Origin of the sequence: Mesorhizobium sp. M0139 (assembly GCF_040322455.1) — a bacterium.
Classification (GTDB): Bacteria; Pseudomonadota; Alphaproteobacteria; order Rhizobiales; family Rhizobiaceae; genus Mesorhizobium.
Map to the genome: position 1 here is coordinate 1 of NZ_JAMYTN010000027.1, position 45,632 is coordinate 45,632.

Below are 45,632 nucleotides of genomic sequence, written 5' to 3' on the forward strand. Positions count from 1 at the left end.
CGGCCGGCTGGGGGGTAGGGTGGCTTGCGCCGAGCGGTTCGTGAGGGGGTGCTCCACTACCTCCGCGCGCGCCCCCACCCCCCCCCCCGCGACTGTATCGGCAGGCGGCAGGCTCGCCAGCAGATTGCGAAAGTCGTCGAAGGGCAGCGCGCTGGTCATGTCGATCCTGATCATCCCCTGTGGTTGATCAGCGGCATAACCGCCTTGCCCGGCCGGCACAACTCCCCTCGACATTGGCGCGAAAGCGGTTGCCCGCGCCGCATTCCGAAGGGCTTGCATTGGCTTTGCCGTTGCACCATGTGGAGATGGAACGAGGGATTCCGGACGGAACCTTCAAGAGAAAGTCATGACGGCCATCGAATCCCCGTGCATCCTGGTCTGTTCGATCGACATGAAAACCGGCTTCTGCTCCGGCTGTGGCCGCACGCGCGATGAAATCGGCGCCTGGATGGGGATGACGCCGGAGGTACGCCGCAGCGTCATGGCCGAGTTGCCGGCCCGATTGGAAACGGTCGAGCGCCGGCCGCGCCGGGAAACACGCCGCAGCCGCATGGCGCGCGAGCGCGACGTCCTCTCTTGAAACGGCAGGTCCAATGAACCGACTGTTCTGGATGGTGATGGCGGCAATCGGCCTCGGGCTGGTGCTGCTGATGATCAACAACGACGCCGGCAGCACGGTCGGCATCGAGAATTACGATTTCAGCCGTCTGGTCTGGCTGGGGGCGATCGGCTTGCTGGTCAGCGCCGGCCTTGTCCGGTCCGGCAGGCCGCTCGGCGTCATGGCCCGCAATCTCGGCACGTGGGCCCTGATCGTGCTGGCGCTCGTCGCCGGCTACCAGTACCGCTACGAGTTGCAGGATTTCGCCAGCCGGGTGACGGCGGGCCTCGTTCCCGGCAGCCCGCTGGCGCTCGGCGTCGAGGACGGCCATGCCACCGTGACCCTGGACAAGGCCGACAGCGGCCATTTCGAGGCCCGCATCACGATCAACGGCGCGCCGATCCGCACCGTCGTCGATACCGGCGCGACCAGTACAGTGCTCACCGCCGAAGACGCGCAGGCGGCCGGCTTCAATCCGGCCGCGCTGAGCTTCACCGTCCCGGTCTCGACCGCCAATGGCATGGCACGCGCCGCTTCGGTGCGCACCGACGAACTGGCGATCGGCGGCATCGTGCGCAAGAACATGCAGGTGATGGTCGCCGCGCCCGGCGCGCTCAGCCAGAGCCTGCTCGGCATGAACTTCATCGGTTCCCTGTCGGGTTTCGACGTGCGCGGCGACCGGATGATTCTGCGCGACTGAACTGCTTAAGCGGCCTTTTCAACACGGTCGAAATTCGACGGCAGCGAACGCTGCCTTCAGCACATCCGGTCCGGCGCCGGGTTTCGTCGCGTCGGTGGACAGTATCTGCCGGAAGCGGCGCGCGCCCGGCAGGCCGTGGAACAGCCCGACCATGTGGCGGGTGACGTGGCCGAGCCGCCCGCCCTGCTCGATATGCCGCGCGGCGTAGTCGGCCATCGTGTCGATCAGCGCGGCAAAATCGTAGGCGCCGGCCTTGTCGCCGTAGAATGCCGCGTCGACGCCGGCCAGGATGCCTGGCGTGTGGTAGGCGGCGCGGCCAAGCATGGCGCCATCGACATGATCGAGGTGGCGAGCCGCCTCTTCGAGCGATTGAACGCCTCCATTGATGCCAATGAATTTGTTCGATTTTCTAGCCTTGAGGCGATAGACCCTGTCATAGTCGAGCGGCGGGATGTCGCGATTTTCCTTCGGGCTCAGACCCTCCAGCCAAGCCTTGCGCGCATGCACCCACAGCGCGTCGGCGCCGGCCGCGAAAACGCCGTCGGCCAGCGCGTCGAGCGCGGGCTCCGGATCCTGCTCGTCGACGCCGATGCGGCATTTGACCGTCACCGGGATTTTCACCGCCGCCTTCATCGCCGCCACACAATCGGCGACGAGGTCAGGCACTTTCATCAGGCAGGCGCCGAACGTGCCGGACTGGACGCGGTCGGACGGACAGCCGACATTGAGATTGATCTCGTCGTAACCGAAGCCCTCGCCGATGCGCGCCGCCTCGGCCAGCTTTTGCGGATCGGAGCCGCCGAGCTGCAGTGCCACCGGATGTTCGGTCTCGTCAAAACCAAGCAGCCGCTCGCGCGCACCATGGATGACAGCGTCCGCCACCACCATTTCGGTGTAGAGCAGCGCACGCCGCGTCAGCTGGCGGTGGAAGAACCGGCAATGCCGGTCGGTCCAGTCCATCATCGGGGCCACGGCCAGTTTATGCTCTTGGTATTTCAGCATCTGTTTAGCATCAGAACCTTAGAACCTACCGCACACGCTGCGTCAGCGAGACCTTCCTGCAACGCGAGGATGCGCGGCGCCGGGGCACCGACACCAAGTCGGTCGCAGTGAGACGCCGACAAGCCCTGTTAGCGCGCCTGAAGCCTTCGGCGAACTCATCGACCTCCATATCGACGACATGTGCGATGTAGGCAAGTCCCCTCGCCGCTCCAAGGCCGCAGCCCTCGCTATGCTCCGAACATCTGGGGAAGTGCAGCATCGCCACCCTCGATCGCGAACGGCTCGTTCGCTTTGGTCGTGATCGAGCCGCCCAGGGTGCCGGACCGATCACTCTCGGTATCGACATCACCTGGGGAAGTCGTTGAGCGTCGTTTGATCCTGGATGATCTGCCTGGTCGTGATCGCGACAGCCGCTGGCAGTCTCTGACACACGATTGCGCTGAAGTCGTTCGGAATTTCCTGTGCGATGGCCGGAACAAGGCGGCCGGTCGAGAGCATCAGGGCTCAGTGATCAAGCCAATGCACAAGGTCCTGGAGAGGGTAAGACATGACTGTTTCTCCTGCCGGATTCGGCCTTCGAGTTCGCCCGACGTCAGAATTGAGATTCTCGCCGATTGTTTGACCGGCCCGATAAAATGGTTCCAAGGCGTTGACGACGGCAATGTAGCCCGTGCCGAGCCATTGAAACTTGCTTGAGACGTTCCAAAATTTCGCCGGCGGGAATGGCGAGAGCCGCCAGACTCAAACACGCATGAGATTGTCTGAAGCCGAGGACCATCCATGGAAGGACCCATTTCGAGCTATTTTGCATCGATTGAACCCGTGGGCCCCTGACGTTTTTCTGGACCGCTTGCTGCATCCGGCGCGGCATTTCAAACATCCCCACGACGTTTTGGCCGATGTTGCCCTGGACGCTCAGGAGAAGCGCGCCATTCTTCGTCATGGGCATCGGATGCCTGCGCCGTAGAATCCGTGCCAGCGCTTCGCATGCTGCCGCGAGCGGGTGAACCGGTCAGCTTCGACACGATCATGGATGCGTTGCAACAGTTGGATCGATCGGATGAGCGTGCCGGTCCTGACTGCAGTGACAGCGCGGCAGTGGCCGCGTTCATACCATTCGTCGATCGGATTTAAGGGCGACGTAGTTGTTCTTGCACCATGGACCCGTCGGCGAGTGACCCCGCCGGCGGGAGGGGTGTGGCATCGGTGCGTTCGCCCAGATTGCCGATGAAAATTTTCCTATTCTTGCTCTTGAAGGTGCAAGTCGCGATTCTAAATTGATGGTCGCCGGCCGCCCAATGGGGCCGGCAACACCAGGAGGCGGCAAGGCTCTTGGCGCTTTCTGTTGTCCATGTTGCTCAAAGGAGAATGTGGCTATGAAGACAAACCTCGATTTTACCCCTCTATACCGGTCCAGCATCGGCTTCGACCGCATGGTCGACATGCTTGAAAGTGCGAGCCGTGTGGCCTCGTTCGACAACTGGCCGCCCTACGATATCGCCAAGGTTGATGATGATCAGTATCGCATCACGATGGCGGTCGCCGGTTTCTCGCAGGACCAGCTGACCGTCACCCACCAGCCCAACATGCTGGTTGTGAGCGGGTCGCAATCCGGCGATGAGAACGGCCGGTATCTGTACCGCGGCATCAACGGGCGCGCTTTCGAGCGTCGGTTCGAACTGGCCGATCATGTCAAAGTCGAGGGCGCCAGCCTTGAGAACGGGCTGCTGAGCATCGATCTCAAGCGCGAGGTTCCCGAGGAGATGAAACCGCGCAAGATCGAAATCTCCAGCGGGGCTCCCATGCCGAAGATCGAGGCTCCCAAGGTCGAGACCGACAAGCTGGCCGCCTGAGCAATCCACCATGAAGGCTTTCGCTTGAGCCGGGCGTCCCGCCCGGCTCAGAGACCTACGAAAGGAGAAAGACAATGAGCGTACGTGACTTGATCCCATGGGGCCGGGGCAACGGAAACTCGGCGCCCAGTCTCTTCCCCGACGGAGATCGAGACCCCTTCGTCTCCCTCCACCGGGAGGTAAACCGGCTGTTCGATGACGCCTTCCGCAGCTTTGGCGCCAGACTGCCGGCCTTCGGTCCCTCTTTCGCCGCCAGTTGGCCGAGTGTCGAAATCTCCGACACGGACAAGGAAGTCCGCGTCACGGCGGAAATACCTGGCCTGGACGAGAGCGACATAGAAGTCCTGCTGGAAAATGGGGCGCTCAAGCTTAAAGGCGAGAAGCGTTCCGAGACCGAGGACAAGGACCGGCAGTTCTCCGAGCGCTTCTACGGTCGCTTCGAGCGCCTCATTCCGCTCGGCTACGAGGTCGAAGAAGACAAGGTCAACGCCGCCTTCAAGAACGGGGTGCTGACCGTGACGTTGCCCAAGACCGAGCGGGCGCAGGCGAAGGCCAAGCGGATCGCAATCAACGGGAAGAACTGACGGATGCAGTATGGGTGGCGGCCCTTACGGCCGCTGCCCGTGCGACCCTTCATAACGGGAGGGACAGGCAATGGAGACAGTTCAAAGCAGCGACAACAGAAACCTAACCAAGACGTCCGTCCGGCCGGACAATGACAATCGGCCTCGTCTAGACGGGCCGGCTTTGTCAATGGGACGGTCAGTGTTTCCGGACGGCGCAACGGCGCGGATCTACCAGCCATGCCGCCCGGCCATGACCTCGGCAAAGCCCCGCAAGGCCTGGCGATTGGTCTTCGAACGCCGCACAGCCCCGTTCATCGAGCCGCTGATGGGCTATACCGGTGGCCGGGACACCCTGACCCAGGTTGAACTGAACTTTCCGACGCTGGAAGCGGCGATCCGTTATGCCGAGCGTCAAGGCCTCAACTATGTCGTGCAGGCTGCACCTCCTGCTTCCCAGGCCAAGGTCACGCGCCAGCATGCATCGGAGGAGAAACAGGCCTTTTCCGACCTGGTTTGGCAGCGGCTGCAGTTGGCTTGGCTCCAGGCAAGCCACGGCTATGGCGCCGGCGCACAGGCAGCGCACATACAGACGGCGCTTTCCGAGCCGGAGACATTCTACGCCTCTCCGATGGAGGTTGTGGATGACCCGGTGCTCGCACCCGACGAGAAACGCGCTGTGCTCAAGAACTGGGCCTGGAACGAGTACCTGATCGACCTGGCCACCGCCGAAGGCATGCCGGAAAATGCACGCCCGTCGCGATTGGACGAGGTCGAACTCGCCTTGCTGGCCTTGGAAGTCCGAAACCGGGGCTTCCAGACCAGGACCAGCCCGGTGCACTCCCGGATAGCCGCATGATAAGGCAAGAAGGAACCCACTGATCGTCTTCGACGCCCAACGGACCATCCCGAAACCCTTCCCGCTTGCGGTCGCGGCAGCGGGCGGGCGCGCGCCGACAACTTTCCCAATGCGTGGGCGCCCGATTGCGCCTCGGCAGAACTCGGCCCAGTTGTTAGGATCGCGCTGATATGGACTCCAATGAATTGGCGACAGAGGTTCCTATGTATCAATCCTTCAACGGCTCCGCCCATCCCCTGGCACCGAAAGAGATCGCGATCGCTGCCGTCCCCGAAGACGAGCGTGTCTGGGTCCCACAGGCGGAGGGCGTGTGGTTCCGACCACTTATGCTCAACACAATGCAAGGGCAGTGGTGCAATCTGCTCCGCGTACGCCGGGCCGGGATATTAAGCCGTCATCTGCATCCGGCCCCCGTGCATGGCTATGTGATCAAGGGGCGTTGGCACTATCTTGAACACGACTGGGTGGCAGAGACGGGATCTTACGTTTTCGAGCCGCCCGGTGAAATCCACACGCTCACGGTTCCAAGCGACGTGCCCGAGATGATCACCTTCTTCAACATTTCCGGCTGCATGGTTTACCTGGACAAGGATAACAAGCAGATTGGTTTCGAGGACGTTTTCACCAAGATCGACATGTGCAGAAATCACTATGCGAGCGTGGGTCTCGGTGACGATTTCGTCGATCAATTCGTACGGTAGACATCCGCCCGTTTGCCTTCCGCTGCGGTGAGTTCGCGGTCCGCCACAGAGGCGAAACGAGGAGATATTGGTGACCGACTCCATATGGGCCATGCCCTTCTTCGCGGGCAAGACCGTCGTCATTACCGGAGGCACGACAGGTATCGGAAACGGCATCGCCATGGCGTTCGCCGAGGCCGGGGCAATTGTCCACGCGACGGGGGCCACGGCCGCCGAGGTAGCGGCCGCTCGTGCATACGGCACCGCCGTCTCGTATTCAGTACTCGACGTCCGGGACATGACTGCGGTCGAAGGATATTCCGGTCAGTTCACATCCGTTGCAGCGCTCGTAAATTGCGCAGGGGTAAACCTGCGCGCCGCCGAATTCACTGTCCAGGGTTTCGAAACGGTGGTCGATATCAATCTCACCGGCTCCATGCGGAGTGCGAGCGCGTTCCGGGGGGCACTCTCGAACGGGGGCGCCATCGTCAACATCGCCTCGATGTTCGCGTTTTTCGGCGCGGCTCATGCGCCGGCTTACGCCGCGTCCAAGGGCGCCATCGTGCAACTTACCAAGTCGCTCGCCATCGCCTATGCCGGGGATGGCATTCGGGTAAACGCATTGGCGCCTGGCTGGATCGAGACCGCCATGACCGCCGCACCACGGGCCGATCCAGCTCGCAACGCGGAATTGATGAAACGCACTCCGATGGGTCGCTGGGGTACGCCGGGCGACCTGACCGGCCCCGCCATGTTCTTGTGTTCGCCGCTCGCGGGATTCATCACTGGGGCAATTTTGCCGGTTGACGGTGGCTATCTCATTGCGTGAGGCGTTGGCTATGCTGCGCGACCGATCTCTAAGCCTGTGTCGTCGAGATCAAGATCGAACGCGACCAATCGACCATGCCTGACCGCAATTGCCGCCACCAACTCCGCAAGCTCGCCATCCGTATGCTCGCAAAAAGCTGCCTGTTTCCTGACAATCGTGACCGCATCCCGGGTCGATACGACAGAGAACGGCCTCCGGGATCTCACGAATGATTCCGCAACCTCCGCGACGGATGAAGCTCGGTCAAAATTATCTTGCATACTTGCACCTCTGTACGACGCTAGCCCAAGCTCGGCCCGCGCAAATTGTTCCCATTGGCCTAATGCAGCCTGGTTGGCATCCGGCTTGGGCTCCTTTGTGAGCGAAGGCCGGGAGCAACGCGACATGGCCGTCGCCGTCTGCCTTAGACAGTCGGCTGGACGCATTCGTCTCCGAATGCGGACACGGCGCCGGACGCCTAAAAACGAGGAGGATCAGATGTGTCCAAGCCGCTCGCCAAAGTTTCCGATCCTCGGACCACCGCAGTTCCACGCAACAAGTCGCCGGGAGACCTGTTTGCTCGCGTTGATTGCGGTCGACTGACTCCTGGCTCATTCGCCGCCTCGCCGGCTGGCTCCGGTCGGCCGGCTTCGTCCGTCTTCGTCATCGCTGGCCGGCGGACGATCCAATCCACCAAACCGGCTTCGGTCTCCTCGCAGGCCACGAATTCGCGCACCAGACTTCGCGCCAGCTCGCGCCATTGACACTCGGGCACGTTCATCTCCGCGATCAGATCTCGGCATGCAGCGCGTATGATGTCGGCATCGAAGGCTGACACGGCGACAGGACCACGGTCTGCATTCTTTGCTCGAGCAGTGTCGTCGCCCTGACGTTCGCGAAAGCGCCTCAGCACCTCGCGCGATGCGGCGATCGCTTGTCGGGTTTGACTCATAGCCTCGTAAAATCCAACTTCGCGGACCAGTGAGCGGTGCCGTGATAGAATGACGTCCTCCATAACCGCATGCGCAGTGTCCGTACGCGTTGCAACCATCGCCGCCTCCCTGCAGGCGCACCCAATGCTTGCAGCTTCTGCCGGTGTTCGGGCGGCCGCCTGCATTTGTCGTGTCGCTGCTATGATCGCGTGAGTTAAAGCCGGTGAACCGTCGCTGCAATTACAAATGTAAGTGTGGCATCCGATAAGTGGTATGCCCGCTGGCTGCGGCGGCGGCGAGTTCGTTCTTCAGACGGTCGAAGTCTTCCTCGGCGAAGCGCTCTCCTCGTTGCCGGAACGAGGAAGCAGGATCTGGACAAAATGCATGCGGCCGTGCCGCCGTTCAGGGGGCGCTATTGGCGAAAATCCGCCAATTTCCGCCAGTCGAAGACAACGCCCACTCCAGGCTCGTCGGGTGCTATCGCCAAACCATCCTGAAGCCTCAGCGGCTCAGTGGTATAATGGTCAATATCAAAACTATGCGCCTCCACCCAGCCGGCATTTGTCTGACCTGCAACGAGGCTGACATGAAGTTCCTGCATCCCGTGACTGCAGACCGGAATGCCAGCCTTGCGTGAGAGCGCTGCCACGCGCAGCCAGCCCGTGACCCCGCCGCAGTTGGAGGCGTCGGGTTGGATGTAGGCGAGATTCGACCAAGCGAAGGCATGCTCGAACTCCTCGATGACATGCAGGTTTTCTCCCATTGCCAGGGGCATTCCGGTCGCCTTGGCAATGCTGGCGTAACCCTCATAGTCGTCGGGTATGATGGGCTCCTCGAACCACAGCAGATCGTAGGCGGCGAATGCTCTCGCTGCCTCGATCGCTCGCGGGACGTCGAGCGCGTAGTTGGCGTCAACCATAAAGGTGATGTGATGTCCTATGCGCTCGCGAACTGCTTTCACCCGGGCCACATCCTCGGCCAGGTCGTCCTTGCCGACCTTGATCTTCACCCCGGTGAAGCCGGCATTGAGATAGGAATCGATGCTGGCCAAAAGCTGATCGAGGGTAAAGTTTAGGTCGATGCCGCCGCGATAGGCCTTGGCACTCTTCCCGGCCCCGCCCGCCATCTGCCAAAGCGACAGGCCGCTACGCCGGCCCTTGAGGTCCCATAATGCGATGTCGATCGCCGAGATCGCGAAAGAAGCGATGCCGCCGCGCCCGACATAGTGGATGTGCCAGAGCATGCCGTCGTAGATCGTGTGGATTTGCGTTGCGTCGCGTGCCTTGAGGAACGGCGCGAGGTCGTGATCGATCATTGCCTTGATGGCATAGCCGCCCCTGCCGCCGGTGTAGGTGTAGCCTGTGCCCTCGGTGCCGTCGGCAAGCCTCAGCGTGACGGTGACCAGCTCGAAATGCGTGTGCGCGCCGTGCTTGGCATCGGTCATCACCTCACGCAGTGGGACCCGGAACAGCCGGGTCTCGACTTCCTTGATTTCGGTGCGGCTCATGCTGCGCTCCATTCACGTTTTTCATCGGACCATAATTGCACCGGCAGCGCTGACTGGCAACAATGCGGCTGATCTTTCAGCGGTTCTGAAGCCAGTCCGTCAGTTTTGGTCCTACAAAAGCATCAATCCGCTTGTGCTTTGGTCCGATTTACCTTCTAATAACAGGACCATCTGGGAGGAAAAGGCTTGCTGGATACGGAAGAGCGTCCTGAGATGCCCGCGGCTATTCTCGCCGCCCGCGCGGCCGACGCGATGGTGGCCGGCATAGAGGCCGACATCACGTCCGGAAGGCTTGGCGACGGCAGCTACCTGCCGGCCGAGCGCGAACTGATGATCGAGTATGGTGTCGGCCGGGGCGTTGTGCGTGAGGCGATTGCGCGCCTGGCCAGCCGCGGCCTGGTGGAAGCGCGTCCGCGGTTCCGGCCCGTGGCGCGCCGGCCTGGCCTGGATGCCGCGCTCGGCGCCCTCGACGGCATTGTAGGACATCTGCTGAGCGACCAGGCGGGCGTGAAGAACCTCTACGACATGCGCGTCTTCCTCGAGGCGTCGCTGGCGCGCAACGCCGCCATCCATGCCCGCAAGGATGACGTCACAGCCCTGAGGGCGGCGCTGGCGATGAACGAGGCGGCCATCCCGGATTCCGAGAAATTCTATGCGACGGACGTGGCGTTCCACGCAGCGCTCTATGACATCGCGCGCAACCCGGTGCTGCCTGTCGTGCACAAGGCATTTACCGCATGGCTGTCGCCGCATTGGATGCGCATGCCACGGTCGCCCGAGCGCAACCGCGTGAATTTCCTCAGCCATCGTGAAATCTGCACGGCCATCCTTGAGCGAGATCCTGACGGCGCCGAGCGGGCGCTGCTCAACCACCTCTCGGCGGCATGGGAGTATGTCCGCGGAACATTCGAAAGCCGTGAGGCGCCGGAAGCATGACGCAGTCCTACGACCATATCGTGGTGGGCGGCGGAGCAGCCGGCTGCGTCGCGGCGGCAAGGCTTGTCAAAGCGGGACGGCGAACCCTGCTGCTGGAGGCCGGCCATTCCCATCATCACCCCTTGCTCGACATGCCGCCCGGCATCTTCAAGATGATCAACGGCTCGAAATTCATGCGCTATCACCGCACCGAGCCGCAGGCCCATCTCGACGGGCGCGTCCATGAAATCTCGCAAGGCAACGTGCTGGGCGGCGGCACCTCGGTCAACGCCCAGGTCTACATGCGAGGCCGCTCGGCCGATTATGAGGAGTGGGACGAGCTGCTGCGCGGCAACAATGCCGGCGTACGCTGGAACTGGCAGGCGGTGCTGCCGCATTTCACCGGCATGGAGGGAAACAACCGCCTCGGCGGCGAACTGCATGGAAGCGAAGGTCCGCTGCTGGTCTCGGATCCAGGCCACATCGATGATGTTTCCCGTTGGTTCGTCCAGGCCGTCCAAGGCCTTGGATTGCCGTACAACCATGACTTCAACGGACCGTCGCAGCGCGGGGTCGGCTTCTACCAGTTCATGAACCGGCGGGGAAAGCGAAGCAGCGCCGCCTATGCCTTCATCGAGCCGCTGACGAATGATCCCAAGCTGACGCTGAAACTCAATTGCACAGTCAGCCGGCTGCTGATCGAAAACGGTCGGGTCACCGGCGTCGTCTATTCGGATGCGTCGGGCGCCGAGCATACCGTCCATGCGGATGCCGACGTGATCGTCTCGTCCGGTGCCCTCGTCTCGCCGAAACTGCTCATGCTGTCCGGCATCGGCCCCGCCGAGGCGCTTGCCGGGCACGGCATTTCCTGCGTCGCCGACCTGCCCGGGGTCGGCGAAAACCTGATCGACCATCCGGAGGTGCCGATCATCGCCACCGCAAACGGCCCATACGGCTATTTCAGGCAGGGCCAAGGCTGGAGGATGATCAGGAACGGCCTGCATTTCAAGCTCTTCGGCACCGGCACGATCCTGTCAGCGGGGGTGGAGGCCGGAGCCTTCGTCAATCCGGCCGATCCCGAGGGCGAACCGACGATCCAGGCCTTCTGCGTGCCGCACGTCTATCTGGACCGCGATATCCTGACCTTGGTCGAGAACACCTATGGGCTTACCGTGACGACAGTGGTGGTGAAGCCAAAGTCGCGCGGTTTCGTGAGGCTGCGTTCGGCGGATCCGAAGGACATGCCGATCGTTTCGCCGAACCTCCTTAAACATCCCGACGACATGAGGGAAATGATCTCCGGCCAGCGTTATTTCCTGCAGGCTTTTCAGACCAAGCCGCTCGCCGATCGGGTCAAGGCCATTGCCGTGCCAAGCCAGGATGATCTCAGCGACGAAGCCATGACAAAGCATTGCAAGCGCTTCGTGAAGACCAACTACCATCCGGCCGGGACATGCCGGATGGGCTCGGACAGCGACCGGATGGCGGTGCTGGACGCGGCGCTGCGCGTGCGCGGAATAGACAATCTGCGGGTTGCCGACATGTCGGCCTGCCCCAACATCAATGCCGGCAATACGGCGGCGCCCGCCATGATGCTGGGCGACCGCTGCGCCGACTTTATTTTGGAGGCGGCATAGCGCCTGACCCAGCTTGCCGACGGCGTCATCGCCGAAGCCGTCTGGGCCGATATCGTGAGGAAATTACACAGTCGCTGAAAGCGACAATAAAGGAGGAAAGAGCATGATCATTACCCGTCGAAAACTACTGGTTGGCTCCGCCGCCGGCGCGGTCGCGCTGACACTCGGCTCACGCGCCTTCGCGGCGCTCCCGCCGCTCGCCAAGAAGGACAAGTACAAGGTCGGTTTCGCCCAGACGGAAAGCAACAATCCGTGGCGTCTTGCCGAGACCAAGAGCATGCAGGACGAAGCCGCCAAGCTTGGCCATCAGCTGGTCTACACGGATGCCGCCGGTTCGTCGGCCAAGCAGGCCTCCGACGTGAACTCGATGATCGCGCAGGGCGTCGACGCAATCTTCCTGCCGCCCCGCGAAGACAAGCCCCTAGTGCCGGTCATTCTTGCCGCGCGCGATGCCGGCATACCGGTGTTTCTGGTCGACCGCGACGTTGATCACACCATGGCCAAGCCGGGCGAGGATTATGTCTGCTTCATCGGTTCGGATTTCATCGAGGAGGCGACCCGCGTCGGCGAATGGCTGGTCAAGAACGCCAATGGCAAGTCGAAGATCATCGAGCTGGAAGGCACGACCGGAGCCTCGGCCGCTACCGACCGCAAGAAAGGCTTCGACGATTTCATCGCCAAGCACTCGCAGTTCACCATCCTGGCGTCGCAGTCCGGCGACTTCGCCCGCGACAAGGGCCGGCAGGTCGCCGAGACGCTGCTTCAGGCGCACCCTGATGCGGATATCATCTACGCGCATAATGATGAGATGGCGCTGGGCGCCATCGCCGCTTTGGAAGCAGCCGGCAAGACCCCGGGCAAGGATGTGCTGATCTTGTCGATCGACGGCGAGAAGGAAGGCGTCCAGGCGATCATTGACGGCAAGATCGGCGCTATCTGCGCTTGCAGCCCGCTGTTCGGGCCGAAGGCCTTCGCTACGATGGCCGACTATGCGGCCGGCAAGAAGATCCCGCCGTTCATCAAGAACGAGGATGCCTTCTTCGACGCCACGAACGCGAAGAAAGACTTCGATATTGCGTTCTGATATCCACTCTCTTTCCAGCTGCCCTACCCGCTCCGGCGGGTAGGGTTTGGGAGTTTGACGATGACCGCTCAGCCGGACCAAGCCGCGCTGCTCCTGGACATGCGTGACATCCAGAAGCGTTTTGCCGGCATCCCTGCCCTGGCCGATGCCTCGCTCCAGGTTCTTCCGGGCGAGATCCACGCACTCATCGGCCAGAACGGTGCGGGCAAATCGACACTTATCAAGGTGCTCACCGGCTATTACCGCCGGGATGCGGGCCAGGTGCTGTTCGAACGGAAGCCGTTCGAGGTTGGGTCTCCGCATCAGGCCCAGGTCAGCGGCATCAGCACCATCTACCAGGAGATCAATCTCGTACCGCTGCGCTCGGTCACCGAGAACATCTGCCTTGGACGCGAGAAGCGCCGCCGCGGCCTGCTCGACTGGAGCGCGATGCATGCGGAAGCCGAGCGCCTGCTCAGCCGCTTCTCGATCGGCATCGACGTGCGCCGCCCGCTCAGCGATTTCAACACCGCCACGCAGCAGATGGTGGCGATCGCCCGCGCCATCGGCTTTTCCGCCCGCCTCGTGATCATGGATGAGCCGACCTCCTCGCTGGACGAGCGTGAAGTCTCGGTCTTGTTCAGCGTTATCCGTCAGCTCAAGGCCGACGGCGTCTCCGTTCTGTTCGTCAGCCACAAGCTCGACGAGTTGTACGAGGTCTGCGACCGGGTCACGATCATGCGTGACGGCCGCACGGTGCGAAGCGCGGCGATGAGCGACATCGGCAAGCTGGAGCTGGTCGCGGCCATGCTCGGCCGCGACGTCGCAGCCGTCGAAGGCCACGCGACCGCGTTCGGCGAGCGCGATCGGTCGAGGATCGGTGATGTGCTGTTTACCGCGCAAGGGCTGGCGGCCGGCCAGTTGGTCCGTGACGTGAGCTTCGACCTGCGCCGCGGCGAGATCGCCGGCTTTGCCGGCTTGCTCGGCGCCGGCCGCACCGAAACAGCCCGCCTCGTATTCGGCGCCGACCGCCGGAGCGCAGGCGAGATGACGATGGAGGGCGCGTCCTACCATCCCGCACGTGCCGCCGATGCCATCGCCGCGGGGATGGGCTTCTGCACCGAGGACCGCAAGGCCGAGGGCATCGTGCCGGAAATGACCGTCGCGGAGAACATAACACTGGCACTGCTGCCGAAAATCAGCCGCAATGGCATCCTGAACGAGGCCCGGCAGAAGGAGATCGTCGAGCGCTTCATTCGTGAACTCGACATCAAATGCTCGGGGCCCAACCAGAAGGTCCGCGAGCTGTCGGGCGGAAACCAGCAAAAGGTGCTGCTTGCCCGCTGGCTGGCGATGAACCCGAAGCTGCTCATTCTCGATGAGCCGACGCGCGGCATCGATGTCGGGGCCAAGGCCGAGATCCAGCGCCTCATCCGCAAGCTTGCCGATGACGGGCTCGGCGTGCTGATGATCTCCTCGGAACTCGAGGAAGTGATGGAAGGAGCCGACCGCATATTCGTGCTGCGCGAAGGAGTGAGGGTGGCCGAACTGGAAGGCCAGGCAGCCAACGAGGAGGACGTGCTCGCGGCGATGGCGCATGGCGGCGCGGCGAAGGAGGCAGCGTGAGCGATCTGGCCACACCATCCGCAGCCAACGACGCTGGAAACCGCCGCTTTGATGTGTTCGGTTTCCTGGCGCGCTACGGCACGGTGATCGCGCTTGTGCTGCTGGTGGTCTTCAACCTTGCCTATACGCGCAATTTCGCGACTCTGCAGACACTCAACGTCAACCTGACCCAGGTCTGCACGATTGTGATCGTCGCGGTGGGGATGACCCTGGTAATCGCCACCGGCGGCATCGACCTGTCGGTTGGTTCGCTGATGGCGATCTCCGGCGCATTGGCGCCGATGATCTTTATGGGCACGATCTTCCCGGTCGGAAACATCTATCTGGCGGTAGCCGTCGCGATGGTTGCCTCGATCTTCGTCGCCGGCCTGTTCGGGTTGTTCAACGGCTGGTTGGTCTCGCGCTTCCGCATCCAACCGATCGTCGCAACGCTCGTGCTGTTCATCGCCGGGCGCGGGATCGCGCAGGTCATGACCAACGGCAATCTGCAGACCTTCCGCGTGCCGCAATTCCAGTGGATCGGACTTGCCCGCCCGCTCGGCATTCCCGCGCAGGTCATCATCATGGCCGTGCTGGTTGCGGCGGCCGCTTGGGCCCTTCACCGCACGGTGTTCGGGCGAAGCATCCTGGCGGTCGGCGGCAATGAAAAGGCCTCTGAACTCGCCGGCATCGCCGTATCGAGGATCAAGCTCGCTGTCTATGCGATCAGCGGCCTGTGCGCGGGGCTAGCCGGTCTCGTCGTCATTGCGATCAACTCCTCCAGCGACGCCAATCTCGTGGGGCTGGGCATGGAACTCGACGCCATCGCGGCGGTCGCGGTGGGCGGCACGCTGTTGAGTGGCGGAAAGGCCACAATCATCGGCACCCTGCTGGGCGCACTGACCATCCAGTTGGTGCGCTACACGCTGCTCGCCAATGGCGTACCCGACGCCGCTGCGCTCGTCGTCAAGGCCGGCATCATCGCATTCGCCGTCTGGCTGCAGCAGCAACACCGGGTGTAATCCATGAACAGCGCCAGACTGGTTCGCATCATCGGCACTTACGGTGTCGTCATCGCGCTTGCAGCCCTCGTCCTGTTCGGATTCCTGCGCTACGACCGCTTCCTCGGCCTCTTCAACGTGATGAGCGTTCTGCGCTACAACTCGATGTTCGCGCTCGTCGCGCTCGGCATGTGCTTCGTGATCATGACCGGCGGCATAGACCTGTCCGTCGGCTCCGTCGCCGCCTTGGGCAGCGTCGCGTCGGCCCTGGCGAGCCCGCACGGCATCGTGGCAGGCCTTGCAGCGGGCGTTGGCGCCGGCCTGGCAGCCGGGCTGATCAACGCGCTCCTGGTTACGCGCGGCAACCTGATGCCATTCATCGCCACGCTTGCCACCATGCTGGCCGCAAGCGGCTCGGCGCTGCTTCTGGCCGGCAACCAGACCGTTTCGGTGTCTTACGATTCGGGTTTCACCGCCATCGGCCAAGGGAATTTCTGGATTTTCCCGATTCCGGCAGTCATCGCCCTGGTTGCCTATGCCGTCGGCTCAGTGGTCCTGAACTACACCAGCACGGGACGGACGGTGCTGGCCATCGGCGGTGGCGAGGATGCCTCGCGGCTGATGGGGCTGCGCACTGACCGCGTCAAATTTCTCGTCTATGTCGCAAGCGGGTGCCTGGCCGGGCTCGCCGGCGTCGTCCTCGCTTCTCAGTTCGGCGCAGGCCAGCCGATCGAGGGCGTCGGCTGGGAGCTGTTTGCCATCGCAGCCGTGGTCGTGGGCGGGACGCTGCTGACCGGCGGCTCGGGCTCGGTGTTGACCACGCTGGCCGGCGTGCTGTTGCTCGGGATCCTTTTCAACGTCCTGAACTTCGAAAACGGCATGGGTTGGATTTCGCTGTCAGCCTACTGGCAGTCGGTAATCCGCGGGCTGTTTTTGCTCGTCGTCGTCCTTCTCCAGGCACGGCTTACGGGAAGGCGCGAAACTGCCTGAGGATGGCGAGCGCCTTCGAGCACGATGAGCTCAAAAGAGCTCTGGCGCTGCAGAATCAGTGCCCTTTGCGCACCCGGCCCAATGAGCGCATCCTGCAGACTTTCTGCGGCGATGCTTCCCCGGTGCACCTGGGGTCCGACACCCTTGAAGCGGGATCCGCAAGCGGATCGTGGTGCAGTCACATGGTCGTCCTGGAGACGGTCATTTCCCGGCGACCGCCACGAACACGGACTGCCCCTGCCTTTCCAGCCGAAACAGGATGGGCTTGCCCTGCCGGCGAGAGTTCGCCCACTCCTCGACGATGTCCGAAGGCTCCGTCACCCGGCGATTGTTGGCCGATATGATGACATCGCCCGGCTGCAATCCGCTCCGGGCGGCAAGGCCATCGGGAACCACTTCCACGACGAAGACGCCGGTCGTTCCTGATTTGATGCCGAGCTGCTGACGCGCCTGATCCGGAATCGGGCTGAGCGATAGGCCGAGGCCTTCTGCCGCCGACTTCTTGTCGGGAACAGCGCCGGTCTTCACCTCCGCATCCTTGCGCTCACCGATGACAAGCGCGATCTCCTGGTCCTTGCCGCCGTTACTCCGTGTCAGAGTGGCCTTGCTGCCAGGCTTCTGGCTAGCCGTCGCAAGCGTGAGGTCATGGACACCCTCAATGCCCTTGCCGTTGAACCGGGTGATCACGTCACCCGGCTTCAAGCCGGCTTTCTCCGCCGGGCTGCCGGGCTCGACCGAAGCAACCAGCGCGCCCTTGTCATCCTTCATCCCGAGGGCCTCAGCCAGCGACGGCGTGATGTCCTGCAGGCGGACCCCGATGAAGCCACGCTCGATCCGGCCGGTTCTAATCAACTGGTCGGCGATGCTCTGGGCGGTGCGCGATGGCACCGCAAATCCGATCCCGATGCTGCCGCCCGACGGCGAGACGATGGCGGTGTTGACGCCGATCACCTCGCCACGTGCATTGAACAGCGGACCGCCCGAGTTGCCTCGATTGATCGACGCGTCCGTCTGGAGAAAATCGTCGTACGGCCCGGCTTGAATGTCTCGCGAGCGGGCCGAAAGAACGCCGACAGTGACAGTCCCTCCGAGCCCAAAGGGACTGCCGATCGCGATTGTCCATGCGCCCGGCTGCATTGCATCCGAGTCACCCCATTTGGTCGTGGTCATGTTGGGCCGCGGGTCGACCTTCAGCACCGCTATATCGGTGGCGGGGTCACGGCCGACCAATTGCGCCGGCGCCGTTTCCTTGTCGGAAAATACGACATGGATCTCTGTCGCATCGGCAACGACATGGTTGTTGGTGACGATGTAGCCGTCAGCACTGATCACAAATCCGGAGCCAAGCGCCTCCCTCACCTGCGGCTGAACGGGTCCGAGTCCCTGGCCGTCGAACGGACTTGTAAAGTCGCCCGCCGTCGTCTGGTCCTGGACAACCTCCCGGGTCGTGATCGCGACCACGGCCGGCAATTTCTGCTGGATGATCGCTGTGAAGTCGGTCGGGGTATCCTGGGCCAGGACAGGCGCCACGCCACTGGCCGAGAGCATCAGCGCAACCGCGATCAAGCGCGTTGCAAATCGTCTTTGCATATCGTGAGACATTGCTGGACCTCCTGCCGGACAGCCCCGGCCGCTCGGCCGCGCCGCGCGGAGCCGGTGCTCCGGACGCTAGAACTGCCAACAAAGCTGTTTGTTTCAGCCCCCCGGAAAAATGGCACGGCCAGGAAAAATAGCCCGACCGCGGGGGTCCGGAAGGCAGCAGCCGGGAACCATTGAGGCCGTCGAGTTCAACCATCCACAGGACTGGTCCCGGACGTGGCAGAAATCAGCAAAGCGACTGCGTCAGCTCCGGCAAATGCCCGATATGCCCATGGAGCCAACCTAGCGGCTGAGGTGCCTCTACCGGGCCTGGTGCGAAAAGGATCTGCAATGAAAGAGGGAGCTCCACAGCCGCCGAGAGACGCGGCTGTGATCACCACCGCTCGAACTCCCTCAAGGGAACAAAAGGGTACCAACTAAGTTCGGCCCCCATAATGAGGATGCCTATATGGACCTGTTGCCCCAGTCAGCCGAACACACCGTCTCCCCGCCGCCCGCTCCAGACCTTCACCGGCTTTTGTTCGATCCAAACTTGCGTATACACGGCTTGATTGATGACACTGTCGTCACCAAAGCCTTGGACGATTTGAAAGCCGTGCGTTCCGGGGAAGACGATCTCTACGTTGAAATCGACACGCCCGGAGGCGACGCCGACGGCGCGCGACGTCTAGCTCTAGAGTTCAAACTTTTTCTGAAACACTCGGGCCGCAACGGCTACATCATTGGCAAGAATACGGTTTACTCTGCCGGGGTAACGGTCCTTGCCGCTTTCCCGAAAGCCTGCAGGTTCCTTTGCCCGCAAGCAGTCCTGCTGATTCATGAAAGAAGGCTTGAGAAAGACTTGGTTCTGAATGGACCAATTCGAAGCTGTCTTCAGATCGTTCGCGAACAACTTGCGCTGTTGGAAACGGCAGAGCGACTCGAGAATGAAGGGTTCGCCGATCTCGTCCAAGGTTCTCGAACATCGCTGGAAGAGCTGCGCGACCATGCCCTGAACAGCTGCTACCTGATGGCAGCAAGAGCTTTGGAGCTAGGCCTTGTTGAAGACATTGCCCATTAACTTGATGCCTCGATGGAAACGGCAGAGCGGAGTCCAACACGTTTCCCCTCACTCATGTCGGCGGCGACCATGAACGACGAGGTTGACAAGATAGAGCGGACCGGCGGCTGTCTTTGCGGGTCTGTGAGGTATGTTGTTGCCGGCGCGCCGTTGCGCGTTGGCTTGTGTCATTGCCAGGATTGCAAGCGAACCAGCGGCAGCACCTACAGTGCCTTTGCCGTGTGGCCACGGTCGGCTTACCAGTGCAAGGGGGAGCTTGCGGCGTTCAACGGCAGAGGTTTTTGTCCGGCATGCGGGTCGCGCGTGGTGAATCTCCGCGACGACGAAGCCGAGATCATGATCGGCACTCTCGACGATGCGCCAAACGACCTTCTCCCGACATACGAGCTTTGGACCCCCCGGCGCGAAGCCTGGCTCCACAACCTGCCTTGGGCTGACCAATTCGCGGGCGATCGCACCGAAGAAGGCCAAAATTGGCGCGAAGCCCGACGAGTATGACCATGCTCGAATGGCCCTCCACCCCTTGAACCGTGAAAGTCAGCTTGATGCGCGATGAATCACTCAAGTTCTTGAAGGATATTGTGGCGACCCCGTCGCCGAGCGGCTTTGAGCAACCCGTAGCGGAGCTTTTCCGCGAGTATGTTCGTCCGTATGCCCACAGGTTGACGACGGACGTCATGGGCAATGTCACGGCGATCATCAATCCTGAGGCGTCTATGCGCTTCATGTATGCCGGGCACATGGATGAGGTCGGCTTCATCGTCCATTACATCGACGATGACGGCTTTCTTTTCTTCAGCACCATAGGTGGAACGGACGTTGCCACTGAAATCGGCCAGCGTGTCTGGGTGCACGGCAAGGAGCCGATCCTGGGCGTCGTGGGTCGCAAGGCAATCCAGACGTTCAAAGCCTCTGACACGTCTCAAACTCCCTCGCTGATGGAACTGTGGATCGATATCGGCGCGAGTTCGCGAGAGGAAGCGCTGAAGGTCGTAGAGGTCGGCAGCGCGGTCACTATCCATGGCGAGTTTGCAGCGCTCCAGGGCAACCTTGCTGTCGGACGAGCGTTCGACAACAAGGTCGGCCTCCTCATCGGCGCCGAGGTGCTGCGCTGCCTCTCTGAGGAGGGAGGCGTTCACCCCGGCGTGGGGCTCTATATCCTGGGTACGGTTCAAGAGGAAATCGGTTCCCGAGGCGCGATGACCTCGGCGTTCAATATCGCGCCTCGAACCGGCCTCGCAATCGATATGGGCGTGGCAATGGACTATCCGCGCGCTCGCGCCGAGGATCAGGGCAAACTGGACCTTGGGAAAGGGCCGGCAATCACTCAAGGCGCGAACACCAACCCGGTGGTGTTCAAACTGCTGAAGTCGGTGGCCGAGAAAGAGGGCCTACCTTATCAGCTTCAGGCGGTGGGCAGCTCAAGCCCTACCGACGCGCGTGTCATGCAGCAGAACCGCGGCGGCGTCGCAAGTGGGGTGCTGTCCGTGCCTTTGCGTTACATGCATACCCCGTCCGAAGTTGTTTGCCTGGATGATGTGCAAACGACGATTGACCTGGTTTGTGCATATTGCCGGCAATTGACGCCGGAGATCGACTTCACGCCAAGATGAGGCGGCGGGATTGATTGTGGAAGTCGTGGCTCCAACAGTCGCCGATCTGGCGCCTGTCGGCTACCGCCTGGTGCGTCGGTCACCGCGCACCTGAGAAAAACCGACTGCAGTCCACTGGGGAGCGCGCCTCAGGTCACCGCCACCGCTTCCACCAAACGCCTGAGGAAGTCCGTCAGACCGGCTTCAGGATCATCACCTGCGCCAACGAGCACCGAAATACCCCAGCGCCCAAGCACGGCCTCCTCCACAGGGTTGCGGCTGGGCATGAAGATGAACGAAGGGGGACGATCTTTCTCATATCCAGACCGGTGCCAGGTCTGCCAAAGCCGGTGCAACAGCAGCCGAATGTTTGGATCGGAGAGGCTATAGCCAATGAACAGGATCGTGCTGCCGAGAGCATCGGAACGAAAGCGGACATCAAGGGGAGAATTGAAGGACAGGCGGTCAAGATAGTCGGTTTCGGTGAGGACAAGGGAAGAGTCCTCGTCAAAGTCGCCGTGAAATTTCACGATGTGCGTTACGCCTCGACGGGCCTGCGCAACGTGCCGTGCGTTGGCCACTTTCACGTACTCTCGACCGTGGATTTCAAAAGCGAGTTCCAGGTTCCGGTCATAGTTCGTCGTATAGATGACGGGAAAATCGAGCGTCACGATGAGACGGTGCAATTCCGATTTCTCGATCCGTTCCTTGGCGACAGACCAGTTTCTGTCCATCCAACTGCGAAGTGGTCCGATGCTGCCATGCTTGATCCGATAGTATTCGGCCAAGGTCTGAAAACGATCGCGTCGCGTGGAAAATTCATCGTCGACGCCGAGCTCCTTTGCCATTCGCTCGATGAGCTTCTCCCAAGACGGAAGTCCGACGCTGATCGATACCCCCGCCCCCACAAACAAAATTGCGCTGCGATGACGAATTGCATTGGCGAGCGAATTTATAGGATCATCATCGTTCATGGATAGGTCCTCCGAAGCCACTCGCGTGGGCCGTACCTAAAGGTGCGTGCCCCGGTGCGGGGATCGTGGACGTGGCTCCCCAATTCGAGCCAGCGTGCCCCGCCGTCATCGACTAAATCGGATCGACCGTGCACCAGCCAGCCCAGACGGGGCGGTCTTTGCAGTCCTGCCGAGCCGCTTGCCACCCGAACTGAAGTAGCGGCCGCGAGGACACTGGCTGTGAACTGGAACCGGCGCTGTTGCGGTTTAATGGCCACGTTGATTCAGTTCTGCGCCAGCCATATTGCGCAAAACTCGATCGAGTTTCGCATTCACCAAGAGGTTGCGCCGCTTCGCGCCGATAAAGATGGCGAGAGAGTAAATCATTGTAAGAACAGAGATCATCGTCATTCCGGCCTAAACATCAGCGACCGGAGATGTTCCATGCGCCCGGAAATATTCCAGTGCAGGTGTTTTAAATCGCCGAAGCTACGCGCTCAATGCGCGGTTGGTTTCGTGTCCAGGGCGGACGAATTAGCGCAAGGCGGTATTCATCCTCCCACATCGGCGGCGGACTGAAGCGAAATGCTGGTTGTGTCCCCCAGGATGCAATGAAACGCCGATGCTTTGCATGCGCCCCGGAACAAATGCTCGCTTGCACAGTTCGAGCCATGCAGCGGTCGACCCCCGCGCTGCAAGATCGGTAGCCCGATCGCCCGCGCCGGCCCCTCCCACGGCGCGGGCTTTCGTTTGAATTCCCGCTGTCGGGGTTGGAGTCGCTCCGCCGTTGTCGCGAGCCGGCTGATATACGCGCTGTCCGGGGCTCGCGGGATGTCGGCGACATCGGCATTCGCGCAGTCCGGCAGGTCAGCCGATGCACGGGAACAACGCGGCACGGTGAAGGTTTGGTGGCCTCGGAAGGTGACAGAGAACAATGGGCAAAAAGCCCAAACAGCACGCAAAATCCACGGCGGATCGCGAAAAGGCGATCGAGGCGCTCTACTTCGCGCGCAAGTGCGGCCTTACGAAGGAAGAGGCACTCAAGATGCTCAGGGAAGCCCCGATCGGGATCGATGATGAAGCCGAAGAGCGCTCCGGCAGTTAGAGGCGACCGCCATTCGCGCGTCGCAGCCGGCCGCGGCGCATGATCTTCTTCACCTCCGATACGCATTTCAACGATCCGCGCATTCTGCGCCTCGACCGGCGTCCCTTCGCCTCGTTGGTCGAGCATGACCAGGCGCTGGTTGCGTTTTGGAACGAAACGGTTGGCCCGAACGACGAGGTCTGGCACCTCGGCGATTTCGCCAAGGGTCCAGCCGAGACCGTGTCTTCACTGCTGTCGTCTCTTAACGGATCCAAGCACCTGATAATTGGCAACAATGATGGCGCTGCCACCATTGGCGACCCGGCCTGGGCGAGCGTGCACCACTATATGGAGCTTCTTGTCGAGGGCAGCTTGCTGGTTCTGTGTCACTATCCTTTTCGCACCTGGAACCAGATCGGCAAGAGATCGGTAAACCTGCACGGTCATTCGCACGGTCGTCTGAAGCCGATGACGCGCCAGCATGATGTCGGCGTCGACGCATGGGGGTTTCGTCCGGTAACCTTTGCTGCCATTCAGGCCAGTCGCCGCCGGGGCTAGCCCGGCAGAACGCCGGGTGAGCGAAGGTCTTCAGCTTTGCGGGATTCGAGCCGACGAGAGGCCGTCTGTAATCCTGCCGGGCCCGCAACAACGCGACAATTCTGGTTGGGCGACTTCAAATAGGAGAACTGCTTCATATATGCGGTTTTCGCGGTACGCGGACCGCGCCGCACCATCAGCTTGAGTGTGGCGAAGTCTTACGGAAGCCCTACCGGCCGTCGCAGCGCGAGATCGAACCCGTCGCCTGAGCTCAGCACGTGAACCCTAAGATCATGGATGGAAAGGGCGGCATCAGGCTCACCTTCCGCGATGTTGGAATGCGTCACGCCGGCTGCATCGACCAGATAGACAGCGCCGCTGCCGATGACCTTGAACATCTCGCCCTTCACCACGATCGCGGTGTCTTCATCGATGCCGATGCCGAGGACGCGCGGGTTCTGCGACACCGCCCCGATGAGCCGCCCAATGCGGCCACGTTCCGCAAAGTGCTGGTCGATAATGACGTTCGGCAGCAGGCCCAGTCCCGGCGCCATGCGAATGTGGCCGATCCGAAAGGACGCTGCGTTCGGCCCCTTCACCATCATTGTGTCGCTCATGACCGACGCGCCCGCGGAGGTGCCGGCAATGACGCCTCCGGCTTCATAGATTTCGTGCACCCGCTCGTCGATGGGCGTGTCGCCGATCTGGCTGGTGATCCGGAGCTGGTCGCCGCCGGAGAAGAACACCGCACTCACGTCTGCGAGCGCACTTATTTTCTTTTCATGAGCTGCCTCGAGGCGGTCGTTGACGTAGAGCTCGATGACATCCTTGATGCCCAGCTCACCGAAGGACCTCTGATACTTCTCGAGATAGCCATCCGGCTCATGAGACGCGATGGTGGCAAGCACCAGGCGGCCGTTCGGAACCAGGCTCGCCACCTCCTTCAAGATGACACGATCGCCATCATGGTCCTCGTGGCCGCCGATGATGACGAGCGTTCCGGCTTTACCGTTCGAGGATCGTTTTTTCTTCTTGTCGGTCATTTGTCCACGTCTTTCTTGCGCAGGAAAACGTGTGGGTGGTTGTCCTCGCTGGTCATGAATGCGACTGCGAACTCCCTGCTGTTATGCGCCCATCCAGACACGCCGGTCGCGGTAAGCACGATGGCTCCGGCTTCGCCGCCGATCGCCTCGACTTCCTTGAGCGCGGGATTCAGCACCTGCTCCAGGCCGCCTTCAGCCTGCCCCGAGGACAATGCCTGCCGCGCCGAGAGTGCCTGCATGACACGGGCCGCGAGAGCCTTTCGCGCAATATGCTCACCGTCTCCCGAGAAGGCGACGGCTCCCAATTGGTTGTCGGCATAGTAGCCGCAACCGGGTTGCGGAGAATCCCCCACACGACCCGGAGCACTGCCGTCCAGTCCGCCGGTCGAAGTGCCCACGGCGATGTCCCCGTATTGATCCAGGGCAACCACACCGATCGTATCCTTCGCCTCAGACTTGCTGGAGGCCTCGCGCTGCTGCGGCGTGATCAAATCCGCCGGATCGCAAAGCTCCAGCTGCTTGTCGGCGGCGAAACGCCGGGCCCCCTCCGACGCCAGCAGGATCGGCTCCTCATGCAGCATGGCCTTGGCGACACTGATTGGATGGCGCACGCCCTTGATCACTGCGACGGCACCCACATTGAAGTCCCTGCCCTCCATCAGGCCAGCGCACATCTCGACCTCGCCGTCCGAATTGAGGGCACTTCCATATCCCGCATTGAACGTCGGGTCCGCCTCGAGGACGCGACCGGCAGCTTCCACGGCATCGACCGCCGTTCCGCCGCCGGCCAGGACGGCCCGACCTGCCTCGAGCGCCTCGATGCATCCGTTGCGATGCGCCTCCTCCTCTTGCGGATCGATCTCCTTGGCGCCGCCGTGCAGGATCAGCGACCACATCAGCCAGCCCTCAGATGGCGAATATGGGTCTGATCGGGCCCTCCCCTCGAAGGCGTCGCGCCTCCGAAGCCGGTTACCTGCCGCCACACGGCTTCAACGTCGTCGACGGTGAGCACGACAAGGTCGTTCTCCCGAGCAAGCCGGAGACACACGTCGACGGCCTCCTTCTCGGGACAGACGGCGTGTATGCGGCCTGGGGCGCAGCCGGCGTTCAAGGCACCTTCCCGCAGCAAGCCGGCGATCGCTCCGGGGGCTCGGCCGCGCAGCTCCTGCTCATCCTCCTTGAAGACGATGACATCGAATATCCGCGAAGCGATCGCGCCCATCTCGCGGATGTCGCAATCGCGGCGGTCGCCCGGTATGGCGACCAAGCCGATCGTGCGCTGATAGCCGCACCCCATGTGGGAAACGAGCTTTCCGAGCGCCTTCAGCCCCTCCGGATTGTGCGCATAGTCGACGATCGTGCGGAAACCATGCCCGTCGAAGACGTTGAGGCGACCGGGAGATTGCTCGAACGAGGTGCCAAACTCGGCCAGCGCCGCCCGGATCGTTGCCGCCGGAACGTCGTGGCAATGCGCCATGGCGACGGCTGCCAGGCTGTTAGCAACGTTGAATTCGGCCGAACCCTCGAAGGTCGCGGGAATTTCGTCGACGCTCATCAGGAACATCGATTCCCCATCCTCGTGGATGAAAATGTCCCAGCCGTCGCTGCTGGGCTCCCGCGTCACGGCGCGGCCGCCTTCCGCCAGGTGGCTGCGCAAGAAACCGGGCCACTCGCTCCTGCTCGCCAGCGAGAAGTAGCAGATCCTGCCGCCGGCATCGCGCGACATTGCGGACGTATGGACGTCGTCGGCATTAAGAATGCTCCATCCGCCGCGGCGGACGGACTCGACCACGACCGATTTCACGTCCGCCAGGTCCTCGATCGTGTCGATGCCCCTCAGCCCGAGATGATCGCCGTGGACGTTCAGCACCGCGCCAACATCGCATGCATCGAAGGCAAGCCCTTCGCGCAGGATGCCGCCGCGTGCACATTCCAGCACCGCGACATCGACACCCGGCTCGCGCAGCACGATCCTGGCGCTCTGCGGGCCTGAGCAATCGCCTGTGATGATTCGTTCGCCGTTCAGGTACACGCCGGTGGTCGAGGTGAGCCCGACGGTTGCGCCATTCGCCTGCAGGATGTGCGCCAGCATTCTGGCAGTGGTCGACTTGCCGTTGGTCCCGGTGATCGCGAAGATCGGAATCCGGCCGTCCTTGCCGCCTTTGAAGAGAAGATCGAGCACGGGCCGTGCGACGTTGCGGGCGCGCCCCGACGAGGGTTCGAGATGCATGCGGAAGCCAGGACCGGCATTCACCTCTATGATGCCGCCGCCGGTCTCGCTGACCGGCCGTGAGATGTCGGGACAGACGAAGTCGATCCCGGCAATGTCGAGACCGACGATCTGTGCCGCCCGCCTGGCGATCAGCGCGTTTTCGGGATGGATTTCTTCCGTCCGGTCGATCGCGGTCCCACCGGTGGAGAGATTGGCGGTGGGCCGCAAGAGCACCATTTGGCCCGGCGCTGGAACGCTCGCCAGGGCGAGCTGCGATTTTGACAGGAAATGCTCGACGCATTCGTCGATTTCGATGCGGGTCAATACCGAGGAATGGCCCTCTCCCCTCCGCGGGTCGCGGTTCGTCTCCTCGACGAGCTCGGCGACAGAACTCCGGCCATCGCCGACCACATGGGCCGGAACCCTCTCGGCAAGCGCCACCACCTTTCCGCCGATTACCAGGATCCTGTGATCCGAGCCGACGAAATGCTGCTCGACGATAACGCTGCGGCTGTGTTCTCGCGCCTGTTCGAAACCCCAGCGGACGTCGTCTTCTGTTGCCAGACCGATGTTGACGCCGCTTCCATGATTGCCATCGAGTGGTTTGGTGACCACGGGGTAGCCCAGCCGTGCGGCTGCCGCGACCGCGTCCTGCGCCGATCGCACCAGTTCCCCGCGTGGCACCGGTAGCCCGGCCTGTTGCAGCAGGAATTTGGTCAGGTCCTTGTCCGAGGCGATCTCGGTCGCAATCTCGGAAGTGAGGTCGCTGCAACTGGCGCGGATGCGCTTCTGATGCTTTCCGTGACCAAACAGCACGAGGCTGCTGTCGTCGATCCGCGCCGCGGGTATGCCTCGCCTCTCGGCCTCGCGCACCAAGGAAGCAGTCGTAGGCCCCAAGGCACGCTCCGCGGCCAGACGCTTGAGCTGCTGCAGCCTGGCTGCGAACTCGAATGGCCCCTGCGTTTCCGCAATGTCGCCGAGCCCCTCGACACCATGCAGATTGGCCGGCAGCAGGCTGTCCACCAGTTCTAGCGCGACGCGTCCGGCGAGCAGCCCGACAAGCTCATCCTTGTAGGCGAACATGACGTTATAAGTGCCGGGACTGCCTTTGACCGACCGTGTCTTTCCTCGTGTCACCCGGTGACCGAGCATGCTCTGCAGTTCCAGGGCGACATGCTCGACGACGTGGCCGAGCCAGGTTCCTTCCTGCATGCGGCGGACGAAGCCGCCGGCGGCGCCATAACTACAGCCATGGCCCGCAAGGCCGGGCAACAGTCGGACGATTTGTTCGGAAAACCCAGGCAGTTTGTCTGTCGGGAACGCCTCAAGTGCTCCGAGGTCGATCCGAATCTGGACCATTGGCGTCATGCTATAGAGGTGCGGCCCGCGAAACACACGGGCGTCCACGACGCGGATAGGGCGAAAACGCGAGGCGCCCCGATGAATTTCTTTGTCCGACATAGTCCGTTTCTCCTGACTAACTCCGCAACATCCGGAGGATCGGTTAGTTCCCGGCCTTTCAGCCCAAATATTTTTGCAGGAGAGAGAAACAAAAGTGGCCGTTAACATATGTTGGCCCAAGAACACCCTCTGGTCATCTCGGCCACGTGCGGTCGCTGTTCTGAGGGCTACTTATCTCTCGGGACGAGGCGGGCCAAGCATTCGCTCCTCTTCACAATCATTCGCCGGGCACACCGCGGCCGTTGAGCTAGTGCCCGGCTTTGCTCATGGCGACCCATTGTGCGGGTGCAGCACTGAGGCATTAATCTTCAGCACGCCTTCGGCACCCGGGAACATTTCCAGACGCGTCAGGTTTGGAACCATCCTTGCACCGGAACTACAGCCATGCAGAGTCGAAAATCGGTGAAGGCCGCGCTTGTCAAGGAGATCGACGCGGTCCGCCTTCGTATCTCGCTGCTTGAAAGCGAGCTATGCAGAGATGGCAGACCCAGGCAAATTGGATGGCGTTCAGGATACGAACTGAACGCCCACAAAGCCCGCCTTGCTCGACTGGAGACCGTGCTTGCCCAATATCCGTCGGCACCGACGGCCCGGGCATCGAAACAGCAACAGCTTGAGTTGCGCGCAAGGCAACCAAGTAGTTTTGGGGAAACGCCATGGCTGACAGACCCTCAATCAGAACTCCGCTAGCTCGAGTGCGGGGCCTTGGATCGGCGAAACACGGAACCGAAACGTTCATGCTGGAGCGGCTGACATCTGCTGCCCTGTTGATCCTTGTCATTTACATCGTCGCGATCGTTATAATGCTGGTCGGCGAGCCTCGAGACGCCGTCCTCAGCGTCGTAGGATCGATCTATGTCGCGCCAGCCCTTATTGGCTTCATTCTCGTAAGCTGCGTTCACATGCGGCTTGGAATGCAATCGATCATCGAAGATTACTGCCATGCCACCGTGCTCAAATCGCTTCTTCTGATCGCCAATTGGTTGTTCTGCTGGGCAGTCGCGCTCGCAAGCTTGTTCGCTGTGCTGTTAATCAGCTTCAGATAGCGATCCGGTTCTCAGCTGCAGCCAGCGTCTGCCACCGGCAGGCTGAAGTTCGCCTCAGCGGCGAACCGGGCTTGCTTGCGCAAAGGAGTTCGACAACCCGGCCTCATCTGATTTGCGGCAGCCTGTCCCATTGATGGAAAGGGGGTGGAGAGGTCAGCTCCCACTCCAATGTGGTAGCTCCTGGCCCCCATGGGTTCATGCCGGCGGCTCTTTGCCGGTAGAAAGCTTCCAAGATGCCGAAGAGGAAAATCACGACACTCGCGGCCGACAGGTACGATCCATACGAGGACACCATGTTCCAGCCGGCGAATGCGTCGGGATAGTCGACATAGCGACGCGGCATGCCCGCCAATCCAAGGAAGTGATGGGGGAAGAAGACGAGGTTCACGCCGACGAAGGTCGTCCAGAAATGGACCCCAGCCAGAAGCGGATTGTAGAGATATCCCGTCATTTTCGGAAACCAGTAATACCAGCCCGCGAAGATGCCGAAGATCGCTCCCAGTGAAAGTATGTAGTGGAAATGCGCGACGACGAAGTATGTGTCGTGCAATTCACGGTCGAGGCCGGCATTTGCGAGTTGAACGCCCGTCACCCCGCCCACGGTGAACAGGAATATGAAGCCGAGGGCCCAGAGCATCGGCGTCCGCAGGCTGACCGAACCGCCCCACATGGTTGCAATCCAGGAGAACACTTTTATCCCGGTCGGCACTGCGATCACCATCGTGGCGAAGGTGAAGTAGCGCTGCGTGTCGAGGCCTATCCCGCTGGTGTACATATGGTGGGCCCAGACGACGAAGCCGATCACCCCGATCGCCACGATTGCGTAGACCATCCCGAGATACCCGAAGATCGGCTTTCGCGAGAAGGTCGAGATCACCTGGCTGACGATGCCGAACGCCGGCAGGATCATGATGTAGACTTCCGGGTGGCCGAAGAACCAGAAGAGATGCTGGTACAGCAGCGGGTCGCCTCCGCCGTCCGGCGCGAAGAACGTGGTTCCGAAATTGCGATCGGTCAGGAGCATGGTGATGGCGCCGGCCAGCACCGGCAGAGCCAGCAGCAGCAGGAAGGCGGTGATGAGGATCGACCACACAAACAGGGGCATCTTGTGCAGGGTCATCCCCGGCGCGCGCATGTTGAAGATGGTGGTGATGAAGTTGATGGCTCCCAGGATCGAGGAGGCGCCCGCAATGTGCAGAGACAGGATGACCAGATCCACGGCGGGACCGGGATGGCCGGAGGTCGACAGCGGCGGGTACAGGAACCAGCCGGTCCCAGGGCCATAGCCGCCGGGGACGCTGGGCATGAAGATCGACAATAAAAGCAACATCAATGCCGGCGGCAGCAGCCAGAACGAGATGTTGTTCATGCGCGGGAAGGCCATGTCGGGGGCGCCGATCATGATCGGAACCATCCAGTTGGCGAAGCCGCCGATCAGGGCGGGCATCACAGTGTAGAAGATCATGATCAGCGCGTGGGCCGTGGTGAAGACGTTGTAAAGCTGCTTGCCGGCGTCGATCGCCGCGTCGCCCTGGTAACCGTAGATCATCGACGCCAGTCCGGGGAAAAACTGGATCCCGGGTTGCTGCAGCTCGATTCGCATGCTCACCGACAAGAGCATGCCGATCACCCCCGCGATGAAAGCGAAGACCAGATAGAGTGTGCCGATGTCCTTGTGGTTGGTCGAAAACAGCCATCGGGTGATGCCGGTCGGCTGGTGGCTGTCGAGACCGTCCGGATCTGCCGCCGTATATTCGTTCATGACCTTCTCCGCTTGAGCCGTCCGTCGCCAGCATCGAACCGTGCTGGAACTTGATTGTTCCCTCCACCGAACCGGCGGTAGGAACATTCCACGGAAGCCGCGGTTAGGTTCCGCGCGGCCGACCCTGCGCGGCTGAGGATCGACGTCCATGCTGGCGATAATTGCTGCGACACTGGTTCTGACTACGGTGGTTGGTGGGCTGATATCCGCCTTCTGGCTCGAGGCGCGTCATGGTCTCCATGACCCCATGCCGCCGGACATGTCGGTGCCCAGGCAACTGAACGCCCCGGCCTGGAGCCGGTGGTCCTGACATGGACGCGATCACCGCGACACTCGACCCGAGAACGCGAGCCGGCTGGCTGCTGCTCGGCTTCGCGCTCGGCGGTTTCTTCGACGGCATCGTCCTGCATCAGATCCTGCAATGGCATCATCTTCTCTCGGGCGTCGCCGATCCGGTGGGTTCCGACCTGCGCTTCCAGATCATGGCCGACGGCCTCTTCCATCTTTGCATGTATGTGCTCGCCGTCGCCGGCACGGTGCTGCTGGTGGCCGCGAGGGCGGCCGGCGCGCGGCCCGGGACCACCACGGAGATCCTGCGGCTCGCCTTCGCCGGGTTCGGCGTCTGGCATGTCGTCGATGCCGTCGTGTTTCACTGGCTGCTGGGTCTGCACCGGATCAAGATGAACAGCGACTTGCCGCTCGCCTGGGATATTGCGTGGCTGGTCATCTTCGGCATCGTGCCGCTTGTGTTGGTGCTGGTGCTGCCCAACCGCGGCGGACCGGCACGCGGTGCTTCGGCAGCGCTTACCAGCATCGTCCTGCTTGCGGGACTGGCAGCCGGCGCCGGCCCGTTCTTCAACGGTGCCGCCAGTTCCATCATCGTCTTTCGGGCCGGGATGGAACCGGCGGCGATGATGCGGGCCGTTGAAGTCGCCGACGCCCATCTCAAATGGGTCGACGCCAGCGGCACCATCTGGGCGGTCGACCGCGTCTCATGGCGCGGGTTGGTAGCTCTTCACGCGCGCGGCGCCCTTGTGGTCAGCACGACGCCTGTCATTGCCGGATGCCTTGCCTGGACCGATGCCGCCGGAGTGAGCAGTAGCTCCAGCCAACAGCGAGGCACTCCTGCCAGGCTATGACCTCCGGACAGGGATAGGGGAGTATCAGCATGCAATTCGCCACCGAGAGCAGCCACGGCCGGAGCCTGACACCGCGGATCGTCGTGGTCGGCGGAGGCTTTGCCGGTCTGGAGGTTGCCAAGGCGCTCGGCAAGGCGGAAATCGGGGTGACGATCATCGACCGCCACAATCACCACCTGTTCCAGCCCTTGCTCTATCAGGTTGCAACCGCCGCCTTGTCGGCGCCTGATATCGCCGAGCCCATCCGCAAGATCCTGGGCCGCTATCCCTCGGTTCAGGTCCTCTTCGGCGATGTCACCGAGATCGGCACCGAGGCCAGGATACTGGTGCTGGCCGATGGGACCACGGTCCCCTACGACATCCTGGTCTTGGCCACCGGTTCGCAGCCATTCTATTTCGGCCAGGAGAGCTGGGCTCGGGTTTGTCCCGGTTTGAAGACCATCGAGGACGCGCGCACGATCCGGTCACGGCTGCTGCTATCGTTCGAGCACGCGGAACGGACCACCGATCCAGTCGAGCAATCCCGGCTGATGACGATCGCCATTATCGGCGGCGGCCCGACCGGTGTCGAACTGGCGGGCTCGATCGCCGAACTCAGCCGGCACACACTGGCGCGCGACTTCCGCAACATCCGGCCCGAGAAGACAAGGATCATACTGGTAGAAGCCGGCGAGCGTCTGCTCGCCGGATTCGCCCCGGAGCTTTCCAGATATGCACGTCTGCGCCTTGAAAGCCTGGGCGTCGAGGTCGCGCTCGGCAACCGGGTCGAGGCGATCGAAGCGCATCAGATCACCGTCGGCGGCCAGGTGATCCCGGTGGCCTTGACGCTCTGGGCCGCCGGGGTGGCGGCTTCTCCGCTGGTCGCCCAGCTCGGTGTCGGGCTCGACCGCGGCGGTCGGGTGAAGGTCGAATCCGACCTGCACGTTGTCGGCCATCCCGATGTCTTCGCGCTTGGCGACGTCGCACTGGTCCTCGATGGGAACGGCCAGCCATTGCCAGGTCTTGCCCAGGTCGCCAAGCAGCAGGGCGAGCACCTCGGCAAGGCACTGGCACGCCGGATAGATGCTGGCGATACGCTGCCCGCTTTTGTCTTCAGCAATCGAGGCAACACGGCCATTGTCGGCCGCCACGCTGCCGTGTTCGAATCGGGCAGGCTGAAACTGAAAGGCTGGATCGCCTGGTCTGCCTGGGCGCTCATCCATGTTTATCTGCTCGTCGGTTTTCAGCACCGCGTCCAGGTCTCGATCCAGTGGCTCTGGCGCTACCTGACCTATGAGCGTGGCGCCCGGCTTATCGCCGAGGAACGAGTCGAACCGGGTTCAACATCGTCGCCGGGAGCGGCCCCGAGAGAGCCGCTGCCACCCAAGGCAGACCCTGCCCCGGCATTGCCCGCCCGCACTGACTAGATTGCCGGGTGCTCAGTTCGGAGATAGTGGCGATGCGGGGGTCAGCTCTGGATTCCGCCACGGCCCGGCGTCCCACGGCAGCCCGAACCTCGATAATCGAGGCGGGTGGTTCCCAGCTTGTATCCCGTGCCGGCCTGATGGATCCGGATGGCACCAACGACGTTGCGTCCCTATATGCACAAATGAACACAGGCTCCTCGAGAAGGGAGCTGTTGAACCCCTCTTCAGAGACAGCTTGTCATGACGTCACCTGCGACTGCTGAACAACCCCCGGTCATTCAGATGGGGCTTCCCGCCCTGAGCAACAGCTATGGGCAACTGCCGGAGCGCTTCTTCGCGCAAACAGATCCGAAGCCGGTGTCCGAACCGCGGCTGATCCGGTTCAACCGGCCCCTCGCCGAGGAACTCGGGCTCGATGCCGACCAGCTTACCAGCCCGGATGGAGTGGCGATGCTTGCCGGCAACAGATTTCCGGAAGGCTTGCAGGCAATCGCCCTGGCCTATGCGGGCCACCAGTTCGGAAACTTCGTGCCTCAACTCGGCGACGGGCGCGCTCTGCTGCTTGGCGAAGTGGTGGACGTCAACGGCATTCGCCGTGACATCCAGCTGAAGGGATCGGGACCCACGCGGTTCTCGCGCAACGGCGACGGCCGCGCCGCACTCGGCCCTGTCCTGCGCGAATATGTCGTCAGCGAAGCGATGGGGGCGCTCGGCATTCCGACGACGCGAAGCCTTGCGGCGGTGCTCACCGGCGACCCGGTCTATCGCGAGGTCCGGCTGCCCGGCGCCGTCCTGACACGGGTGGCGGCAAGCCATATCAGGATCGGCACGTTCCAATATTTCGCCGCGCGCCACGACACCGAGGCGCTCAAGATACTGGCCGACTATGCCATTCAGCGTCACTTCCCACAGCTGGCGGGGGAAGCACGGCCGTACCGGGCTTTGCTGGAGGCCGTTGTCGCCGCACAGGCGGACCTGGTGGCGCGCTGGATGCTGGTCGGCTTCATCCATGGCGTCATGAACACCGACAACATGTCGATCTCGGGCGAGACGATCGACTATGGCCCATGCGCCTTCATGGACGCTTACGACCCCAGCGCGGTGTTCAGTTCGATAGACCGCGCCGGTCGCTATGCCTATGCCAACCAGCCTCGTGTCGCCACATGGAACCTTGCGCGCTTTGCCGAGACCCTGCTGCCGCTCATGAGCACGGACGAGAATGAAGCAGTGTCTGAAGCGGAAGAGGTGCTGAGGTCGTTCCAGGCCTCCTATGAGGCTGTGTTGCAGCGCGGCTTCCGCAGAAAACTCGGACTGCTGACCGAAGCGGAAGGCGACTTGCAGCTCGCTGCCGACTTTCTGGATGTGCTGGCTCGCGGCGAAGCGGATTTTACGCTCGGCTTCCGGCGCCTGGGCGATGACCTCGACGCTGCGGACGGCCAAGGCACGGCGCGGCAGTTGTTTAAGGATCCAGGTGCATTCGATGCCTGGTCGGCGCGGTGGCGCCAGCGCATCGCAAGCGAGGGCGACACGGCCACGCGCCGTTCTGCCATGCAATCGGTCAATCCCAAATTCATCCCCCGCAATCATCGCATCGAGGCGATGATCCAGGCGGCGTTGGGCGGCGACTTCAGACCGTTCGAGGAGATTCTGGCGGTCGTCAGCCGTCCCTTCGATGAGCAGCCGGGAATGGAACGCTTTGCTGAGCCGCCACGCCCGGATGAGCGCGTCCTGCAGACATTCTGCGGTACATGAGACATTCGTGATGGTCGCTTAACATGTGCAAATGCGGAAGACCCATTAGCAAGCTATCGTCACGGGCACTCTCGTAGGGGCTGAGCTATGACGATCATAGAATTGGCATTCGAATTGCTGGCACGGAAGCTCGTAGACCGTACCGGAATATCAGACGAAGATGCTCGAGACCTTGTCGCAGCCATGGGAGCTGACTGGTCATCGCTCGTGCGAGCAGCGAGGGCGATCAAAGAGGCTTAGGTCTTTTGACGTCGTTTTAGCTGCCATCAGCTGCAGGCAGATCGGACCAGAGGCTGCTGCCGCGATCCAGGCGCGACACCGCGCTCTTCACCGATCATGTCAGCAACGTGGTCAAGCACTGTATTTCGGTCGCTCCAGATCGACCGGATACAACACGCTCCCCTGAAAGCCACGGCGGCCCGCTACGCAAGTCGCCGCAAGCTCGCAATAAACAGCGAGCAGCCCAGGCTTAGGATTTATATTGCAGGCCCGCACCACTGGCAGGGCGACGCGGGCGGGCCGCTGCCGTTCCTTGAAATCCGCGTTGGGAGTCAGATTCCGTCGGCACCGAAAAGCACAGGTGCTGACGAAGCAGACGGAACTTCCCCCCACGATCACGGTTTTGAGTCACGATACCAACCCAAGGAGATGCAGATGTCGAGCAAAATGCCGCCCGTGCCGCCTGAGAACCAGAGCCAGAAGGGTCGAGGAGAAGGGCGACAGGTTAGCCACGATGATGCCCAGCACGGCACTCACGGAGCGCCGGATCCGGAGCGCCAAGGGCAGCAAGCCAACACCAAGGTCAACACCACTCATCAGGGCCGTCAGCAGGATCGGTGATCATGTCCACATCGAAGAAACACCCGAACACGATCCGGCAGGGCGGGCCAGGCGCATCGCACGAGAACGCCAGAAAACCCCTGCAGGTCAACAAACCCCCGGCGGATGAAGACCGTCGATCCAAAAGCCGAGTTTCAGGGGGTGGCGGTGAAAAGGACAGTCATCATTCGCACAATCCAGCCAAGAAGGGTAGCAACAGTTGAACCCACGGCTTTGTGAATGATTGTGCTAAAGTGCGCCGCGTGTGCATGTCATTGTCTCACAACCGAGCCTTTTTTTGAGTGACATGCATAGCCGGACCAGGGGATGAGGATCAGCGAGTCGAGACGCCCGGAAAAACCGGAGGCCGTGGGCCCGCACCACTGGCGGAGCGATGCGGGCCCGGCCAAGGGTTACGGCCCTCGACCAGCAGCGAGGGGCTCGCTGCCGCATGCAGAACAAGCCCCGTAATTTCAGGTTCCGCTAATATACAAAAAAGCCGGCCACCTTTCGGCAGCCGGCCAGTTCCAACAGAACAAGGGAACGTGCACTGATGGGGCAGTGCAACGCCCGAAGTGTTTCGAGGCGACGATGTTCCACCGGAAATCCACAGATTCGCCGTTTCGATCTACATTGGCCGGATTGAAAGATCTTTGACGATCTCTCCCAAGTTCTCGCGGAGCCCGGTCCGACGTGTGGCGCCCTGTCTGCGCCTTGGCTCTCTATGCGGCCAGCAAGCTCATCTTTGAAGAATGCCCGCCGCGACTGCCGCGCGCGTCAAACACCGGCGTGCAATTGGTCGAGCGCGCGGCAGACCGGGGACGCGTCAAGTCGAGCGTCGGTCGACGTAGGTGTAGACGCCGGCCCCAATGGCGACCGCGCCGACCGTGATCACGATCGATGGCGCGCCCATCAAACTGGCAAAGACCGCCCAGATGAGGGCGATGACGATAGCGCCGAGTGTTCCCAGGATCAGTCTCGGCATTGTCTACCCCTCCACGTTCGGGCCGCCTGTGGATGGTCGTCACCCACCGGTCATGCGAAACGCCGCATGAAAGCACAGTGTGGCCCATGAGGTGAAGGGCCGCGCCGGAATACTCCGGTGCGGAAAAGATGATGCCCGCGCCGCCAAAGCCCGGGTGTTCAATAGCCAAATGGCTGGACCGGCGCCTAGCGCCTCAGCGCGTGGACTTCCGCCATGCTTTCGCCGCCCATCGGCAGGGCCATGTCATCATCGAGCAGCCGGGTGATGCGGGCAAAGCCCGTAAACGCCTTCCTGGCTGCTTCGGCCGACATTCTGCCCGACAGGGCCGCGGAGCAGCAATTCACGGCGCACTGATACACAGGCCCACGCCGTCCCAATGGCCATTTCTGCAAAAAGACCATCGCTTCGGCAACGCTATCGACTTCCTCGACGGGGTGTCCCTGCCCGCGCGCAATGCGCACGGGCGTAAAGAAATGCAAGCGGTCCATTTTGTTCTCTCCCTGGTCGGCCGCAGCGCGAACCAACCCTACTAAATTCGCGGATGGCGCGTTTGTTCCGCTTATTGCAAAAAAAAAATCTGCGCTGGTGGGCTTGGGTTGCCGACGCCCGCTTTTGTCCGGAACGTTAGGCCGGCTGATGCATTTCGCTCTCGTGATTGCCTTGAGGGACACGTTCAAACCATGCGCATAGCCCATGTCGCCCCTTTGCACGAATCGGTGCCACCCCTTCTCTATGGCGGCACCGAGCGCATCGTTTCCTATCTGACCGAAGGGCTGGTCGAACTCGGCCATGAGGTGACGCTGTTCGCCAGCGGCGACAGCCGGACGTCGGCCAGACTGATACCAGGTCGCGAACGCGCGCTACGCCTCGATCCGCGTCCACTGAAATCGGACACGGCGGCGCATCTTGCGATGCTTGCCGATGTGAGGAACCGAGCCCACGACTTTGATATCATTCATTTTCATCTCAGCCATTTCCTGCATTTCTCGTTCTTCGAGACCATGCCGGACAAGACGGTGACAACGCCTCATGGCCGGCTCGATTATGTCGATCTGGCGCCAGCCTATGAGCGTTTTCCGCGCTTTCCGCTGATCTCGATCTCGCATAGCCAGAAGACCGGGCTTGCGAATGCCAATTGGCTGGCCACCATCCATCACGGGCTGCCGACGGGTCTCTATCAGCCGACCTTCGAGACGGCGGCAGGCGAACCATACCTCGCCTTTCTCGGCCGGCTTTCGCGCGACAAGCGGCCGGACCGGGCCATCGACATCGCCTTGCGCTCGGGCATGAAGCTCAAGCTGGGGGCAAAGATCGGCGACGATGATCGCGCCTATTTCCATGAGACGATCGAGCCATTGATCGATGGCGACCGCATCGACTATATCGGCGAGATCGCCGAGGGTGAGAAGACTGAATTCCTCGGCAATGCCGCTGGTCTGCTGTTTCCGATAGACTGGCCCGAGCCGTTCGGCCTTGCCGCGATCGAGGCGATGGCGTGCGGTACGCCAACCATCGGCTGGAACTGCGGTGCGTTGCCGGAAGTCATCGACCATGGCGTTACCGGATTTGTCGTCGATTCTCTCGATGCCGCGGTCGCCGCAGTGCCGGCCTTGCTGCAGCTCGACCGGCGAAAGGTGCGCGCCGTCTTCGAAAGTCGGTTCTCCGCCAACAGGATGGCGCGCGACTATCTCACTGCCTATGCGCGTCTCATCGGCGCCCCGGCTGAATCGAAAGCATCGTGAACGACGGCGGACGTTCCGAGCCTGAAACAGAGATTTGTGACTGATGACCGAACTTGACGAGCGCAAGCTCGACCCTGCCGTTGCCCTTGCCTCCCTGGACGAAACCGCGCCGCGCGAGCCGCACCGGCTGTTTGCCCTCAAGCAAGGCGACTGTTTTGCCGTGGCCGATGTCTACGGCGATATCAGGGGTGCGGGCGACGGTTTCTTCCGTGACGACACGCGGGTGCTGTCGGAGTTCAGGCTCACCGTCGGCGGCCGGCAGACATCGCTGCTCGGTGCCTCGCTCAGCCAGGACAATGTGCTGTTCACCAGCAATTTGACCAATTTGCCGATGCAAAGCGTCGGTGGCCGCGACATCCCCCAGGGCGCCATCCATATCGAGCGCGTCAGGCTGTTGTGGCAGGACCGGCTGTTCGAGCGCATCACCCTTTCCAACTACAGCCAGGAGCATTCGGCAATCCGCGTCTCGCTGCATTTTGCCGCCGATTTCCGCGACATGTTCGAGGTGCGCGGTTCGACCCGGCCGAAGCGCGGAATGGCGCATGCAGCGGAGATCGCGCCTGCCTCGGTGCTGCTGCGCTATGACGGACTGGACGGGCTGGCGCGGGTGTCGGCGATCTCGTTCTCGCAGCCGCCGGACCAGTTGAGCGCCGAGCGCGCGGATTTCCTCATCGCAGTGACCAAGCGCAGCAGCAAGATGCTTTACGTCGAGGTCGGCGCGGAACTGACCGAAATGCCCGATCGCGACCGTTTTCGGGCGGCCGCGGCGCGCGCTCGTTTCGGCATGCGGGCCAAGCGCCGCCATGGCGCGACGGTGCACAGTTCGGGCCGCGTCTTCAACGATTGGGTCGAACGCGCCCGCGCCGATGTCGCCTTGCTGACCACCGAGCTGTCGACCGGCCCTTACCCCTATGCCGGCATCCCCTGGTTTTCGACGGCCTTCGGGCGTGACGGCGTCATCTCGGCGCTGCAGATGCTGTGGCTCAACCCCGGCCTGGCGCGCGGCGTGCTTGCCTTCCTCGCCCAGCACCAGGCGACCGAGACATCGCCTTTCAGCGACTCGCAGCCCGGCAAGATCATGCACGAGACACGCAAGGGCGAGATGGTGGCGCTGCAGGAGCTACCCTTCGGCCGCTACTATGGCGGCGTCGATACCACGCCGCTCTACATCCACCTCGCCTGCGCCTATGCCGAGCGCACCGGCGACATGGACTTCATCGCCAGCCTGTGGCCGTCTCTCTGCGCCGCCGCCAAGTGGACGGAAGAGGCGAGCCGCGCAACCGGCTTCGTCACCTATCAGCGCGCTGCCGAATCCGGCCTTGCGAACCAGGGCTGGAAGGACAGCTTCGACTCGGTCTTCCACGCCGACGGCCGCATTCCCAAGGGGCCGATCGCGCTGGTCGAAGTGCAGGGTTATGTCTTCGCCGCCTTCAGGGGCCTTGCCGCTCTCGCCCGCCGCCGGGGCGAGTTCGCGCAGGCCGAGCACTGGGAAAATCGCGCCGAAGAGATGCGGATCGCCGTCGAGCGTGATTTCTGGCTGGACGATCTCGGCTTTTATGCGCTGGCGATCGACGGCGCCGGAGAGCCGTGCAAGGTGCGCACGTCGAATGCCGGACACCTGCTCTATGTCGGCCTGCCCGAACCGGCGCGGGCGAAGATGGTCGCAGACCAGTTGCTTTCGGCTTCCTTCCACTCCGGCTGGGGGGTGCGAACGCTTTCCGACGATGCTGTGCTGTTCAACCCGATGTCGTACCACAACGGTTCCATCTGGCCACACGACACGGCGATGTGCGGCGCCGGCCTGGCGCGGTTCGGCGAGCGTGACAGCGTGGTGCGGCTGATGAGCGGCACGTTCGAATCCGCCGTGCACTTCAACATGCGGCTGCCGGAACTGTTCTGCGGCTTTACCCGCTCGCCGGGTGAAGCACCGATCGCCTACCCCGTCGCCTGCCTGCCGCAAGCGTGGTCGGCAGGCTCGGCCTTCATGCTGATGCAGGCGTGCCTCGGTCTGGAAATCGACGGCTGGAACGGCGAAATCCATGTGACCCGACCCCGTTTGCCGATCGGCATCGATACGCTGACGCTCAGGCATCTGGGTGTCGGCGAAAAGAGGGTCGATCTTACCTTTCAGCGCGTCGGCGACCGCGTCGTCGCCTTTCTCGCCGACCGCCATGAGGGGCTGGTTCCGCTGATGGTGCGGACATGATCGGAACGGCTTTCAACGGGAACCGATCCCAGGTTTGTGCGTTGCAAAAAACACAGGTTCTCACGGGCGATCGTCGGCTGCGAACACTCAAATCGAACCATGAAGAAAATGGCCCTGACGGCCGAAGTTGAGTTGGAATTTCAATGACTGATTATGGCATGGCCCTGCTCTGGGTCTTGATCCTTGCAAGCCTTGGCCTTTCGGTTCTAGCCGTTCTGTTATCGATCTCCAGGCAACGTCGTAGCCATAGCTTGACGGTTGCACCGACTGCCGGCGAGGACGTCGCATCGGAAGCGACGCGCAAGGTTTTGCGGGAGTTCGAGAAGAATGGACAATCTCCCGACGCGGCGCTGGTGAACTGGTCGCCCGACACCTTGCGCAAGATACTTGCCGACGACCTGCCGGACGCGCAGGTCATCGTCGTCTCGAACCGAGAACCCTATATCCACAACATCAAGGACGACGGCGTCGAGCTTCTGGTGCCGGCCAGCGGCCTGGTGTCAGCGCTTGAGCCTATCACCCGCGCTTGCAGCGGCACCTGGATCGCCTATGGCGGCGGAACTGCGGATCGTCTGACGGTCGATAGCAACGATCGGGTTCAGGTGCCGCCGGACAATCCGTCCTATACGCTGCGCCGCGTGTGGCTGAGCGACGACGAATATCAGGGCTATTATCTCGGCTTTGCCAATGAAGGGCTTTGGCCGCTCTGCCATATCGCCTTCACACGGCCGGTCTTCCGTGCCTCGGACTGGGAGGCCTTTGAGGCCGTCAACCGCAAATTCGCCGATATGGTGGTTGCCGAGGCGCGCAATGAGCGGCCGATCGTGCTGGTTCAGGATTACCATTTCGCGCTCCTGCCGCGCATGATCCGCGAGCGCCTGCCGGAGGCGATCATCATCACCTTCTGGCACATCCCGTGGCCGAACTCCGAAGTGTTCAGCATCTGCCCATGGCGCGAACGCGTTCTTGATGGACTGCTCGGGAGCTCGATCATCGGCTTTCACACCCAGTTTCATGCCAATAATTTCACTGAAAGCGTAGACAGGTTCCTGGAAAGCCGGATCGAGCGCGCCGACGCCGCGATCTCGTATGGCGGGCGGACGACACTGGTGCACGCCTATCCCATCTCCATCGAATGGCCGGCCGAACTCCTGGCCAAACTGCCACCGGTCGAGGAAAGCCGCGCCCGCCTGCGTGAGCGGTTCGGCCTGTCGGCGGACGTCAAGCTGTGCGTCGGCGTCGAGCGCCTGGACTACACCAAGGGCATCCTCGACCGCTTCCATGCGCTGGACGAATTGTTTACGCGCCACCCCGAGTGGATCGGCAAGGTAGTGTTCCTGCAGATTGCTGCCCCAAGCCGCGGCACGCTGCCGGCGTACCAGCAATTGCACGATGAATGCCTGCGTTATGCCAACGAGCTCAACCAGCGCTACGGTCATGACGGCTACAAGCCCGTGGTCATGGTGGCTGAGCACCATTCGCAGCAACAGGTCTATGAGATCTATCGCGCCGCCGACATCTGCATGGTCACCAGCCTGCATGACGGCATGAACCTCGTAGCCAAGGAATTCGTCGCCGCGCGTGACGACGAACAGGGCGTGCTGTTGCTCAGCACGTTCGCCGGCGCGTCGCGCGAACTGCTGGAAGCACTGATCGTCAATCCTTACGACGCGGCGATGATGAGCCAGGTGCTGCTGCAGGCGCTAACCATGTCACCGGACGAACAACGCGAGCGCATGCGCCCGATGCGCGAAATAGTGCGCGACAACAATGTCTTTCGCTGGGCCGGCAGCATGCTGCTCGATGCGGCGCGCCTGCGCAAACGCGGCGACCTCGAAAGAGCGACAAGTGTCGCCGAGCGGCCCGCAAACACCGACACCAACATCGTCTCGCTGTTCGACCGCATGCGGAAGGTGGCGTCATGAATAGCCTGTCAAAAGCACCGGGCCTGCCAACCGCACCCGACCTGCCGGAAGGACAATGGGCGCTTTTCCTCGATATCGACGGCACGTTGCTGGAGCACGCGGCGCACCCCGACGCCGTGTCCGTAAGCGACGAACTGCGCAACCTCCTCGGCGTCGTCGACAAACGGCTGGACGGCGCTGTCGCCTTTATCACCGGCCGCTCGGTCGAAGGCGCCGACCGCCTGTTTCATCCGTTGAAGCTGCGTGTTGCCGGTCTCTATGGGCTGGAACACCGGCTGACGCCGGACGGCCCGGTCGTTACCGCGGATGCTCCCGCCGATATCGCTGCCCTTGCCGACGCCATCGAGGCCGAACTGGATGACGGCCTTGTTCATATCGAGCGCAAGGGTCCGATCCTCGCCATCCATACGCGTGCGGCGCCGCATCTGCTGGCCAGGGCAACGCATCTTGTCGAACAGGCTTTGACCGAGCTTCCCAAGGGCTATCGGGTTATCCCGGGCAATGCCGGCGTCGAACTCATGCCGCTCGAAGCGGCCAAGGGCGCTGCCGTGCGGCGTTTCATGGCAATCCCGCCCTTTGCCGGACGGCGGCCGGTCTTTCTCGGCGACGACACCGCCGACGAAAACGGTTTCGAGGCGATCAACGAGGCCGGCGGCATCTCGATCCGGGTCAAGCCGCGTGGGCCGACCGTGGCCCAATACAGGCTCGATGATGTCACCTGCGCGATAGCTTGGCTTGCCGCCAATTTCGACGCATCACCGGCCCTCAACCGCAAAGCGTCCTGATCGCTGCCGTCTACGGGTCGAATCAAGATCGCCGCGATTGCGCCGACCTTCGCCAAAAGCCGATCGATAAGCGCTGTTCTCATTGAATATCTTTAAGGCCAAAGCCGGCAAATGGATTGCTTGCCGGTTCCCCTGCGTCAGGCATAACCTGCGCAGTCGACGCGTGAGGGCGCGTGCGGCATCAAGGGGAGGACATCGCAATGACCATACAAGGCGCATCACCCGATCTATACAATGAGGATTTGGCTCCGGCCAAAGTCCGAAACTGGGGGCCGTTCTCGATCTTCAACGTCTGGACGTCGGACGTCCACAGCCTCTGGGGCTATTATCTCGCCGCAAGCCTGTTCCTGTTTTGCGGCGGCTTCGTCAATTTCATCATCGCCATCGGCATCGGTTCGCTGATCATCTACGCGCTGATGAACATGGTCGGCTATGCCGGCGTGAAGACCGGCGTGCCCTACCCCGTGCTGGCGCGCGCGTCCTTCGGCATCTGGGGCGCCAACATTCCGGCCCTGGTGCGCGCCATCGTCGCCTGCTTCTGGTACGGCGCGCAGACGGCAGCGGCATCGGGCGCGATCGTGGCGTTGCTGATCCGCTCGCAATGGTTCGCCGATTTCAACGCCAACACGCATTTCCTCGGCCATACGGGTCTGGAAGTGATCTGTTTTGTGGTCATCTGGGCACTGCAATTGCTGATCATCCAGAACGGCATGGAAACGGTGCGCCGCTTCCAGGATTGGGCCGGCCCGGCGGTGTGGGTGATGATGTTGATCCTGGCGATCTATCTCTGTGTAAAATCCGGGAGATTTGCCTTCACCAGCGACATCCCGATGGATGTGCTGCTCGACAAGACAAAGGATGCCGGCGTACCCGGAACCCCTGGCTCCTGGACGTCGCTGTTTGCGGTGGCGGCGATCTGGGTCACCTATTTCTCGGCGCTCTATCTCAATTTCTGCGATTTCGCCCGCTATGCCCCAGACAAGGCATCGCTGCGCAAGGGCAACATCTGGGGCCTGCCGATCAATCTCATCCTGTTCTCGCTGGTCGCCGGCGTGACCACCATCGCTGCCTTCGACGTGTATGGCGAAGTGCTTCTGCATCCCGACCAGATCTCGGCGAAATTCGACAGCTGGTTCCTGGCAGCGCTTGCAGCCCTGACTTTTGCCGTGGCGACGCTCGGCATCAATGTGGTGGCAAACTTCGTCTCGCCGGCCTTCGACTTCTCCAATGTCTTTCCCCGGCAGATCGACTTCAAGAAGGGCGGCTATATCGCAGCTGTGATCGCGCTGGTGCTCTATCCCTTCGCGCCGTGGGAAGGCAGTGCCGCATCTTTCGTCAACGTCATCGGCGCGACGATGGGGCCGATCTTCGGGGTGATGATGGTCGACTACTATCTGATCCGGAAGGGCGAGGTCGACGTCGAGGCACTGTACCGCGAAGATGGCGAGTTCCGCTTCCAGGGCGGCTGGCACGTCAACGCCTTCATAGCAGCCGGCATCGGCGCCATCTTCTCCTCGGTCCTGCCGAACTTCACCAACCTGCTGCCGGCATGGTGGGGCGTTTATGGCTGGTTCTTCGGCGTCGGCATTGCAGGGGTCATCTACTACGTCCTTCGCACCGCCGCCCTTGGCGCAGGGGCCAGGACGGCGAAGGCGTGAAATTGAGGGATAGGGAGTAGTCAGTAGTCAGTAGTCAGTAGGGAATAATACCCCTACTCCCTACTCCCTACTCCCTACTCCCTACTCCCTACTCCCTACTCCCTACTCCCTACTCCCTACTCCCTACTCCCTACTCCCTACTCCCTACTCCCT

The 45,632-nt window shown here is 62.1% G+C and carries 40 protein-coding genes; 29 read left to right on the forward strand and 11 right to left on the reverse strand.

Translation table 11 applies throughout. From position 1 onward, the window contains the following. The first annotated feature begins 346 nt into the window (after positions 1–346). The gene (locus NKJ58_RS29360; RefSeq protein ID WP_352812765.1) at positions 347–580 is read left to right on the forward strand and encodes a DUF1289 domain-containing protein; all 234 of its coding nucleotides are present in this window, start codon (positions 347–349) and stop codon (positions 578–580) included. Between the two features lie 13 nt (positions 581–593). Continuing rightward, positions 594–1,298: a TIGR02281 family clan AA aspartic protease gene (locus NKJ58_RS29365; RefSeq protein WP_352812764.1), complete on the forward strand. Its 705-nt coding sequence runs from the start codon at positions 594–596 to the stop codon at positions 1,296–1,298. 18 nt (positions 1,299–1,316) lie between these two features. Here NKJ58_RS29365 and dusA read toward each other — a convergent pair whose 3' ends face one another. After that, on the reverse strand, positions 1,317–2,300 hold the full coding sequence (gene dusA / locus NKJ58_RS29370) for a tRNA dihydrouridine(20/20a) synthase DusA (protein WP_352520026.1): 984 nt from the start codon (positions 2,298–2,300) through the stop codon (positions 1,317–1,319). Between the two features lie 1,376 nt (positions 2,301–3,676). Here dusA and NKJ58_RS29380 point away from each other — a divergent pair. From NKJ58_RS29380 to NKJ58_RS29400, 5 genes are all read left to right on the forward strand, one after another. Continuing rightward, positions 3,677–4,153, forward strand: coding sequence for an Hsp20 family protein (locus NKJ58_RS29380; protein ID WP_023743380.1), 477 nt, complete (start codon positions 3,677–3,679; stop codon positions 4,151–4,153). Between the two features lie 74 nt (positions 4,154–4,227). Continuing rightward, complete coding sequence (locus NKJ58_RS29385; protein WP_023696160.1) at positions 4,228–4,737, forward strand: Hsp20/alpha crystallin family protein; 510 nt, start codon at positions 4,228–4,230, stop codon at positions 4,735–4,737. Positions 4,738–4,807: 70 nt separating this feature from the next. Further along, positions 4,808–5,575, forward strand: coding sequence for an NADH dehydrogenase ubiquinone Fe-S protein 4 (locus NKJ58_RS29390; protein WP_352520024.1), 768 nt, complete (start codon positions 4,808–4,810; stop codon positions 5,573–5,575). Between the two features lie 203 nt (positions 5,576–5,778). Next, positions 5,779–6,276 carry a 2,4'-dihydroxyacetophenone dioxygenase family protein gene (locus tag NKJ58_RS29395; protein WP_023710477.1) on the forward strand — a complete coding sequence of 166 codons (498 nt, stop codon included), beginning with the start codon at positions 5,779–5,781 and terminating at the stop codon, positions 6,274–6,276. A gap of 70 nt (positions 6,277–6,346) precedes the next feature. Continuing rightward, complete coding sequence (locus tag NKJ58_RS29400; RefSeq protein ID WP_352854550.1) at positions 6,347–7,084, forward strand: SDR family oxidoreductase; 738 nt, start codon at positions 6,347–6,349, stop codon at positions 7,082–7,084. Between the two features lie 457 nt (positions 7,085–7,541). On the opposite strand, the gene NKJ58_RS29405 is transcribed toward NKJ58_RS29400, so the two are convergent. Further along, positions 7,542–8,114, reverse strand: coding sequence for a hypothetical protein (locus tag NKJ58_RS29405; protein WP_352854551.1), 573 nt, complete (start codon positions 8,112–8,114; stop codon positions 7,542–7,544). 293 nt (positions 8,115–8,407) lie between these two features. Continuing rightward, positions 8,408–9,502 (reverse strand): mandelate racemase/muconate lactonizing enzyme family protein, encoded by a 1,095-nt coding sequence (locus tag NKJ58_RS29410; RefSeq protein ID WP_352854552.1) that lies wholly within the window; start codon positions 9,500–9,502, stop codon positions 8,408–8,410. Positions 9,503–9,688: 186 nt separating this feature from the next. Between NKJ58_RS29410 and NKJ58_RS29415 the strand changes: the two genes are divergently transcribed. The 6 genes from NKJ58_RS29415 (at position 9,689) to NKJ58_RS29440 (ending at position 16,713) form a co-directional block, all read left to right on the forward strand. Further along, positions 9,689–10,438: an FCD domain-containing protein gene (locus tag NKJ58_RS29415; RefSeq protein ID WP_023707502.1), complete on the forward strand. Its 750-nt coding sequence runs from the start codon at positions 9,689–9,691 to the stop codon at positions 10,436–10,438. After that, complete coding sequence (locus NKJ58_RS29420) at positions 10,435–12,054, forward strand: GMC family oxidoreductase (RefSeq protein WP_023815751.1); 1,620 nt, start codon at positions 10,435–10,437, stop codon at positions 12,052–12,054. Before NKJ58_RS29415 ends, NKJ58_RS29420 begins: the two co-directional genes overlap by 4 nt. Before the next feature lie 103 nt (positions 12,055–12,157). Then, complete coding sequence (locus NKJ58_RS29425) at positions 12,158–13,138, forward strand: ABC transporter substrate-binding protein (protein ID WP_023672664.1); 981 nt, start codon at positions 12,158–12,160, stop codon at positions 13,136–13,138. A gap of 60 nt (positions 13,139–13,198) precedes the next feature. Further along, entirely contained in the window at positions 13,199–14,743 is a 1,545-nt protein-coding gene (locus NKJ58_RS29430; protein ID WP_023682466.1) for a sugar ABC transporter ATP-binding protein, read from the forward strand. Next, positions 14,740–15,744: an ABC transporter permease gene (locus NKJ58_RS29435; protein WP_023730098.1), complete on the forward strand. Its 1,005-nt coding sequence runs from the start codon at positions 14,740–14,742 to the stop codon at positions 15,742–15,744. The genes NKJ58_RS29430 and NKJ58_RS29435 overlap by 4 nt, the downstream gene beginning before the upstream one ends. Before the next feature lie 3 nt (positions 15,745–15,747). Next, complete coding sequence (locus NKJ58_RS29440) at positions 15,748–16,713, forward strand: ABC transporter permease (protein ID WP_023820250.1); 966 nt, start codon at positions 15,748–15,750, stop codon at positions 16,711–16,713. Between the two features lie 201 nt (positions 16,714–16,914). On the opposite strand, the gene NKJ58_RS29445 is transcribed toward NKJ58_RS29440, so the two are convergent. Then, positions 16,915–18,315: a Do family serine endopeptidase gene (locus tag NKJ58_RS29445; protein WP_023696165.1), complete on the reverse strand. Its 1,401-nt coding sequence runs from the start codon at positions 18,313–18,315 to the stop codon at positions 16,915–16,917. A 445-nt stretch (positions 18,316–18,760) separates the two neighbouring features. Between NKJ58_RS29445 and NKJ58_RS29450 the strand changes: the two genes are divergently transcribed. The 3 genes from NKJ58_RS29450 to NKJ58_RS29460 all read left to right on the forward strand — a co-directional run bounded on the left by NKJ58_RS29450 (position 18,761) and on the right by NKJ58_RS29460 (position 20,985). Beyond that, positions 18,761–19,372, forward strand: coding sequence for an ATP-dependent Clp protease proteolytic subunit (locus NKJ58_RS29450; protein ID WP_023672669.1), 612 nt, complete (start codon positions 18,761–18,763; stop codon positions 19,370–19,372). Between the two features lie 69 nt (positions 19,373–19,441). Continuing rightward, complete coding sequence (locus NKJ58_RS29455; RefSeq protein ID WP_050588073.1) at positions 19,442–19,870, forward strand: GFA family protein; 429 nt, start codon at positions 19,442–19,444, stop codon at positions 19,868–19,870. A 47-nt stretch (positions 19,871–19,917) separates the two neighbouring features. Continuing rightward, positions 19,918–20,985 (forward strand): M42 family metallopeptidase, encoded by a 1,068-nt coding sequence (locus NKJ58_RS29460; protein ID WP_023820253.1) that lies wholly within the window; start codon positions 19,918–19,920, stop codon positions 20,983–20,985. A gap of 128 nt (positions 20,986–21,113) precedes the next feature. Here NKJ58_RS29460 and NKJ58_RS29465 read toward each other — a convergent pair whose 3' ends face one another. Next, positions 21,114–21,938, reverse strand: a complete 825-nt coding sequence (locus tag NKJ58_RS29465; protein WP_023707499.1) for an SIR2 family NAD-dependent protein deacylase — start codon at positions 21,936–21,938, stop codon at positions 21,114–21,116. Between the two features lie 913 nt (positions 21,939–22,851). On the opposite strand from NKJ58_RS29465, the gene NKJ58_RS29470 reads away from it, so the two are divergent. Continuing rightward, the gene (locus NKJ58_RS29470) at positions 22,852–23,022 is read left to right on the forward strand and encodes a hypothetical protein (RefSeq protein WP_023672674.1); all 171 of its coding nucleotides are present in this window, start codon (positions 22,852–22,854) and stop codon (positions 23,020–23,022) included. A gap of 39 nt (positions 23,023–23,061) precedes the next feature. Then, positions 23,062–23,559 carry a hydrolase gene (locus NKJ58_RS29475; RefSeq protein ID WP_023702861.1) on the forward strand — a complete coding sequence of 166 codons (498 nt, stop codon included), beginning with the start codon at positions 23,062–23,064 and terminating at the stop codon, positions 23,557–23,559. 197 nt (positions 23,560–23,756) lie between these two features. Here the strand turns inward: NKJ58_RS29475 and NKJ58_RS29480 are convergent, their stop codons facing one another. Genes NKJ58_RS29480 through cphA form a run of 3 tightly spaced genes read right to left on the reverse strand, consistent with a single transcriptional unit; the run spans position 23,757 to position 28,362 of the window. Further along, positions 23,757–24,581 (reverse strand): cyanophycinase, encoded by an 825-nt coding sequence (locus NKJ58_RS29480; RefSeq protein WP_023693470.1) that lies wholly within the window; start codon positions 24,579–24,581, stop codon positions 23,757–23,759. Beyond that, positions 24,578–25,477 (reverse strand): isoaspartyl peptidase/L-asparaginase family protein, encoded by a 900-nt coding sequence (locus NKJ58_RS29485; RefSeq protein WP_023820255.1) that lies wholly within the window; start codon positions 25,475–25,477, stop codon positions 24,578–24,580. Before NKJ58_RS29485 ends, NKJ58_RS29480 begins: the two co-directional genes overlap by 4 nt. After that, positions 25,477–28,362 carry a cyanophycin synthetase gene (cphA, locus tag NKJ58_RS29490; RefSeq protein ID WP_352854555.1) on the reverse strand — a complete coding sequence of 962 codons (2,886 nt, stop codon included), beginning with the start codon at positions 28,360–28,362 and terminating at the stop codon, positions 25,477–25,479. The genes NKJ58_RS29485 and cphA overlap by 1 nt, the downstream gene beginning before the upstream one ends. Positions 28,363–28,910: 548 nt before the next feature. Between cphA and sdhD the strand changes: the two genes are divergently transcribed. Then, entirely contained in the window at positions 28,911–29,300 is a 390-nt protein-coding gene (gene sdhD / locus NKJ58_RS29495; RefSeq protein ID WP_023688545.1) for a succinate dehydrogenase, hydrophobic membrane anchor protein, read from the forward strand. 103 nt (positions 29,301–29,403) lie between these two features. Here sdhD and ctaD read toward each other — a convergent pair whose 3' ends face one another. Continuing rightward, positions 29,404–31,062, reverse strand: coding sequence for a cytochrome c oxidase subunit I (ctaD, locus tag NKJ58_RS29500; RefSeq protein ID WP_023693467.1), 1,659 nt, complete (start codon positions 31,060–31,062; stop codon positions 29,404–29,406). Positions 31,063–31,373: 311 nt separating this feature from the next. Here ctaD and NKJ58_RS29505 point away from each other — a divergent pair, with 311 nt between their 5' ends. From NKJ58_RS29505 to NKJ58_RS29525, 5 genes are all read left to right on the forward strand, one after another. After that, the gene (locus NKJ58_RS29505; RefSeq protein ID WP_352854558.1) at positions 31,374–32,201 is read left to right on the forward strand and encodes a DUF2243 domain-containing protein; all 828 of its coding nucleotides are present in this window, start codon (positions 31,374–31,376) and stop codon (positions 32,199–32,201) included. Positions 32,202–32,230: 29 nt separating this feature from the next. Then, positions 32,231–33,607: an NAD(P)/FAD-dependent oxidoreductase gene (locus tag NKJ58_RS29510; RefSeq protein WP_352520015.1), complete on the forward strand. Its 1,377-nt coding sequence runs from the start codon at positions 32,231–32,233 to the stop codon at positions 33,605–33,607. Positions 33,608–33,889: 282 nt separating this feature from the next. Beyond that, a complete protein-coding gene (locus NKJ58_RS29515) occupies positions 33,890–35,359 on the forward strand; it encodes a protein adenylyltransferase SelO (protein WP_352520014.1) in 1,470 nt (489 codons plus the stop codon). A gap of 654 nt (positions 35,360–36,013) precedes the next feature. Beyond that, the gene (locus tag NKJ58_RS29520; protein WP_023688550.1) at positions 36,014–36,199 is read left to right on the forward strand and encodes a hypothetical protein; all 186 of its coding nucleotides are present in this window, start codon (positions 36,014–36,016) and stop codon (positions 36,197–36,199) included. Between the two features lie 2 nt (positions 36,200–36,201). Next, positions 36,202–36,402 carry a hypothetical protein gene (locus NKJ58_RS29525; RefSeq protein WP_081725396.1) on the forward strand — a complete coding sequence of 67 codons (201 nt, stop codon included), beginning with the start codon at positions 36,202–36,204 and terminating at the stop codon, positions 36,400–36,402. 602 nt (positions 36,403–37,004) lie between these two features. On the opposite strand, the gene NKJ58_RS29530 is transcribed toward NKJ58_RS29525, so the two are convergent. Next, entirely contained in the window at positions 37,005–37,163 is a 159-nt protein-coding gene (locus NKJ58_RS29530) for a hypothetical protein (protein WP_023672685.1), read from the reverse strand. Between the two features lie 185 nt (positions 37,164–37,348). Further along, positions 37,349–37,858, reverse strand: coding sequence for a DUF982 domain-containing protein (locus NKJ58_RS31565; RefSeq protein ID WP_502900872.1), 510 nt, complete (start codon positions 37,856–37,858; stop codon positions 37,349–37,351). Between NKJ58_RS31565 and NKJ58_RS29540 the strand changes: the two genes are divergently transcribed. The 5 genes from NKJ58_RS29540 to NKJ58_RS29560 all read left to right on the forward strand — a co-directional run bounded on the left by NKJ58_RS29540 (position 37,844) and on the right by NKJ58_RS29560 (position 45,479). Continuing rightward, positions 37,844–38,905 carry a glycosyltransferase family 4 protein gene (locus NKJ58_RS29540; RefSeq protein ID WP_352520013.1) on the forward strand — a complete coding sequence of 354 codons (1,062 nt, stop codon included), beginning with the start codon at positions 37,844–37,846 and terminating at the stop codon, positions 38,903–38,905. The two genes, NKJ58_RS31565 and NKJ58_RS29540, sit on opposite strands and share 15 nt — an antisense overlap. Positions 38,906–38,948: 43 nt before the next feature. Next, positions 38,949–41,111, forward strand: coding sequence for an amylo-alpha-1,6-glucosidase (locus NKJ58_RS29545; RefSeq protein ID WP_352854561.1), 2,163 nt, complete (start codon positions 38,949–38,951; stop codon positions 41,109–41,111). 143 nt (positions 41,112–41,254) lie between these two features. After that, positions 41,255–43,036, forward strand: a complete 1,782-nt coding sequence (locus NKJ58_RS29550) for an alpha,alpha-trehalose-phosphate synthase (UDP-forming) (protein ID WP_352854563.1) — start codon at positions 41,255–41,257, stop codon at positions 43,034–43,036. Next, complete coding sequence (otsB, locus tag NKJ58_RS29555) at positions 43,033–43,821, forward strand: trehalose-phosphatase (RefSeq protein WP_031244659.1); 789 nt, start codon at positions 43,033–43,035, stop codon at positions 43,819–43,821. Before NKJ58_RS29550 ends, otsB begins: the two co-directional genes overlap by 4 nt. Before the next feature lie 200 nt (positions 43,822–44,021). Then, the gene (locus NKJ58_RS29560) at positions 44,022–45,479 is read left to right on the forward strand and encodes an NCS1 family nucleobase:cation symporter-1 (protein WP_023688556.1); all 1,458 of its coding nucleotides are present in this window, start codon (positions 44,022–44,024) and stop codon (positions 45,477–45,479) included. Positions 45,480–45,632 lie beyond the last annotated feature (153 nt).

What these genes read in the sequence shown, in the direction of transcription:
- cphA (WP_352854555.1), bottom strand. Translation starts at nt 28,362, where the DNA reads ATGTTAACGGCCACTTTTGTTTCTCTCTCCTGCAAAAATATTTGGGCT.
- NKJ58_RS29520 (WP_023688550.1), top strand. Translation starts at nt 36,014, where the DNA reads ATGTCGAGCAAAATGCCGCCCGTGCCGCCTGAGAACCAGAGCCAGAAG.
- NKJ58_RS29360 (WP_352812765.1), top strand. Translation starts at nt 347, where the DNA reads ATGACGGCCATCGAATCCCCGTGCATCCTGGTCTGTTCGATCGACATG.
- ctaD (WP_023693467.1), bottom strand. Translation starts at nt 31,062, where the DNA reads ATGAACGAATATACGGCGGCAGATCCGGACGGTCTCGACAGCCACCAG.
- NKJ58_RS29470 (WP_023672674.1), top strand. Translation starts at nt 22,852, where the DNA reads ATGGGCAAAAAGCCCAAACAGCACGCAAAATCCACGGCGGATCGCGAA.
- otsB (WP_031244659.1), top strand. Translation starts at nt 43,033, where the DNA reads ATGAATAGCCTGTCAAAAGCACCGGGCCTGCCAACCGCACCCGACCTG.
- NKJ58_RS29510 (WP_352520015.1), top strand. Translation starts at nt 32,231, where the DNA reads ATGCAATTCGCCACCGAGAGCAGCCACGGCCGGAGCCTGACACCGCGG.
- dusA (WP_352520026.1), bottom strand. Translation starts at nt 2,300, where the DNA reads ATGCTGAAATACCAAGAGCATAAACTGGCCGTGGCCCCGATGATGGAC.
- NKJ58_RS29475 (WP_023702861.1), top strand. Translation starts at nt 23,062, where the DNA reads ATGATCTTCTTCACCTCCGATACGCATTTCAACGATCCGCGCATTCTG.
- NKJ58_RS29560 (WP_023688556.1), top strand. Translation starts at nt 44,022, where the DNA reads ATGACCATACAAGGCGCATCACCCGATCTATACAATGAGGATTTGGCT.
- NKJ58_RS29515 (WP_352520014.1), top strand. Translation starts at nt 33,890, where the DNA reads ATGGGGCTTCCCGCCCTGAGCAACAGCTATGGGCAACTGCCGGAGCGC.
- NKJ58_RS29550 (WP_352854563.1), top strand. Translation starts at nt 41,255, where the DNA reads ATGACTGATTATGGCATGGCCCTGCTCTGGGTCTTGATCCTTGCAAGC.
- NKJ58_RS29365 (WP_352812764.1), top strand. Translation starts at nt 594, where the DNA reads ATGAACCGACTGTTCTGGATGGTGATGGCGGCAATCGGCCTCGGGCTG.
- NKJ58_RS29390 (WP_352520024.1), top strand. Translation starts at nt 4,808, where the DNA reads ATGGAGACAGTTCAAAGCAGCGACAACAGAAACCTAACCAAGACGTCC.
- NKJ58_RS29405 (WP_352854551.1), bottom strand. Translation starts at nt 8,114, where the DNA reads ATGGTTGCAACGCGTACGGACACTGCGCATGCGGTTATGGAGGACGTC.
- NKJ58_RS29430 (WP_023682466.1), top strand. Translation starts at nt 13,199, where the DNA reads ATGACCGCTCAGCCGGACCAAGCCGCGCTGCTCCTGGACATGCGTGAC.
- NKJ58_RS29440 (WP_023820250.1), top strand. Translation starts at nt 15,748, where the DNA reads ATGAACAGCGCCAGACTGGTTCGCATCATCGGCACTTACGGTGTCGTC.
- NKJ58_RS29420 (WP_023815751.1), top strand. Translation starts at nt 10,435, where the DNA reads ATGACGCAGTCCTACGACCATATCGTGGTGGGCGGCGGAGCAGCCGGC.
- NKJ58_RS29380 (WP_023743380.1), top strand. Translation starts at nt 3,677, where the DNA reads ATGAAGACAAACCTCGATTTTACCCCTCTATACCGGTCCAGCATCGGC.
- NKJ58_RS29410 (WP_352854552.1), bottom strand. Translation starts at nt 9,502, where the DNA reads ATGAGCCGCACCGAAATCAAGGAAGTCGAGACCCGGCTGTTCCGGGTC.
- NKJ58_RS29465 (WP_023707499.1), bottom strand. Translation starts at nt 21,938, where the DNA reads ATGAACGATGATGATCCTATAAATTCGCTCGCCAATGCAATTCGTCAT.
- NKJ58_RS29480 (WP_023693470.1), bottom strand. Translation starts at nt 24,581, where the DNA reads ATGACCGACAAGAAGAAAAAACGATCCTCGAACGGTAAAGCCGGAACG.
- NKJ58_RS29450 (WP_023672669.1), top strand. Translation starts at nt 18,761, where the DNA reads ATGGACCTGTTGCCCCAGTCAGCCGAACACACCGTCTCCCCGCCGCCC.
- NKJ58_RS29505 (WP_352854558.1), top strand. Translation starts at nt 31,374, where the DNA reads ATGGACGCGATCACCGCGACACTCGACCCGAGAACGCGAGCCGGCTGG.
- NKJ58_RS29385 (WP_023696160.1), top strand. Translation starts at nt 4,228, where the DNA reads ATGAGCGTACGTGACTTGATCCCATGGGGCCGGGGCAACGGAAACTCG.
- NKJ58_RS29485 (WP_023820255.1), bottom strand. Translation starts at nt 25,477, where the DNA reads ATGTGGTCGCTGATCCTGCACGGCGGCGCCAAGGAGATCGATCCGCAA.
- NKJ58_RS29540 (WP_352520013.1), top strand. Translation starts at nt 37,844, where the DNA reads ATGCGCATAGCCCATGTCGCCCCTTTGCACGAATCGGTGCCACCCCTT.
- NKJ58_RS31565 (WP_502900872.1), bottom strand. Translation starts at nt 37,858, where the DNA reads ATGGGCTATGCGCATGGTTTGAACGTGTCCCTCAAGGCAATCACGAGA.
- NKJ58_RS29425 (WP_023672664.1), top strand. Translation starts at nt 12,158, where the DNA reads ATGATCATTACCCGTCGAAAACTACTGGTTGGCTCCGCCGCCGGCGCG.
- NKJ58_RS29545 (WP_352854561.1), top strand. Translation starts at nt 38,949, where the DNA reads ATGACCGAACTTGACGAGCGCAAGCTCGACCCTGCCGTTGCCCTTGCC.
- NKJ58_RS29455 (WP_050588073.1), top strand. Translation starts at nt 19,442, where the DNA reads ATGAACGACGAGGTTGACAAGATAGAGCGGACCGGCGGCTGTCTTTGC.
- NKJ58_RS29460 (WP_023820253.1), top strand. Translation starts at nt 19,918, where the DNA reads ATGCGCGATGAATCACTCAAGTTCTTGAAGGATATTGTGGCGACCCCG.
- NKJ58_RS29445 (WP_023696165.1), bottom strand. Translation starts at nt 18,315, where the DNA reads ATGTCTCACGATATGCAAAGACGATTTGCAACGCGCTTGATCGCGGTT.
- NKJ58_RS29525 (WP_081725396.1), top strand. Translation starts at nt 36,202, where the DNA reads ATGTCCACATCGAAGAAACACCCGAACACGATCCGGCAGGGCGGGCCA.
- NKJ58_RS29395 (WP_023710477.1), top strand. Translation starts at nt 5,779, where the DNA reads ATGTATCAATCCTTCAACGGCTCCGCCCATCCCCTGGCACCGAAAGAG.
- sdhD (WP_023688545.1), top strand. Translation starts at nt 28,911, where the DNA reads ATGGCTGACAGACCCTCAATCAGAACTCCGCTAGCTCGAGTGCGGGGC.
- NKJ58_RS29530 (WP_023672685.1), bottom strand. Translation starts at nt 37,163, where the DNA reads ATGCCGAGACTGATCCTGGGAACACTCGGCGCTATCGTCATCGCCCTC.